This window comes from Paractinoplanes toevensis, from assembly GCF_018332695.1.
Taxonomy (GTDB): domain Bacteria; phylum Actinomycetota; class Actinomycetes; order Mycobacteriales; family Micromonosporaceae; genus Actinoplanes; species Actinoplanes toevensis.
Genome location: NZ_BOQN01000131.1, coordinates 1 through 56,126 on the forward strand (window position 1 = coordinate 1; position 56,126 = coordinate 56,126).

General features: G+C 70.5%; 55 protein-coding genes and 1 pseudogene (1 of these 56 running past the window's edge). 29 read left to right on the top strand and 27 right to left on the bottom strand.

From position 1 onward, the window contains the following. Positions 1-49: 49 nt before the first annotated feature. Positions 50-994, bottom strand: a complete 945-nt coding sequence (locus Ato02nite_RS43265; RefSeq protein ID WP_246608077.1) for a COX15/CtaA family protein — start codon at positions 992-994, stop codon at positions 50-52. A gap of 107 nt (positions 995-1,101) precedes the next feature. On the opposite strand from Ato02nite_RS43265, the gene Ato02nite_RS43270 reads away from it, so the two are divergent. The 8 genes from Ato02nite_RS43270 (at position 1,102) to Ato02nite_RS52905 (ending at position 7,757) form a co-directional block, all read left to right on the top strand. Continuing rightward, a complete protein-coding gene (locus tag Ato02nite_RS43270) occupies positions 1,102-1,821 on the top strand; it encodes a helix-turn-helix transcriptional regulator (RefSeq protein ID WP_213012539.1) in 720 nt (239 codons plus the stop codon). Beyond that, positions 1,818-3,239, top strand: coding sequence for a Fe-S cluster assembly protein SufB (gene sufB, locus Ato02nite_RS43275; protein ID WP_213012540.1), 1,422 nt, complete (start codon positions 1,818-1,820; stop codon positions 3,237-3,239). The genes Ato02nite_RS43270 and sufB overlap by 4 nt, the downstream gene beginning before the upstream one ends. Before the next feature lie 46 nt (positions 3,240-3,285). Beyond that, complete coding sequence (sufD, locus tag Ato02nite_RS43280; protein ID WP_213012541.1) at positions 3,286-4,416, top strand: Fe-S cluster assembly protein SufD; 1,131 nt, start codon at positions 3,286-3,288, stop codon at positions 4,414-4,416. Further along, positions 4,413-4,745 carry a non-heme iron oxygenase ferredoxin subunit gene (locus tag Ato02nite_RS43285; protein ID WP_213012542.1) on the top strand — a complete coding sequence of 111 codons (333 nt, stop codon included), beginning with the start codon at positions 4,413-4,415 and terminating at the stop codon, positions 4,743-4,745. Before sufD ends, Ato02nite_RS43285 begins: the two co-directional genes overlap by 4 nt. Beyond that, complete coding sequence (sufC, locus tag Ato02nite_RS43290) at positions 4,742-5,503, top strand: Fe-S cluster assembly ATPase SufC (protein ID WP_213012543.1); 762 nt, start codon at positions 4,742-4,744, stop codon at positions 5,501-5,503. Before Ato02nite_RS43285 ends, sufC begins: the two co-directional genes overlap by 4 nt. 15 nt (positions 5,504-5,518) lie before the next feature. Next, entirely contained in the window at positions 5,519-6,748 is a 1,230-nt protein-coding gene (locus tag Ato02nite_RS43295) for a cysteine desulfurase (RefSeq protein WP_213012544.1), read from the top strand. Next, positions 6,748-7,203 (top strand): Fe-S cluster assembly sulfur transfer protein SufU, encoded by a 456-nt coding sequence (gene sufU, locus Ato02nite_RS43300; RefSeq protein ID WP_213012545.1) that lies wholly within the window; start codon positions 6,748-6,750, stop codon positions 7,201-7,203. The genes Ato02nite_RS43295 and sufU overlap by 1 nt, the downstream gene beginning before the upstream one ends. 80 nt (positions 7,204-7,283) lie before the next feature. After that, the gene (locus Ato02nite_RS52905; RefSeq protein ID WP_438873114.1) at positions 7,284-7,757 is read left to right on the top strand and encodes a metal-sulfur cluster assembly factor; all 474 of its coding nucleotides are present in this window, start codon (positions 7,284-7,286) and stop codon (positions 7,755-7,757) included. On the opposite strand, the gene Ato02nite_RS43310 is transcribed toward Ato02nite_RS52905, so the two are convergent. Then, the gene (locus tag Ato02nite_RS43310; RefSeq protein ID WP_246608079.1) at positions 7,758-8,153 is read right to left on the bottom strand and encodes a hypothetical protein; all 396 of its coding nucleotides are present in this window, start codon (positions 8,151-8,153) and stop codon (positions 7,758-7,760) included. Positions 8,154-8,157: 4 nt separating this feature from the next. Next, positions 8,158-8,877 carry a hypothetical protein gene (locus Ato02nite_RS43315; RefSeq protein ID WP_213012546.1) on the bottom strand — a complete coding sequence of 240 codons (720 nt, stop codon included), beginning with the start codon at positions 8,875-8,877 and terminating at the stop codon, positions 8,158-8,160. 83 nt (positions 8,878-8,960) lie between these two features. Between Ato02nite_RS43315 and Ato02nite_RS43320 the strand changes: the two genes are divergently transcribed. Beyond that, on the top strand, positions 8,961-9,716 hold the full coding sequence (locus Ato02nite_RS43320) for a maleylpyruvate isomerase family mycothiol-dependent enzyme (protein WP_213012547.1): 756 nt from the start codon (positions 8,961-8,963) through the stop codon (positions 9,714-9,716). 74 nt (positions 9,717-9,790) lie between these two features. Here the strand turns inward: Ato02nite_RS43320 and Ato02nite_RS43325 are convergent, their stop codons facing one another. Next, positions 9,791-10,486, bottom strand: coding sequence for a histidine phosphatase family protein (locus tag Ato02nite_RS43325; protein WP_213012548.1), 696 nt, complete (start codon positions 10,484-10,486; stop codon positions 9,791-9,793). Positions 10,487-10,594: 108 nt separating this feature from the next. Here Ato02nite_RS43325 and Ato02nite_RS43330 point away from each other — a divergent pair, with 108 nt between their 5' ends. Both Ato02nite_RS43330 and Ato02nite_RS43335 read left to right on the top strand, forming a co-directional pair. Further along, a complete protein-coding gene (locus Ato02nite_RS43330; RefSeq protein ID WP_213012549.1) occupies positions 10,595-14,056 on the top strand; it encodes an NACHT domain-containing protein in 3,462 nt (1,153 codons plus the stop codon). A 144-nt stretch (positions 14,057-14,200) separates the two neighbouring features. After that, positions 14,201-14,800: a LysE family transporter gene (locus Ato02nite_RS43335; protein ID WP_213012550.1), complete on the top strand. Its 600-nt coding sequence runs from the start codon at positions 14,201-14,203 to the stop codon at positions 14,798-14,800. 595 nt (positions 14,801-15,395) lie between these two features. Here Ato02nite_RS43335 and Ato02nite_RS53395 read toward each other — a convergent pair. Continuing rightward, positions 15,396-15,484, bottom strand: a pseudogene (locus Ato02nite_RS53395) (IS982 family transposase); the annotation flags it as partial. Positions 15,485-15,601: 117 nt separating this feature from the next. Then, the gene (locus tag Ato02nite_RS43340) at positions 15,602-16,282 is read right to left on the bottom strand and encodes a DNA alkylation repair protein (protein WP_213012551.1); all 681 of its coding nucleotides are present in this window, start codon (positions 16,280-16,282) and stop codon (positions 15,602-15,604) included. Between the two features lie 32 nt (positions 16,283-16,314). Between Ato02nite_RS43340 and Ato02nite_RS43345 the strand changes: the two genes are divergently transcribed. Next, on the top strand, positions 16,315-16,947 hold the full coding sequence (locus Ato02nite_RS43345) for an acVLRF1 family peptidyl-tRNA hydrolase (protein ID WP_213012552.1): 633 nt from the start codon (positions 16,315-16,317) through the stop codon (positions 16,945-16,947). A 202-nt stretch (positions 16,948-17,149) separates the two neighbouring features. Here the strand turns inward: Ato02nite_RS43345 and ypfJ are convergent, their stop codons facing one another. Continuing rightward, positions 17,150-18,088: a KPN_02809 family neutral zinc metallopeptidase gene (ypfJ, locus tag Ato02nite_RS43350; RefSeq protein WP_213012553.1), complete on the bottom strand. Its 939-nt coding sequence runs from the start codon at positions 18,086-18,088 to the stop codon at positions 17,150-17,152. Positions 18,089-18,299: 211 nt separating this feature from the next. Here ypfJ and Ato02nite_RS43355 point away from each other — a divergent pair, with 211 nt between their 5' ends. The 4 genes from Ato02nite_RS43355 to Ato02nite_RS43370 all read left to right on the top strand — a co-directional run bounded on the left by Ato02nite_RS43355 (position 18,300) and on the right by Ato02nite_RS43370 (position 23,366). Continuing rightward, positions 18,300-19,904 (top strand): ABC-F family ATP-binding cassette domain-containing protein, encoded by a 1,605-nt coding sequence (locus tag Ato02nite_RS43355; RefSeq protein ID WP_213012554.1) that lies wholly within the window; start codon positions 18,300-18,302, stop codon positions 19,902-19,904. Between the two features lie 426 nt (positions 19,905-20,330). Beyond that, positions 20,331-20,558 carry a helix-turn-helix domain-containing protein gene (locus Ato02nite_RS43360; protein ID WP_014441759.1) on the top strand — a complete coding sequence of 76 codons (228 nt, stop codon included), beginning with the start codon at positions 20,331-20,333 and terminating at the stop codon, positions 20,556-20,558. Further along, the gene (locus tag Ato02nite_RS43365) at positions 20,555-21,355 is read left to right on the top strand and encodes an enoyl-CoA hydratase/isomerase family protein (RefSeq protein ID WP_213012555.1); all 801 of its coding nucleotides are present in this window, start codon (positions 20,555-20,557) and stop codon (positions 21,353-21,355) included. Before Ato02nite_RS43360 ends, Ato02nite_RS43365 begins: the two co-directional genes overlap by 4 nt. 76 nt (positions 21,356-21,431) lie before the next feature. Next, positions 21,432-23,366: an ABC transporter ATP-binding protein gene (locus Ato02nite_RS43370; protein ID WP_213012556.1), complete on the top strand. Its 1,935-nt coding sequence runs from the start codon at positions 21,432-21,434 to the stop codon at positions 23,364-23,366. 123 nt (positions 23,367-23,489) lie between these two features. Here Ato02nite_RS43370 and mug read toward each other — a convergent pair whose 3' ends face one another. From mug to Ato02nite_RS43385, 3 genes are read right to left on the bottom strand one after another with little or no spacing between them, the layout of a single operon-like run. Further along, positions 23,490-24,185, bottom strand: coding sequence for a G/U mismatch-specific DNA glycosylase (mug, locus tag Ato02nite_RS43375; RefSeq protein WP_438873113.1), 696 nt, complete (start codon positions 24,183-24,185; stop codon positions 23,490-23,492). Beyond that, positions 24,175-24,936 (bottom strand): SDR family oxidoreductase, encoded by a 762-nt coding sequence (locus Ato02nite_RS43380; protein ID WP_213012557.1) that lies wholly within the window; start codon positions 24,934-24,936, stop codon positions 24,175-24,177. The genes mug and Ato02nite_RS43380 overlap by 11 nt, the downstream gene beginning before the upstream one ends. Positions 24,937-24,954: 18 nt before the next feature. Continuing rightward, positions 24,955-25,701 (bottom strand): helix-turn-helix domain-containing protein, encoded by a 747-nt coding sequence (locus Ato02nite_RS43385; RefSeq protein ID WP_213012558.1) that lies wholly within the window; start codon positions 25,699-25,701, stop codon positions 24,955-24,957. A 179-nt stretch (positions 25,702-25,880) separates the two neighbouring features. Between Ato02nite_RS43385 and Ato02nite_RS43390 the strand changes: the two genes are divergently transcribed. Beyond that, entirely contained in the window at positions 25,881-26,243 is a 363-nt protein-coding gene (locus Ato02nite_RS43390; RefSeq protein WP_213012559.1) for a nuclear transport factor 2 family protein, read from the top strand. Here Ato02nite_RS43390 and Ato02nite_RS43395 read toward each other — a convergent pair. Genes Ato02nite_RS43395 through Ato02nite_RS43410 form a run of 4 tightly spaced genes read right to left on the bottom strand, consistent with a single transcriptional unit; the run spans position 26,240 to position 28,991 of the window. Then, a complete protein-coding gene (locus Ato02nite_RS43395; protein WP_213012560.1) occupies positions 26,240-26,680 on the bottom strand; it encodes an SCO6045 C-terminal-like domain-containing protein in 441 nt (146 codons plus the stop codon). The two genes, Ato02nite_RS43390 and Ato02nite_RS43395, sit on opposite strands and share 4 nt — an antisense overlap. Further along, positions 26,677-27,495, bottom strand: a complete 819-nt coding sequence (locus Ato02nite_RS43400; protein ID WP_213012561.1) for an MbnB/TglH/ChrH family RiPP precursor modification enzyme — start codon at positions 27,493-27,495, stop codon at positions 26,677-26,679. The genes Ato02nite_RS43395 and Ato02nite_RS43400 overlap by 4 nt, the downstream gene beginning before the upstream one ends. Then, the gene (locus Ato02nite_RS43405) at positions 27,488-28,378 is read right to left on the bottom strand and encodes a TIGR04222 domain-containing membrane protein (RefSeq protein ID WP_213012562.1); all 891 of its coding nucleotides are present in this window, start codon (positions 28,376-28,378) and stop codon (positions 27,488-27,490) included. The genes Ato02nite_RS43400 and Ato02nite_RS43405 overlap by 8 nt, the downstream gene beginning before the upstream one ends. Before the next feature lie 34 nt (positions 28,379-28,412). After that, entirely contained in the window at positions 28,413-28,991 is a 579-nt protein-coding gene (locus Ato02nite_RS43410) for a TetR/AcrR family transcriptional regulator (protein ID WP_213012563.1), read from the bottom strand. Positions 28,992-29,156: 165 nt separating this feature from the next. On the opposite strand from Ato02nite_RS43410, the gene Ato02nite_RS43415 reads away from it, so the two are divergent. Then, complete coding sequence (locus Ato02nite_RS43415; protein ID WP_213012564.1) at positions 29,157-29,804, top strand: HAD family hydrolase; 648 nt, start codon at positions 29,157-29,159, stop codon at positions 29,802-29,804. A gap of 140 nt (positions 29,805-29,944) precedes the next feature. Next, positions 29,945-30,847, top strand: a complete 903-nt coding sequence (locus Ato02nite_RS43420) for a serine protein kinase RIO (protein WP_213012565.1) — start codon at positions 29,945-29,947, stop codon at positions 30,845-30,847. Positions 30,848-30,870: 23 nt separating this feature from the next. On the opposite strand, the gene Ato02nite_RS43425 is transcribed toward Ato02nite_RS43420, so the two are convergent. From Ato02nite_RS43425 to Ato02nite_RS43435, 3 genes are all read right to left on the bottom strand, one after another. After that, positions 30,871-31,116, bottom strand: a complete 246-nt coding sequence (locus tag Ato02nite_RS43425; RefSeq protein WP_213012566.1) for a DUF2630 family protein — start codon at positions 31,114-31,116, stop codon at positions 30,871-30,873. A 149-nt stretch (positions 31,117-31,265) separates the two neighbouring features. Next, entirely contained in the window at positions 31,266-34,037 is a 2,772-nt protein-coding gene (gene acnA / locus Ato02nite_RS43430; protein ID WP_213012567.1) for an aconitate hydratase AcnA, read from the bottom strand. Between the two features lie 138 nt (positions 34,038-34,175). Continuing rightward, a complete protein-coding gene (locus tag Ato02nite_RS43435) occupies positions 34,176-35,954 on the bottom strand; it encodes a glycosyltransferase family 4 protein (protein WP_213012568.1) in 1,779 nt (592 codons plus the stop codon). 100 nt (positions 35,955-36,054) lie between these two features. On the opposite strand from Ato02nite_RS43435, the gene Ato02nite_RS43440 reads away from it, so the two are divergent. Continuing rightward, complete coding sequence (locus Ato02nite_RS43440; RefSeq protein WP_213012569.1) at positions 36,055-36,444, top strand: DUF6841 family protein; 390 nt, start codon at positions 36,055-36,057, stop codon at positions 36,442-36,444. A 31-nt stretch (positions 36,445-36,475) separates the two neighbouring features. Continuing rightward, positions 36,476-39,730, top strand: coding sequence for a pullulanase-type alpha-1,6-glucosidase (gene pulA / locus Ato02nite_RS43445; protein ID WP_213012570.1), 3,255 nt, complete (start codon positions 36,476-36,478; stop codon positions 39,728-39,730). Between the two features lie 516 nt (positions 39,731-40,246). Here the strand turns inward: pulA and Ato02nite_RS43450 are convergent. Then, positions 40,247-41,749, bottom strand: a complete 1,503-nt coding sequence (locus Ato02nite_RS43450; protein WP_213012571.1) for an alkaline phosphatase D family protein — start codon at positions 41,747-41,749, stop codon at positions 40,247-40,249. A 121-nt stretch (positions 41,750-41,870) separates the two neighbouring features. Here Ato02nite_RS43450 and Ato02nite_RS43455 point away from each other — a divergent pair, with 121 nt between their 5' ends. Beyond that, a complete protein-coding gene (locus tag Ato02nite_RS43455) occupies positions 41,871-42,380 on the top strand; it encodes a hypothetical protein (RefSeq protein WP_246608080.1) in 510 nt (169 codons plus the stop codon). A 356-nt stretch (positions 42,381-42,736) separates the two neighbouring features. Next, a complete protein-coding gene (locus Ato02nite_RS43460; RefSeq protein ID WP_213012572.1) occupies positions 42,737-44,200 on the top strand; it encodes an aminopeptidase P family protein in 1,464 nt (487 codons plus the stop codon). Here Ato02nite_RS43460 and Ato02nite_RS43465 read toward each other — a convergent pair whose 3' ends face one another. Beyond that, positions 44,201-44,722: a superoxide dismutase family protein gene (locus tag Ato02nite_RS43465; RefSeq protein ID WP_213012573.1), complete on the bottom strand. Its 522-nt coding sequence runs from the start codon at positions 44,720-44,722 to the stop codon at positions 44,201-44,203. 73 nt (positions 44,723-44,795) lie between these two features. Here Ato02nite_RS43465 and Ato02nite_RS43470 point away from each other — a divergent pair, with 73 nt between their 5' ends. Further along, complete coding sequence (locus tag Ato02nite_RS43470; RefSeq protein ID WP_213012574.1) at positions 44,796-45,734, top strand: carbohydrate kinase family protein; 939 nt, start codon at positions 44,796-44,798, stop codon at positions 45,732-45,734. Here Ato02nite_RS43470 and Ato02nite_RS43475 read toward each other — a convergent pair. The 4 genes from Ato02nite_RS43475 to Ato02nite_RS43490 are packed head-to-tail and all read right to left on the bottom strand — an operon-like array spanning position 45,705 to position 48,188. Next, complete coding sequence (locus Ato02nite_RS43475) at positions 45,705-46,121, bottom strand: thioesterase family protein (RefSeq protein WP_213012575.1); 417 nt, start codon at positions 46,119-46,121, stop codon at positions 45,705-45,707. The two genes, Ato02nite_RS43470 and Ato02nite_RS43475, sit on opposite strands and share 30 nt — an antisense overlap. 4 nt (positions 46,122-46,125) lie before the next feature. Continuing rightward, entirely contained in the window at positions 46,126-47,466 is a 1,341-nt protein-coding gene (locus Ato02nite_RS43480; protein ID WP_213012576.1) for a PH domain-containing protein, read from the bottom strand. Further along, positions 47,463-47,969 (bottom strand): PH domain-containing protein, encoded by a 507-nt coding sequence (locus Ato02nite_RS43485; RefSeq protein WP_213012577.1) that lies wholly within the window; start codon positions 47,967-47,969, stop codon positions 47,463-47,465. Before Ato02nite_RS43485 ends, Ato02nite_RS43480 begins: the two co-directional genes overlap by 4 nt. Positions 47,970-47,978: 9 nt before the next feature. Next, positions 47,979-48,188 carry a hypothetical protein gene (locus Ato02nite_RS43490; protein ID WP_213012578.1) on the bottom strand — a complete coding sequence of 70 codons (210 nt, stop codon included), beginning with the start codon at positions 48,186-48,188 and terminating at the stop codon, positions 47,979-47,981. A gap of 379 nt (positions 48,189-48,567) precedes the next feature. On the opposite strand from Ato02nite_RS43490, the gene Ato02nite_RS43495 reads away from it, so the two are divergent. Genes Ato02nite_RS43495 through Ato02nite_RS43505 form a run of 3 tightly spaced genes read left to right on the top strand, consistent with a single transcriptional unit; the run spans position 48,568 to position 51,601 of the window. Further along, the gene (locus Ato02nite_RS43495) at positions 48,568-49,680 is read left to right on the top strand and encodes an AAA family ATPase (RefSeq protein WP_213012579.1); all 1,113 of its coding nucleotides are present in this window, start codon (positions 48,568-48,570) and stop codon (positions 49,678-49,680) included. Further along, positions 49,662-50,654 carry a DUF58 domain-containing protein gene (locus tag Ato02nite_RS43500; RefSeq protein WP_213012580.1) on the top strand — a complete coding sequence of 331 codons (993 nt, stop codon included), beginning with the start codon at positions 49,662-49,664 and terminating at the stop codon, positions 50,652-50,654. Before Ato02nite_RS43495 ends, Ato02nite_RS43500 begins: the two co-directional genes overlap by 19 nt. Further along, positions 50,651-51,601 (top strand): VWA domain-containing protein, encoded by a 951-nt coding sequence (locus tag Ato02nite_RS43505; RefSeq protein WP_213012581.1) that lies wholly within the window; start codon positions 50,651-50,653, stop codon positions 51,599-51,601. Before Ato02nite_RS43500 ends, Ato02nite_RS43505 begins: the two co-directional genes overlap by 4 nt. 10 nt (positions 51,602-51,611) lie before the next feature. On the opposite strand, the gene Ato02nite_RS43510 is transcribed toward Ato02nite_RS43505, so the two are convergent. The 4 genes from Ato02nite_RS43510 to Ato02nite_RS43525 form a co-directional block, all read right to left on the bottom strand. Further along, positions 51,612-51,788 carry a hypothetical protein gene (locus Ato02nite_RS43510; RefSeq protein ID WP_213012582.1) on the bottom strand — a complete coding sequence of 59 codons (177 nt, stop codon included), beginning with the start codon at positions 51,786-51,788 and terminating at the stop codon, positions 51,612-51,614. Between the two features lie 186 nt (positions 51,789-51,974). Beyond that, entirely contained in the window at positions 51,975-52,910 is a 936-nt protein-coding gene (locus tag Ato02nite_RS43515) for an alpha/beta hydrolase (protein ID WP_213012583.1), read from the bottom strand. A gap of 63 nt (positions 52,911-52,973) precedes the next feature. Then, positions 52,974-53,618, bottom strand: coding sequence for a response regulator (locus Ato02nite_RS43520; protein WP_213012584.1), 645 nt, complete (start codon positions 53,616-53,618; stop codon positions 52,974-52,976). Next, positions 53,615-54,907, bottom strand: a complete 1,293-nt coding sequence (locus Ato02nite_RS43525) for a sensor histidine kinase (protein WP_213012585.1) — start codon at positions 54,905-54,907, stop codon at positions 53,615-53,617. The genes Ato02nite_RS43520 and Ato02nite_RS43525 overlap by 4 nt, the downstream gene beginning before the upstream one ends. Before the next feature lie 87 nt (positions 54,908-54,994). On the opposite strand from Ato02nite_RS43525, the gene fabG reads away from it, so the two are divergent. Next, the gene (gene fabG, locus Ato02nite_RS43530; RefSeq protein WP_213012586.1) at positions 54,995-55,699 is read left to right on the top strand and encodes a 3-oxoacyl-ACP reductase FabG; all 705 of its coding nucleotides are present in this window, start codon (positions 54,995-54,997) and stop codon (positions 55,697-55,699) included. A 29-nt stretch (positions 55,700-55,728) separates the two neighbouring features. Then, positions 55,729-56,126, top strand: partial view of an enoyl-ACP reductase FabI gene (gene fabI, locus Ato02nite_RS43535; RefSeq protein ID WP_213012587.1) — the 5' portion only. The gene runs 370 nt beyond the window's last position; only the first 398 of its 768 coding nucleotides appear in the window; the start codon lies at positions 55,729-55,731; the stop codon falls past the right edge of the window.

The window sequence follows — 56,126 nt, forward strand, 5'->3', positions numbered from 1 at the left end:
TGGCCCGGGCGCGGCGTGCATCAGCCGGGCTGAGCGTGCGGTCGAGCGCTCAAGAGGCGGGAACCGGCTGCTGGGCCGGAGCGGGGGTGTCGGCCGTCGGTGGCTCGGCGGCGGAGGCCACGGGCGGGCGCTCGCGGATCGACCAGACGACCGCCAGGGTGCTGGTCCAGACCAGGCCGGCGCCGAGCATGTGGGCGGCCACCAGAGCCACCGGCAGGTGGGTGAAGTACTGGACGAAGCCGATCAGGCCCTGGGCCATCTCGACCGCGAACAGGATCAGCGCGGCCCGGGCCGGGCCGGGGGCGCCGACGGCGCGGAAGGCGAACCAGAGGGCGATGGTCAGGCCCACCAGCAGGAAGACCACGTCGGCGTGGGCCTGGGCGATGGCGGCCGGGTCCAGGCCGTTGCGCTTGGCGCCGTTGTCGCCGGAGTGCGGGCCGCTTCCGGTGACGATCACGCCCAGGACCACCACGGCCGCGCTGGCCAGGAACGTGAGCCAGGTGAGGTGGCGGAGCGGGGTGGCCACCCGGAAGACGGGAGCGCCGTCGCCCTCGTCCGTGCTGCGCCACAGGGCGTAGGCCGCGACGATCAGCGCCATCGACAGCAGGAAGTGCAGGCCGACTACCCACGGGTTGAGGTTGGTCAGGACCGTGATGCCGCCGACCACGCCCTGGCCGGGGATGCCCAGCAGCACGCCCAGGCTCAGCCAGACCTGCCGCCGGCGGCGCGGGCGTTCCAGCAGCGCCAGGATGAAGCAGGCCAGCGCGATCGCGGCCAGGACGAAGGTGAGCAGCCGGTTGCCGAACTCGATGACGCCGTGCACGCCCATGGCCTGCGTGGTCGTGTAGGACCCGTCGGTGCACTTCGGCCAGGTGGGGCAGCCCAGACCGGAATCGGTCAGCCGGACCGCCGCACCGGTGACGATCAGCCCGACATTGGCGATCAGGGACGCGAGGGCCATCGGGCGCAGCGCGGGAAGCTTCACCTTTGGCATCGTACGCAGGGCTTCCGACGTCGTATCGGGCGCTCCCGAAGGGCGGTGGCCCGGATCACCGGGGAGTCAGTTTGCAGCTGCCTCCGGAAATACGTAACGTTGCCGTAGTGAAATACGAGGTGTTGATCCGGAGCGGGGCGGTGGCATCGGCCAGCGCGTCGGACGGTCGCACCCGTGACCGGGTCGCTCAGTTGCTGTTCGAGCGGGGTGCCGCCACCGCGGCGGAGCTCGGCAGCGAGCTGGGGTTGAGCCCGGCCGCTATCCGCAAGCACCTGGACGCCATGCTCGGTGAGCATCTCGTGGAGACGCGCGAGGTCCGCCACCGGGGTCCCCGTGGGCGTGGCCGACCGGCCAAGGCGTTCGTGCTCACCCCGGTCGCCCGCGAGGCCTTCCCGCACTTCTACGACGGCATCGCGATGGCCGCGTTGCGCTGGATCGCGCAGCGGCACGGACCGGACGCGGTGAGCGAGTTCGCGGCCTCCCAGGTCGCCGCGCTCGAGGAGCGCTGCCGGGCCGCGATGTGCGAGGCCGGCGACGATCCGATCGCCCGGGCGGAGGCACTCGCCGAGGTGCTCACCGCCGAGGGTTACGCTGCCAACGCTTCCACGATCGCGTCCGGCGGGCAGCTGTGCCAGCACCACTGTCCGGTGGCCCACGTGGCTGCCGAGTTTCCCCAGCTGTGCGACGCCGAGACCGCGGTCATTTCGCGGCTCATCGGCACCCACGTGCAGCGTCTCGCCACCATCGCGCACGGCGACGAGGTGTGCACCACGCACATCCCCGGGCCGGCCCGCGGAAATGCAACCACGGTTAGGACAGATACATGACCGACCAGATCACTACTCAGGAAGAGCACCTCGCCGCCCTGGGCAAGTACGAGTACGGCTGGGCCGACGCCGACGCAGCGGGCTCGATCGCTCAGCGTGGTCTGTCCGAGGCAGTGGTGCGCAACATCTCCGCGTTGAAGAACGAGCCTCAGTGGATGCTCGACCTGCGACTGAAGGGCCTGCGGCTGTTCGGCCGCAAGCCGATGCCGTCGTGGGGCGCCGACCTCACCGGGATCGACTTCCAGAACATCAAGTACTTCGTGCGCTCGACCGAGAAGCAGGCGGCCACCTGGGACGACCTGCCCGCCGACATCAAGAACACCTACGACAAGCTGGGCATCCCCGAGGCCGAGAAGCAGCGGCTGGTGTCCGGTGTCGCGGCTCAGTACGAGTCCGAGGTCGTCTACCACAAGATCCGTGAGGACCTCGAGGAGCAGGGCGTCATCTTCCTCGACACCGACACGGCGCTCAAGGAGCACCCGGAGATCTTCCAGGAGTACTTCGGCACCGTGATCCCGGTCGGCGACAACAAGTTCGCCGCGCTGAACACGTCGGTCTGGTCCGGTGGCTCCTTCATCTACGTGCCGAAGAACGTCAAGGTGGACATCCCGCTGCAGGCGTACTTCCGGATCAACACGGAGAACATGGGTCAGTTCGAGCGGACTCTGATCATCGTGGACGAGGGTGCCTACGTGCACTACGTCGAGGGCTGCACCGCGCCGATCTACTCGTCCGACTCGCTGCACTCGGCGGTCGTCGAGATCGTCGTGAAGAAGAACGCCCGCTGCCGTTACACGACCATCCAGAACTGGTCGAACAACGTCTACAACCTGGTCACCAAGCGCGCCACCTGCGAAGAGGGCGCGACCATGGAGTGGATCGACGGCAACATCGGTTCCAAGGTCACGATGAAGTACCCGGCGGTCTACATGACCGGCCCGCACGCCAAGGGTGAGGTGCTCAGCGTCGCGATGGCCGGCGAGGGCCAGCACCAGGACGCCGGCGCCAAGATGGTGCACGCCGCGCCGTACACGTCGTCGACGATCGTCTCGAAGTCGATCGCCCGGGGCGGCGGCCGCACCTCGTACCGCGGTCTGGTCCAGGTCCTGGAGGGCTCTTCGCACTCGAAGAGCACGGTCAAGTGCGACGCACTCCTTGTCGACACCATCTCGCGGTCCGACACCTACCCTTATGTCGACATTCGGGAAGACGACGTGTCGATGGGTCACGAGGCCACCGTCTCCAAGATCTCCGAGGACCAGCTCTTCTACCTGATGAGCCGCGGCCTCACCGAGGACGAGGCGATGGCGATGATCGTGCGGGGCTTCATCGAGCCGATCGCCAAGGAACTCCCGATGGAGTACGCCCTGGAGCTGAACCGCCTCATCGAGCTGCAGATGGAAGGGGCCGTGGGTTAACAGCCCCGGGCCCACACCGAAGACGCGCGGACTACTAAAGGAAGAAATGACTACCGAGGCCATCGCACCGCCGCCCAGCACCAAGTCGCAGGTGCTGCGCTCCTTCGACGTCACCGACTTCCCGGCCCTCAACGGCCTGGAGGAGGAGTGGCGCTTCACCCCGCTCAAGCGGCTCGGCGACCTGGTCACCGCGTCTTCACTCGGCGGCATCGCGCCGGCGGTGGAGCACGGTGACCTGCCCGCGGGTGTGACGGTGTCCCACGTGGACTCCGCGGAGGCGGTGCTCACCCCGTTCGACCGGATCAGCGCCCTCGCCTACGGCTCGGCCGACGGCGTCACGCTGATCGAGGTCGCGCCGGAGACCGAGCTCGCCGAGGCCGTCGTCCTGCGCCGGGTGGGTAAGGGCGGCGATGCCGCCGCGGCCCGCACGCTGATCAAGGTGGGTGCGTTCGCCAAGGTCACGATCGTCCTGGAGCAGACGGGTACGGCGGTCCTCGCCGACAACATCGAGGTCGTCACCGCCGACAGCGCGCAGCTGACCTTCGTGACCGTGGCCGAGTGGGACGCCGGTGCGGTGCAGGCCCAGCACGTCAAGCTCCTGGTCGGCAAGGACGCCCGGGTGCAGCACGTGCAGGTGGCCCTCGGTGGCGACCTGGTCCGCCAGTTCACCAGCGTGGAGTACACCGGCCGCGGTGGCGACGCCGAGCTGTGGGGCCTCTACTTCGCCGACGCCGGCCAGCACTTCGAGCACCGCCAGCTGGTCGACCACTCGGTGCCCGACTGCCGCAGCTACGTCGGTTACCGGGGTGCTCTGCAGGGCGCGTCGGCCAAGACCGTGTGGGTCGGCGACGTGCTGATCCGGGCCACCGCGACCGGCACCGACACGTACGAGATCAACCGCAACCTGATCCTGACCGACGGCGCGATCGCTCACTCCGTACCCAATCTGGAAATCGAAACCGGCGAGGTCGCCGGCGCCGGGCACGCGAGCGCGACCGGCCGCTTCGATGATGAGCAGTTGTTCTATCTGATGGCTCGTGGCATCCCCGAAGGGGAGGCCCGGAAGCTGGTGGTTCGCGGCTTCTTCGCCGAACTGCTCAACAAGATCCCGGTCGAGGAACTGCGCGAGCGTCTGGGCGACGCGGTCGAGGCTCGTTTGGCGGAGTACTCGTCGTGAGTTTCGAGCTCGTCGGGCCGGCGGCCGGCATCGCGAAGGGGTCGGCGATCCAGGTGGAGATCGCCGACATCGAGATCGCGATCGTGCACGCCGACGACGACAACTTCTATGCCGTACGCGATGAGTGCAGTCACGCCGCGGTGGCCCTGTCCGAGGGCGAAGTGGACGGCTGCACGCTCGAATGCTGGCTGCACGGGTCCCGTTTCGACCTGCGCACCGGCGAGCCGACCGGCCTTCCCGCCACCGAGCCGGTGGCGGTCTTCCCCGTCGAGATCCGCGACGGCGACATCTACGTTTCGACCACACCGAGTAATGGAGTTAATCCGTGAGCACCCTGGAGATCCGTGACCTGCAGGTGTCGGTGAAGCTGCCCGAGGGCGAGCTCAAGCCGATCCTGGCCGGTGTCGACCTGACGGTCAAGGCGGGCGAGACCCACGCGATCATGGGTCCGAACGGCTCGGGCAAGTCGACCCTGGCGTATTCCATCGCCGGTCACCCGAAATACCAGATCACCGGCGGTTCGGTGACCCTGGACGGCCAGGACGTCCTGGCCATGACCGTGGACGAGCGGGCGCGCGCCGGCCTGTTCCTGGCCATGCAGTACCCGGTCGAGGTGCCGGGGGTGTCGGTGGCGAACTTCCTGCGCACCGCGAAGACCGCGATCGACGGCGAGGCGCCCAAGCTGCGCACCTGGGCCGGCGAGCTGCGCGGTGCCATGGAGAAACTGCAGATGGACCCGGCGTTCGCCCAGCGCAACGTCAACGAGGGTTTCTCCGGCGGTGAGAAGAAGCGGCACGAGATCATGCAGCTCGAGCTGCTCAAGCCGAAGGTCGCGATCCTCGACGAGACCGACTCCGGCCTCGACATCGACGCGCTGCGGATCGTCAGCGAGGGCGTCAACCGCGTGCGCGAGACCGGCGAGACCGGCCTGCTCCTGATCACCCACTACACCCGCATCCTGCGCTACATCAAGCCGGACTTCGTGCACGTCTTCGTCGCCGGCAAGATCGTCGAGCAGGGCGGGCCGGAGCTTTCCGAGCAGCTGGAAGCCGAGGGCTACGAGCGTTACGTGGCCACGCGTGCCTGAGGAAGGCTGGGGACAATGACGTTCGACGTGGCCCGGATCCGAGCCGACTTCCCGATCCTCCAGCGGGAGATCAACGGTCACCCGCTGGTCTATCTGGACAGCGCCAACACCTCGCAGAAGCCTCGCCAGGTTCTCGAGGCCATGCGCCTGCACAACGAGCGGCACAACGGCAACGTGTCCCGCTCGGTGCACACGCTCGGCACCGAGGCCACGACGGCGTACGAGGAAGCCCGCGCCAAGGTCGCGGCCTTCATCAACGCCGGCACCCCGGACGAGATCGTCTTCACCAAGAACTCGACCGAGGCGCTCAACCTGGTCGCACACTCGGCCGGGCAATATCTGGCGCTCAAGCCGGGCGACGAGATCGTGATCTCCGAGATGGAGCATCACTCCAACATCGTGCCCTGGCAGCTGCTGTGCGAGCGGACCGGCGCCACGCTGCGCTGGTTCGGCATCACCGACGACGGCCGGCTGGACGAGTCCTCGCTGGCCGAGTTGATCAACGAGCGCACCCGTCTGGTGTCGCTCGTGCACATGTCCAACACCCTGGGCACGATCAACGACCTGTCCCGGATCGTCGCCCGCTCGCGTGAGGTCGGCGCGCTGGTCACGCTGGACTGCTCGCAGTCGGTGCCGCACCTGCCGGTCGACGTGCGCGGGCTCGGTGTCGACTTCATCGCGTTCACCGGGCACAAGATGCTCGGCCCGACCGGCATCGGGGTGCTCTGGGGCCGGTTCGAGCTGCTCGCGAAGATGCCGCCGTTCCTCGGTGGCGGTTCGATGATCGAGACGGTCACGATGGCCGGCACCACCTATGCGGCCCCGCCGGCCCGCTTCGAGGCCGGCACGCCGCCGATCGCCGAGGCGATCGGACTGGGCGCCGCCGTGGACTATCTCAACGAGCTGGGCATGGCCGAGGTCCATCAGCACGAGCAGGACATCACGGCGTACGCGCTGAAAGCCCTCGCCGATGTGCCCGGCGTTCGCATCTTCGGGCCGGCGACGCCCGAGGGCCGCGGTGGCACGGTGTCGTTCGCGGTCGACGGGGTACACCCCCATGACGTGGGACAGGTCCTGGACGCCCTGGGTGTCGAGGTGCGGGTCGGGCATCATTGCGCGAAGCCGACCTGCGTGCGTTTCGGTGTCCCGGCGATGACCCGGGCCTCGTTCTACCTCTACACGACCACGGACGAGATCGATGCGCTGGCGCGGGGGCTCGACCAGGTGCGGAAGGTGTTCGGCTGATGATGCTCGACGCGCTCTACCAGGAGATCATCCTCGATCACTACAAGCATCCGCATGGGCGGGGCTTGCGTGATCCGTACGATGGCGAGGCGCACCACGTGAACCCGACGTGCGGCGACGAGATCACCGTACGGGTTCCATCCGACTTTTCCGATATTTCGTACGATGGTCTGGGTTGTTCGATCAGCCAGGCGTCCGCCTCGGTGATGCACGAACTGCTCATCGGCAAGTCGGCCGGCGAGATCGCGGGAATTCACGAGGCTTTCGTCGAGCTGATGCAGGGGCGCGGGCAGGTCGAGCCGGACGAGGACGTCCTCGGCGACGCGATCGCTTTCGCCGGCGTTTCGAAGTTTCCGGCGCGGGTCAAGTGCGCGCTACTGCCGTGGATGGCATTCAAGGACGCCGCGGCCCGTGCGGGTGTGGACGTGGGCGCAAGCCCGGAGGTGAAGGCATGACTGACAAAATCGACGAGGTTCCCGCCTGGCTAGCAGCCGAGCGGGCCGAGGCCGGCACGTCCGCCGACGAGGTCCCAGCCGTGGAGGTCAACGCGGCCGCCGAGCCCGAGGCCGAGCCGGCCGAGCCGGTTGCGGCCGCTGAGCCGGTTGCGGCCGTTGAGCCGACTACCGCCGCTGAGCCGGTTGCGGCCGCTGAGACCGCGGCCGCCGCGGCCGGGGTGGCCGTCAAGAAGGCGACGATCGACGAAATCGAAGAGGCGATGAAGGACGTCGTCGACCCCGAACTCGGGATCAACGTGGTCGACCTCGGCCTGGTCTACGGTTCGTTCGTCGACGACGACAACGTGGTCACCCTGGACATGACGCTGACCTCGGCGGCCTGCCCGCTGACCGACGTGATCGAGGAACAGACCCGCGCGGCCCTGACCACCGGCCCCGGCGGCGGCCTGGTCCAGGACTTCCGCATCAACTGGGTGTGGCTCCCGCCGTGGGGCCCCGACAAGATCACCGACGACGGCCGCGAGCAGCTACGAGCCCTCGGCTTCAACGTCTGATCATCGGGCGATCGGCCACGATCGCCAGCGTTCCGCCGACGGAGGTGCCTCCGCGATCACCTCGCGCAGCATTTGCGCGACCTCGCGGAGGAACTCCAGCGAGCTGGCATCCGACGGGTCGTCGAGGACCCAGTTGGCATCCCAGGCGACCAGGTGATTGAGGACATTAGACCCCGTCGGCGGATCCGCGATGACCGCATCAAGGGCGTAGAGATCCTCCTGGTGCGATCGGATGTTGCTCTGCGCCAGCCGCCGAAGATGGGCGCGAACCTCCTCGAAGCTGTCGGCGTCGTTGAAGTACGCACCCAAGAAGCTGCGCACCGTTTCCAGCGGTGGCCGCTCGAGGCGTTCCTCGATGTTCCGACGAGCCCATTCGGGCAGGCTGGAGAGGTCCATTCGATCACCCTAGTCCGGTCGGGAAAGCGGTCACGATGAACGGCTGCGGGGGATCGGTTCCGGGCGCGAGTTCGATGAGAATGCGCACGGTGCTCGTGACCGAGTACTGCGATTGCCGCGGGCCGGCACCGTACATTCCTGGGTTGACGTAGCCTTCTCCGACAGCGTGACCGGCGTCGAAGACGTCTCGATGTTGACCGTTGATCGCCAGGTTGGTGCGGATCCGTTCCCAGTTCTTCTCGACATAGTCGTTGATGGTTCGGTTCATGGTCGACGGGTCAATCCACCTGAATGAGCCGTTTTGGCTGTTGGGCCATCCGGTGTCGTTGTAGATGCGGCCCTCGATGGTCTTCTTGCTGAGGTCTCGTTCCAGCGGTATCTGCGGACCGTGGCGGTCGATGGTGTGTGCAGAATCCGCTTCGTGTGCGGCGTCGTTGGCGGCGATGTTGAATTTCGTGGGCTCGTCGCCGAGATTGTCGTAACCGTTCTCCCATCGGCTTAGTTCGATGTCATCGCCGCTTCGCGGAGGTGCCGGCGCCGTGGTCTCGGGGTTGCCGCGGCCGGCGCTCTCTCCGATGCGGCCCCGTTGGGCAGCGGCGAAGGTCCATGCCTGCGCCCTCGCGACGCTACCGGCGTCGCCACCGGCTGCGGGATGTGGACGTGGTGGGCCGGCGCCGTCGTCCGGCGGGTCGTCGCCGCTTTCGTGGGGCCGGGAGCGTGGCATTGCCTCATCCGTTCAATGGCACCGTCGAGTGACCACTGTAGATACACACGGCAACTTGTCGTACCCCGGTGGTAGAACGGGGCATGACTGAAACCGCGCCGTTTGCGCAGCTCCTAGGGCAGATCGAGGACAGATCCACGGCACTGCGGGCCGCCGCCGGGGCCGCGCCCGACCTCGGCGCCCGGGTGCCGGGCTGTCCCGACTGGACGCTCGGCGACCTGGTTGCCCACATCGGCGGCGTGCAGCGTTTCTGGGCCGTCGCCACCTCCCTGGCCGATCCGTCCGGGCCGCCCGATGAAGAGCAGCGCGGCGAGCTCGGCCCGCAGGGTGACCTGCTGACCTGGTTCGGCGAGTCGACCCGGCTGCTGCTCGACGCGCTGGCCTCGGCCGGGCCGGACAGCCCGGCCTGGACGTGGTGGGGTTCCTCCGGTGCGCCGATGACGGCCGGTGCGATCGCCCGGCATCAGGTGCAGGAGGCGGCCGTGCACGGTTACGACGCGCAGGAGTCGGCCGGCAAACCCGAGCCGCTGCCGGCTGCGATCGCCGTCGACGGGGTCGCCGAGTTCATCCAGGTCGGCCTGGGTGCCTCCGGGCCGTGGCCCAACCGGCCGGCCCGCATCGTGTTCACCGCCACCGAGGGGCCGTCCTGGGTTCTCGAGCTGTCGCCCTCGGGTGCCCGGCTCGACCCGCCGACCAGCGGCGACCCGGTCGCCACCGTGCACGGCTCGGCCAGCGACCTGGTGCTGGCGCTCTACGGGAGGGTCCCGTTCGACGACCTGCGGGTCGACGGGGACCGCTCGGTGCTGGCCGAGCTGATCGCCTGGCAGCCGTCGGAATAACGGCGTCCACCCGGGTCGGAGCGGCCAGTTCGAGCCGATCGCCGGAGAGCGGTCAGGGTCGGAGTCGGGAGCGGTCAGAGCGAGGGGAGGTGGTCCACGTCGTTGTAGCGGACCAGTTCGAGCCGGCCGTCGCGGTTCAGGAACTGGGAGATCGACGCGTTGCGGACGCTGCCCTCGGCTCTCTCCAAGGCGATGACCTCGTCCCAGGTGAGTCCTTGGATGACCGCGCGCATCATCAGCACTACGGCGTCGTGCGCCACCACGACGACTCGCCGGCCGGCCTGGTCGCGGTTGAGGTCGGTGACGAAGGAGGCTAGGCGTGCCTCCACGTCGGCGAAGGATTCGCCGCTCGGTGGGGCGTACCGATATTCGCCGGCCTCCGAGCGGCGGCCGGCCTCGTCCGGGAAACGCTGGGCGATCGCGGCTCGGGTGAGCATCTCCAGGTCGCCCAGCAGCCGGTCGACGAGCCGGCCGTCGGTGGTCGGTTCCGGCAGGTCGAGGCCGGAGGCGTCGGCTGCGATCCGCCAGGTCTCCCGCGCCCGCCGGTAGGGCGAGGTGATCACGACCTGGGGGATCTGTTCGGCCGGAAGCTCGGCCAGCCACGCTCCGACCGCCGCGGCCTGTTGCTCACCCACCTCGGTGAGCGGCACCTCGGCGTCGCGTCCGGTCACCTCGGCCTCGAGCAGCCCGTGCTCGTCTGCCGCCGGAAATGCCACATTCGCCAGGCTCTGTCCGTGTCGGACCAGGATCAGCTCACCCACCACGCTCATGATTCGGACCATATCCAGGCCGGACCGATCCACGCAGCGGTGTGCCACACAGACTCGGCCGGGACTGGGGGCTGACGCGAGTGGCCTTCGGTCGGAACAATCAGTGGCGTGGCGAAGACGATCAGTTATGCCGATGCCGTGCGGATCCTCGGTGGCGGCCCGGAGTCTGCGGTCTTCCAGCGGCTCAACACCATCACCGGGGGTGTGCTGGCCGGGGCTGCCATCGCCGTTCCGCAGCTGCTCGCGATGCTCGACCTCCGGGCCGAGCTGGCGCGCGTCTCGGCCGATCTGGTCGGCAAGGCCGGGCGGGCGATGGCCGGGTCGGGGCGGCGGGACCGCACCGAGCGGCTCGCCGCCGCGCACACCGTCGTGGTCGTCGCCGCCTACTTCGACGCGATCTCCGACGTCGACCTCGACTGGGCCCGGCTGACCCGCGAGGAGCAGCTGCGGCTGGCCGGCAACGGCGCCGACGGCGCTCGCGACCTCACCTCCACCGCCCTGCGGGCCGGGCTCGCGACACCCGAGCCGCACGTGCCGCACGAGCAGTACCTGGCCGACCTCGACGGGTTCTACGCGGGACTTTCCGAGTCGCTGTTCCGGTTCCTCGGCGGGCTCGCGCCGTTCGACGACCTCAGCGAGGGGGAGCGCAACGTCCTGCGCGGGGAGATCGTCACCGGTGGTCGGCGGGCCCGCCAGCGGTACGAGGAGATGCTGCTCAACCTGACGGCCGACTGCCCGGACATGGCACTGTGGATCGATCGCCGCCACCAGGTGGCCGTGGAGCAGCGGCTGGACACGTTCGTACCCTCGTTGCGGGAGCTGGAACGACTCCTGCGTGAGGTCGCCGCGGCCGGAAGCACCGACGGGGTGGTCGCCGCGTTGCGGCGGGCGCATGCGGCCCCGCTGGAGCACGGCATCGTCGAGACGGTCGACCTGCCCGACGGGCTCGACGTGCCCACCCTGGAGCGCGCCTACATCCCGCCCGCGTTCCAGGTGGCCGAGCGTCCGGCCGGCCGGACGGCGGCCGACGAGGCCACCTGGCACGACGTCGAGGTGCGGCACGACATCGACCGGTTCCTGGCCGGCTATCTGGGTTCGCCGCGGGCGTTGCGGGCGCCGCTGCTCGTCCTCGGGCAGCCGGGTGCCGGCAAGTCGGTGCTCACCCGGATCCTGGCCGCCCGGCTGTCCGAGACCCGTTTCCTGCCGATCCGGGTGCCGCTGCGCGACGTGGACAGCTCGGTGCTGCTCCAGCAGCAGATCGAGCAGGCGATCCTGGCCGCCACCACCGAGGAGACCAGTTGGTCGCAGCTGGCCCGCAGCACTGAGGCGCTGCCGGTGATCATCTTTGACGGTTTCGACGAGTTGCTGCAGGCCACCGGCGTCAGCCAGACCGACTTCCTGCTGAAGATCGCCGAGTTCCAGCAGCGGGAACGCGAGCAGGACCGGGCCGCCGCGGTCATCGTGACCAGCCGGACCAGCGTGGCCGATCGGGCCGCGGTGCCGCCGGAGACGCTGCTGCTGCGGCTCCAGCCGTTCGACGAACCGCGCATCCGCAACTGGGTTCGCATCTGGAACGAGGTGAACGCGGCCGGCCTGGCCGCGCGCGGGTGCGGGCCGCTCGACCCGGACGCCGTCCTCGCCCACCCCGATCTGGCCGGGCAGCCACTGCTGCTGCTCATGCTGGCGCTTTACGACAGTGACGCCAACGCGCTGCGCGGCCGCGGCCGGCTGACCACCGGCGAACTCTACGAGCAACTGCTGCTCGGTTTCGCCCGGCGGGAGGTGACCAAGGCGTACCCCAATCTGTCGCAGGCCGCCGTCGAACCGCACGCCGAGCGGGAGCTGAGCCGGTTGGCCATCGTGGCGTTCGCGATGCTCAACCGCTCGGCCCAGTGGGTCACCGAGGAGGCCGTCGCCGACGACCTCAAGGCCACCCTCGGCGAGCCGGCCGCCGGCCGGAACGCCGACGCGCTCAGCGCGTCCGAGCTGATCTTCGGACGGTTCTTCTTCATCCATCGGGCGCAGGCCATCCGGGGCGGTCAACCCCGCCGGACGTACGAGTTTTTGCACGCCACCTTCGCGGAGTACCTGGTGGCCCGGTTCACCTGGCGGTTGCTGCAGGAGGCGGTGGCGCGGGACGCGGTGACCTTCGCGGTACGCCCGATGACCGGTAACGATCTGATGGCCGACCTGCTGTCCCAGGTGTCGCTGACCGGCCGCGCACCGATCGTGACGTTCCTGGCCGAGATGGCCGCCCGGCTCGCCCCGGCCGAGCGGGACCGCTGGACCGACGTACTCGTGAGGGTCTTCCGGCAGGCCGAGCGTGAGGGAGCGTGGCCGGCGTCGGCCTACCGCCCGGTCCCCGGGCGCAACGTCGCGGCCCGGTTCGCCGCCTATACCGTCAACCTCACCCTGCTCGCCGTCGTGACCTCGGGAGGACTGCTCTTCAGCGAGTTGGTCGAGCCGGCCGGGGTCGAGCCGCGCCGGCAGTGGCACGACCACGCGATGCTCTGGCACGCCCAGCTCGACGACGAGGGCTTCGGCACCCTCGCCGGCACGTTCGCGGTCGAGCGGGTGCACGGCCCGAGCGGCCGGGACGTGGACATCCGCCTCGACGACGGCACGTTCCAGGTCCCCTCACCCGACCCGCTCTGGCTGACCGGGGTGCCGGACACCACCGGCCCGGGTTTCGTCGGCGGGCTCGACTGGCACACGCACAGCCGGCGCCTGCACTTCGAGGGCGGTGTGAACAACGAGCTGATGCGGCACAACCTCGAACCGCTGGCCGATTCCCGGCTGGGCTTCACCACCCAGCTCTTCAGCGCGGACGACGCCGGAGCGGTCGGCTCGGCCGCGCGGGCGCTGCTGGCGGTCTGGATTCTCCCGGTCACCGGAGCCACTCCCGCGCAGGCCGCGGAGACGTACCGCCGATGCCTGGAGATCGCCGTCAGATTCGCCACGGCCTGGGGATCGGAGGTCCGGACGGCGTACGCGGATCAGCTGCTCGCCGGCCTGATGGCCTTCCCCGAGGCGCCACCGGAGTCGGCCCACGATGTTCTCCTGCAGTTCGCGAGGAGAGGGCTGGGCTCGACGGAGATGTGGCTGCGCACGGCAGCCACGGTGCTCAACCGCACCGACCGCGACGATCCGCACACCGCCCCGATCGCCGACCTCGTCCTGCGGTTCGTCCAGGCCGCTCCCGTCACCTCCGATCCGCCGGGCCTGCTGGCCGCGGTCGTGCGAGCCGTAGCCCTGCTCCAGCGCCCCCGCCGCGGCCCCGACGTGGTCGGCAAGCTCAACCGCCCGCGCGGCCAGGTTTCCCCCGACGAGATCCGCGGTGAGCTCGAATCCTTCCGGGTCCTGCTCTCCGGCATGCGCACCGGCACCGACCGCTGGCGGGCCGACCTGCACACCGCGTTCGACGAGTTCAGCTGGCTCGCCGCCGGTTCGGAACACCTGCGCTCCGCCCTGGTCGCGCTGGCCGCCATGCCGGACGCCATCTCCGACGTCGAGGCCGCCCTGACCCACGTGGACGACCGGATCAGCACCTGGCTCTCCGACAACCCGTAATTCGCTGGCGCCGGTCTCCGCGAAAATCCATGATGGCGGCGTGACCATGCTGCTGAAGCCCAAGCCAGTCTCTGTCGCCGCGGCCGATCGGGCCGCCCGACAGCAGACCCGGCTCACCGAGGGGACCGTCGACCAGCAGCTGTCGTGAGCGCGCCGTTCCTGGCCGGCGTCATCGCCGGCTACGGCGTCGCCGTGCCGGTGGGCGCCATCGGCGTCCTCATCGCCGGGCTTTCCGCCCGCACCAGCCTCCGGGTGGGCGCGGCGGCGGGCCTGGGTGCGGCCACCGCCGACGGCATCTACGCGCTCATCGCGGTCCTGGGTGGCGCGGCAGCGGCGAGCCTGATCGCCCCGATCGCGACCCCGCTGCGCTGGCTGGCCGCGGCGATCCTGCTGATCCTGGCCGTGCTGACGGCCCGCGCCGCCTTCCGCAAGCCCGGCGCGGCCCGCCCGGAGAAGCCGACGACGGCGACCCGCGCCTACACCGGCATCCTGGCGCTGACCCTGCTCAACCCGGCCACCGTCGTCTACTTCGCCGCGCTGGTCCTGGGCGGCTCGGGCGAGGGCGGCGGCGTCTGGTTCGTCGCCGGCGCCTTCCTGGCCTCGGCCAGCTGGCAACTCCTGCTGGCCGGCGGCGGCTCCCTGATCGGCCGCCTGCTCACCGGCGACCGAGGCCGCATGATCACCGCCCTGGTCTCCAGCACGGTGATCGCCATCCTGGCGATCACCCTGCTGACCGGCGCCTAGCTCCGCGTTTCGCAGGGTCCGAAACACGGAAACGGCCCGCTCGGCGACGAACTTGCGGTTTTTTCAAGTACGGGCATGGGGTCCACAACCGCCGCTACGGGCGGGCCGCCGCCCGGCGCGGCCGGTGCGCGGGACGGCGCGTGCCGCGCCTTTCGCGTGCGGTGCGGGGTTTCTACGCCGCAGGCGACGATGGCGACCTCCCGCATGGTGAGCCATCAGGCTCGGATCCCAAGCCGACGTCCCCCATCGCGGCGCCCGGTCCTGCCGTACGGACGGTGCTTCAACATCGTGAACAGCACCCCGACCATGGAAACATGACATGCCGTATATGTCGGCCACCGGCGATGCCGACCGGCTCGATGTTGTCGACTTCCGGCAAGCGTGTGGCAGCAGTTCTACAAGATCTGTGAAGGTTGGCGGCCGAGCGACGGGAGCGACGCGCTGCCCAGCCCGCAGCGCGGAAGGCGCAAAATCGCGCAGCCCCCGGCCCCGGCCCCGGCCCGAGTCCCGGCCCGAGTCCCGGCCCGAGCCCCGGCCCCGGCCCCGGCCTCGGCCCGAGCCCCAGCCGGCCGGCCCGGCCCGGAGCGTTTCACCGTGGCCGGGACCGGACGCACTTGACCGGGGTGGAGTCGGTGACCCACACGTCGTCGAACCACAGTGGGTGTCCGCAGCGACCAGCCCAACAGACACGCGTACAGCCGATTGAGCTCACCTGAACATGATCAGGACCTACTCATTGTCGCCGCACCGGACGGGTGGCGACCCGCGCGGTCGTGAGGGCTGTCCCGGCTGTCGGGGTCGCTACAGGTGCTTTGTTGCCTCTCGGATCGACAGTGGAGACAAGCGGTCGCGGTGGGTGTCGACGAAGGCGCGGACCGCGGCCGGGTCGGTTCGGGCGTAGTGGCGCAGCGCCCAGCCGATGGCCTTGCGGACGAAGAAGTCGGGGTGGGTGGCCTGCCGCTCGCAATAGCCGAACAACCGCTCGGTGTCGGTCTCGGTGCCGTAGTGCAGCTGGTGCAGGATCGCGGTGCGGACCAGCCACATGTTGTCGTCGGCCGACCAGGCGTCCATCACTCCGGCGAGCAGGGGGTGCAGCCGCACCAGGTCGCCGACGAAGCGGGTGGCCAGCGGGTCGACCGTGTCCCACCAGGATTTGGTGACCAGCAGCTCGCGGGCCACCGGCAGGAATTCCGGGCCGGCCGCGGCCACGTGTTTTCGCAGGTAGTCGCAGGCAGCGTACTGAAACTCGCGCTCCGGGCGGGCCCAGCACGCCAGGCCGAACTCCCGGAGGTCTTCCCCCGACGGGCGGGGGAGGCCGCGGAAAGCCGACCGCTCGATGGCGCGCAGTGCCGGCGCGGGCAGGCCGGCGAAGGAGAACTGGTCGCGCATGTAGGCCGCCATCGCCGCCGCGCGCACCGGGTCGCGCTCGGCCGCGAAGTCGTTGTCGAGTCGCCCGAGCAGGGCGGAGGCCAGGTCCGTCACACCGGGGATCCTGCCACCGTAGTCTGACAAGAATGGGCGAGCGGACGGCGGCGGGCGGCGGGAAGTGGGTGGATGTCGCCCCGGAGCGGCTGCCGCGCTGGCTCGAGAACTTCGCGAGCCGGCACGGGCCGTACCGGGAAGACGGGTTGACCCTGATCGCGGCGGACGGCGCGTCGGCCGCCTGGCAGACGCCGCCGGGAGCCGGCCCGGCCGCCACGATGGCCGATCTGATCCGGCTGGCTCAGGCGCCGCGTCGCCTCGGTCTGCTGCTGGCCCGCAAGGGCGCGGTGGCGGCCGGTGTCGCGGTCGGCACCGAGCTGATCGTGTCCAAGGTGGACACCCACTACGTGCAAGGGCGCACGGCGGCGGGTGGCTGGTCGCAGCAGCGCTTCGCGCGCCGCCGGGACAATCAGGCCAAAGCGGCGGCGGCCGACGGCGCCGGCATCGCGGGGCGCATTCTGCTTCCGGAGGTACGCGGGATGGCCGCGCTCGTCACCGGCGGTGACCGTTCCGCCGTCGACGCCGTCCTCGCGCCGCCCGCGCTGAAGCCCCTGCTGGATCTGCGGGCCGAGCGTTTCCTCGATGTGCCCGAGCCCCGGCACGCGGTGCTGGTGTCCGCGATCGCCGGGGCCCGGGCCGTATCGGTGCTGGTGCGCGAGCCCTGAGCCGCATCACCCCGGTTACCGGGAAGGACGGCCAGGCCGAGGCTGGGCGTCTCCGCCGACACCGCCCGGCGGGGGCGCGCGGAGGGTGAGTCCCGCTCAGCTGGAACTGAGTGCCACGGGAGCGGTCGCCGGGCGTACGGAAAAGGAAGCGTAAGAAAACAGCCCCGCCGCAAGCGACGAGGCTGTTTCGGAACGCTGAGAACTAGTCGCCCTCTACTACCGCGCCGTCGGCGAAGGTGTCGCAGGACTTTGCCGGGTCGCCCGAGTCGAAGCCGGCCTTGAACCACTTCTGACGGTCGGCGGACGTGCCGTGGGTGAACTCGGCCGGGTTCACCGTGCCGCCGCTCTGCTTCTGGAGGGTGTCGTCGCCGATCTGCTTGGCGGTGTCCAGGCCCTCCTGGATGTCGGCGTCGGTGAGGCTCTTGAAGATCGGCTGGCCGCTCTTCGATTTTGTCTCGGTGGCGTGGTGGGCCCAGACGCCGGCGTAGCAGTCGGCCTGCAGTTCCAGCTTCACCGACTGGAGGTTCTGCTCGGCCTCCGAACCGCCCTGCTGGGCCTGGCGCATCTTGGCCTCGGTGCCCAGCAGGTCCTGGATGTGGTGGCCGTACTCGTGGGCCAGCACGTAGGGCTGGGCGAACTCGCCGGGGGCGCCGAGCTGCTTGGCCAGCACCTGGTAGAAGGTGAGGTCGATATACACCCGGTCGTCGGCGGGGCAGTAGAACGGGCCGACGCCCGAGTCGGCGGCGCCGCAGCCGGTGGTGACCCGGTTGGAGAAGAGCACCGTTTTCGCCGACTGGTACTGCTTGCCGAAGTATTCGGGTTCCGCCTCGGTCCAGAACGCCTGGATCGAGTTGACGTAGAGGACGTTGCGGCAGTCGAGCTTGGTGCGCGCGGTGGTCTTGTCGGCGCACTCCTGCTGGATGTTGGTGTTGTCGCCGGTGCTGCTGCCGCTGTCGCCGCCGAGCTGGTTGACGCCGAAGTAGCCGCCGACCAGGGCCAGTACGACCGTGATGATGATGCCCACGAGGCCGCCGCCGCCGCCCGGAATGGGCAGGCCGCCGAAGCCGCCGCCGCCTCCGCCCGAACCGCGCTGGTCCTCGACCTGACTGGTGTCGATGTCGGCGTTCTCGTTGAGTTCCATTCCATCCTCACTGACCGATACGGCACTCGTGTCCGGCGATTACCCGATGATCTTGATAACTAATCGGGTGGGGGCTCGCGGCGGACGCCCGGTAGTATGGCGGAGTGCTGCTCTGCGAAGGCTGACCTGCCCCGCGCCGACCACTCAAGATGGCCGGCGCTTTCGTGTGTCCGGAGTCAGCCCTTCTATTTCCCCCGAGAGCGAGCCACTGATGATCACCGCCACCGGACTCGAACTGCGTGCCGGCGCCCGGATCCTGCTGTCCCCGGTGACCCTGCGGGTGCAGCCCGGCGACCGGATCGGCCTGGTCGGCCGTAACGGTGCAGGCAAGACGACCACGCTCAAGGTGCTGGCCGGCGAGGGCGTCCCGCACGCGGGCACCGTCGAGCGCACCAGCGAGGTCGGCTACCTCCCGCAGGACCCGCGCACCGGCGACCTCAACGTGACCGGCCGCGACCGGGTGCTGTCCGCCCGGGGCCTCGACTCGATCCTCGCCGAGATGCAGAAACTCGAGGTCGAGCTGGAGGAGAGCGCCGACGAGAAGCTGATCCGGCGGTACGGCCAGCTCGAGGACCGGTTCTCCGCCCTGGGTGGCTACGGTGCCGAGGCCGAGGCGGCGCGCATCTGCGCCAACCTGGGCCTGCCCGACCGGGCCCTGGCCCAGACCATCGGCACCCTCTCCGGTGGCCAGCGCCGCCGCATCGAGCTGGCCCGCATCCTGTTCGCCAACTCCGGGCAGAACGGCAAGGGCATCCTGCTGCTCGACGAACCGACCAACCACCTCGACCAGGACTCCATCGCCTGGCTGCGCGGCTACATGGCGCAACACAAGGGCGGCCTCATCGTGATCAGCCACGACGTCGAGCTGCTCGACGCCGCGGTCAACAAGGTGTGGTATTTGGATGCCAACCGCTCGGTCGTCGACATGTACAACATGGGCTGGAAGACATACCTGGAGGCCCGCGAGACCGACGAGCGGCGCCGCCGCCGGGAGCGGGCCAACGCCGAGAAGAAGGCCGGTGCCCTGATGGCGCAGGCCGACAAGATGCGGGCCAAGGCCACCAAGACGGTCGCCGCGCAGAACATGGCCCGCCGAGCCGAGAAGCTGCTCGGTGGGCTGGAGGAGGTCCGCACCTCGGACAAGGTGGCGAAGGTCCGCTTCCCCACGCCGGCCCCGTGCGGCAAGACGCCGCTCACCGCGAGCGGGCTGTCGAAGTCGTACGGCTCCCTGGAGATCTTCACCGACGTCAGCGTGGCGGTGGACCGGGGCTCCCGGGTCGCCATCCTCGGTCTGAACGGCGCCGGCAAGACCACCCTGCTGCGGATGCTCGGCGGCCTGCTCGAGCCGGACACCGGTGAGGTGCGGGCCGGGCATGGTCTGCGGCTGGGCTATTACGCCCAGGAGCACGAGACGCTGGACGTCGACCGGACGATCCTCGAACACATGCGCAGCGCCGGTTCCGAGCAGACCGACACCGAGCTGCGGAAGATCCTGGGCGCTTTCCTGTTCTCCGGCGACGACGTCGAGAAGCCGGCCGGCGTGTTGTCCGGCGGCGAGAAGACCCGGCTGGCCCTGGCCACCCTGGTCTGTTCGGGCGCCAACGTGCTGCTGCTGGACGAGCCCACCAACAACCTCGACCCGATCAGCCGGGAGCAGGTGCTGGACGCGATCGCCAACTATCCGGGCGCGATCGTGCTGGTCACGCACGATGCGGGCGCCGTGCAGGCGCTCAAGCCGGACCGCGCGATCCTGCTGCCGGACGGCGACGAGGACGCCTGGAGTGACGATCTGCTGGAGCTCGTCGAGCTGGCCTGACGCTGGGCGGACCAATCGTCAGTTGTCAACTGGTGCCCACACAGACAGTGCGACGTTCGGGCGTTTGCGGTCAGGCCGGGCATCACGTCGGGCAGGGCAAAGTTGGCACAACCGAGCCGACGGCGGTACGTGTTCGCCGCATCGACGGTGCGTCATGTCCGGCGGCCGGTCGCCCTCGATCCAGAGTTTTCGCAGGTGATCGATGGTCTTGGTGCCGGGGGTCCGGCTACCTACCGAGCGGTCGGAATTGCACTCTGCCTAACGTCAGTTAACTGTCTGACATTGATGCCGATGGTCAGGGTCAAGTTCCTGACAGTGCTAAATGGGCACGTTGGCTAAGCCAGGATGCCTAGCGCATGATCGTTGGAGGCGGTCTAATAGGTGGGACCGTATCGAACCGCACTGTCTGGGACGTGAGGATTCAACATGGCAGCCACGGGCACAGCCACCAGCACTGAGAAGGGTCGCCGAATCGTCGGCAGCGAGCGCCAGTCACTAGCGAAGGATCTGGTCAAGCGTTACACCTCCGGCGAGAGCATTCGTGCGCTCGCGGCTTCGACCGGCCGTTCCTACGGATTCGTACATCGCGTGCTGACCGAGTCGGGCGTGCAGCTCCGCCAGCGTGGCGGCGCCCGCCGTCGCAAGAAGGCGTGACGTCCGACAACGTCGAGTCCGGCACCGCAGTTCCCGCCGACGAGGTGGGTGTTCGCTACGACCTGGACGGGCCGGTCGCAACGGTGACGTTGTGCCGGCCCGAGGTTCTCAATGCGCAGACGCCAGCGATGTGGGCCGAACTGGCGAACATTTCACGGAAATTACCGGGCGACGTGCGAGTCGTCATTGTCCGGGGAGAGGGACGCGCGTTTTCCGCGGGCCTGGATCTGTCCGCCGCGCGCGGCGACGGCGATTCTTCTCTGTCCCGACTCGCGCACTTGTCACCGCAGGAGTGCGCGGATCGCATTGCCGGCTTCCAGACCGCGTTCACGTGGTTGCGTAACCCGTCGATCGTGACGATCGCGGCAGTACACGGACATGCCATCGGCGCCGGTTTCCAGCTCGCACTGAACTGCGACATGCGAATCCTGGCGGAGGACGCAAAGTTCTCGATGGCCGAGGTGACCTTGGGTCTCGTACCCGATCTCGGCGGAACGAAACGCCTCGCCGAGTTGGTCGGACCGTCCCGCGCCCTCGAAATCTGCCTGACCGGTCGGCGCATCCCCGCCGACGAGGCCGACCGCATCGGGCTGGCCACCGCGGTGGTCCCCGGCGCCGAGCTGTCCGACGCGGTCGCCGACCTGGCCGCGGCGGTCGTCGCGGCCGACGCGGGTGCGGTCGCCGAGATCAAAGCCCTGATCGCGGGCGCTCCCCTGCGGTCGTACCAGGATCAGGACCGAGCCGAGCGGGAGGCACAGACCCGCCGTCTGCGCGATCTGCTCGGTGCGGGCGAGTAAGGACCGAACCGGAATACGTTCCTCACCTCCCGGGTTGTCGTACCCACGGTGCAGACTCACCCCCGGGAGGTGACGAATGAGCATGTCCAGCTGGAACATGCTGCGTTCGATCCAGAATTCGGACCGAGTCGCGCAGCACCAGCTCACCCGTGGCACCACACGACGCATTCTGCGCTTCGCCCGGCCCTACCGCCGGGACATCACAGTCTTCCTGATCACCGTGGTCTTCGACGCCGGCATCGGCGTCGCCACACCGCTGCTCGCCGGTCACGTGGTCAACGCGATCACCGCCGGTGGCGACGGTGCCGCCGCGCTGATCGTCAAGATCGCCCTGACGATCGCCGGGCTGGCCGTCGTCGACGCGTTCCTGTCGCTGGCCCAGCGGTGGTATTCGGCGCGGATCGGCGAGGGCATCATCCTCGACCTGCGCACCCGGGTCTACGACCACGTCCAGCGCATGCCGCTGCAGTTCTTCACCCGCACCCAGACCGGTGCCCTGGTCAGCCGGCTCAACAACGACGTGATGGGCGCGCAGCGGGCCTTCACCTCGACGCTCTCCGGTGTGGTCAGCAACGTCATCCAGCTGGTGCTCACCGCGGCCGTCATGTTCAGCCTGTCCTGGCAGATCACCGCGCTGTCGCTGGCCCTGCTGCCGGTGTTCATCATCCCGGCCCGCCGGGTCGGCCGGAAACTCGCCGAGATCACCCGCGAGTCCTACAACCTCGACGCCAAGATGAACGCGACGATGACCGAGCGGTTCAACGTCTCCGGCGCGCTGCTGGTCAAGCTGTTCGGCCGGCCCGACGCCGAGGCCGCCCGGTTCGGCGAGCGCGCCGAACGGGTCCGCGAGATCGGCGTGCAGCAGGCGATGTATTCGCGCACCTTCTTCGTCGCGATGCTGCTGGTCGCGTCGCTGGCCCAGGCCCTCACCTACGGCCTGGGCGGCTGGCTCGCGGTCACCGGTGGCGTCACCGCCGGCACCGTCGTCACCCTGGCCCTGCTGCTCACCCGCCTCTACGGCCCGCTCACCGCGCTCAGCAACGTGCGGGTCGACGTGATGAGCGCGCTGGTGTCGTTCGACCGGGTCTTCGAGGTGCTCGACCTCGCGCCCGGCATCGAGGAGAAACCCGGCGCGGTCGACGTGCCGGCCGGGTCGGGCCGGGTCGAGTTCCGTGAGGTGCACTTCCGCTACCCCAGCGCCGCCGAGGTGTCCCTGGCGACCCTGGAAGACGTGGTGACCCTTGACCGCACCGAGACCGCGCCGGTGCTCAAGGGTGTCGACTTCACCGTCGAGCCCGGGCAGATGGTGGCCCTGGTCGGCCCGTCCGGCGCCGGCAAGTCGACCACCTCGATGCTGGTGTCCCGGGTCTACGACGTCACCGAGGGCGCGGTGCTGGTCGGCGGGGTCGACGTGCGCGACGCCACCCTCGGCTCGCTGCGCGACACGATCGGCGTGGTCACCCAGGACTCGCACCTGTTCCACGAGACCATCGGCGAGAACCTGCGCTATGCGAAACCGGACGCGACCGACGACGAGATGTGGGCGGCGCTGCGCGGTGCCCAGGTCGCCGAGCTGGTGGCGGCCCTGCCCGAGGGCCTCGACACGGTGGTGGGGGAGCGCGGCTACCGCTTCTCCGGCGGCGAGAAACAGCGCATCGCGATCGCCCGGCTGCTGCTCAAGCATCCGTCGATCGTCATTCTCGACGAGGCGACCGCGCACCTCGACAGCGAGTCCGAGGCGGCCGTGCAGCGGGCGCTGGCCGTCGCGTTGGAGGGCCGCACCGCGCTGGTCATCGCGCACCGGCTCTCCACGGTCCGCGACGCCGATCTGATCCTGGTGCTCGACGACGGCCGCATCGTCGAGCGCGGCCGCCACGACGACCTGGTCGCGGCGGGCGGGCTCTATGCCGAGCTCTACCGCACCCAGTTCGCCACCACGTCCGCACCGCACGTGCCCACCGAGGAGGTCGAGGTCGTCACGGTCCCGCCGACTCACCCGGTCGAGCCGTGAGCGGGCCGCTCACCCGGCCGGGTCGCTGGTTGGCGTGAGCGGGCTGCTCACCCGGCCGGGTCGCTGGCTGGCGTGAGCGGGCCGTTCACCGGGCCGGGTCGCTGGCCGGCGTGAGCGGGCCGTTCACCCGGCCGGGCCGGTGGCCGCCGTGCGCAGGGCGGCGAACTCGCGGGCCAGGTCGTCAATCTGGAAGTGGGCGTTCAGGCCGCTCGGGTTGGGCAGCACCCACACCGGCACGCCGCCGATCGTCTCCTCCTGCGGGCCGATCGAGGCGGCTCGGCGGGCGAAAGCGGTGCGGTAGGCGGTCACGCCGAGAACGGCCAAGTAGTGGGGTTTCCACCGGGCTACCAGCGCGGTCAGGGTGCGGCCGCCCGCGATCAGTTCGGCGGGGGACAGCTCGTCGGCTCGCGCGGTCGCCCGGGCCACCACGTTGGTGATGCCCAGGCCGAGCGCGGGCAATTCGGCCTGTTCGGACGGGTGTAGCAGGCGCGGGGTGAAGCCGGAGCGGTGCAGAGACGGCCAGAAGCGGTTGCCGGGCCGGGCGAAGTGGTGGCCGGTGGCGGCCGAGTACAGGCTCGGGTTGATGCCGGAGAACAACACCCGCAGATCGGGGCCGACCAGGTCGGGGATCGTCTGCCCGGCGGCGGCCGCCACCTCGTCCGGCGTCGGCCGGCGAAAGCCCGGGGCCGGGCCGCCGGAAGCCGGGGTTGGGCCGTCGAGGGCCGGGGCCGGGCCGTCGGAAGCTGAGGCCGGGCCGCCGAAAGCTGGCGCCGGGCCGTCGGACGCTGGGGTTGGGTGGGGGAAAGCGTCAGAGGGCACGCAGGGCGCCGCCGTCCACCGGGATCGCGATGCCGGACAGGTAGCCGGCGGCGGGGGAGAGCACGAACGCCGCCACCCGGCCGAACTCGGCCGGGTCGCCGAGCCGGGCCAGCGGGATCGACGCGATCGCCGTTGCCTCGGCCGCCGCGGCGTCGCCGGTGGCGGCGAACAGCTCCCGGTTGCGGTCGGTGAGGATGCGGCCGGGCAGCAGGCTGACCACCCGGATGCCGCGCGGCCCGAACTCGTCGGCCATCTCCTTGGCCGCCATGGCCAGGCCCGGCCGCAGGCCGTTCGACAGGCCGAGACCGGCCACCGGCGACTTCGCCGAGGTGGACAGCACGAGCCCGATCGCACCGCCGGCCGGCATCGCCGCCGCGAACGTGCGCACCGCCCGCACCGAGCCGAGGAACACCGTCTCGAACGCGGCCCGCCACTGGTCGTCGGTCACCGCGGCGGCCGTGCCGTGCGACGGGCCACCGACCGACACGAGCGCGCCGTCGAGCCGGCCCCAGCGGGCCCGGGCCAGCTCGACCAGTGCCTGCGGGGTGCCGGGTTCGGTGAGGTCGGCGACGACACCCTCGGCGATATCCACTCCGCCGAGCCTCTCCGCCGCCTGGCCGATGCCCTCCACCGAGCGGGAGGAGATCACCACCTTGGCGCCGTCGGCGACGAGAGCCTCGGCGGTGGCGAAGCCGAGCCCGCGGGAGGCTCCGGTGAGGATGAAGACCTTGCCGTCGAGTCCGAGATCCATGGGGTCGATCCTTTCACCTCAGCGGCCGTGCAGCCGGGCCGCGGTGGACTCGTCGGCCGGCAGGAACGACTCGATCGCCAGTTCGGACAGGGTCACGTCCAACGGCGTACCCAGAACTGAGGTCACGCTGAAGAAGGACAGATCGTCGATGCGCAGGGGAACGACCAGGCCGGTGGGCCGGCCGGCGCTCGCGCCGCCCGGATAGCCGGCCAGCTCGGCGTGCAGTTCGCGCAGCGCCGGGTCGGCCAGGTGGGTGGCCTGCTGGTCGAGGCGGTGCAGCACGTGCGTGCGCCATTCCGGCAGGTTGCGGATGCGCGGCGCCATGCCCTCCGGATGCAGCGACAGGCGCAGCACGTTGACCGGCGGTTCGAGAAGCCGGCCGGCGCAGCCCTCGATCAGCGGGGTGACCGCGGCGTTCGCGTCGATCATCGTCCAGTGCCGGTCGACCAGCAGCGCCGGATAGGGCTGATGCCCGGTGAGCACGTCGCGCAGCGACCCGAGGACCGCCGCGAGCGGCGGCCCGTCCAGCTTCGACTCGGGATGGGCGGGCGCGTAACCACCGGCCAGGAGCAACTCGTTCTGCTGCCGCAGCGGTACGCCGAGGCGCTCGGACAACCGCAGGATCATCTCCCGGGTCGGTCGCGACCGCCCGGTCTCCACGAACGACAGATGCCGTGCCGACACCCCGGCCTCGGTGGACAGTTCGAGCTGGCTGAGTCGCCGGGTCGTCCGCCACTCCCGCAGAAGCTCTCCCACATCGGCCATTCCAGAAGCGTAGCCATCGAGGGTTATTCAGGACCTACCTCGAGTTGCAGAGGGGCCGCAGGTCAGCGGCTCGGTCTCCACCGTCCTGAATAACCCTCGATTACCTCCGAGGTAATCGACGCCATTACCTCGAGTCGACGATGGTGGTCCACGTCAGCAACCGACGGAAGGACCAGACCATGAGCGACTTCGACACCGTGGTGGACCGTTACCTGGCCACCTGGAACGAGACCGACCCGGCCGCGCGCCGGGCGGCGATCGACGACCTGTTCGCCGCCGACGTCCGCTACGTCGACCCGATGGCGGCGGTGGCCGGGCGGGACGCGCTCGACGGGCTGATCGGCGCGGTTCAGCAGCAGTTCCCGGGTCTGGTCTTCAGCCCGGGCGGGCCGGTCGACGCACACCACGAGCAGGCCCGGTTCACCTGGAATCTGGGTGCGCCCGGGGCGGAACCGCTGGTCGTCGGCTTCGACGTGGCCGAGCTCGACACCGACGGGCGGATCGGGCGGGTGCTCGGCTTCCTCGACAAGGTGCCGGGCTAAGAGGCGCGCCTGATCACCCGTACGCGGCCGGCGAATTGCACCACGACGGCGCCGGCGGCCGATCGCACGGCCGGAGTGCGGCGGGGTTGCGGCGCTCCGGCGCCGTCGTAGCGCATCGCCGCCTCGCGCTCGGCCAGTTCCTCGGCCGCGGCGCCGTTCAGAGAACCGCGTTTGTGCAGTTCACGGGCCATGTCCCAGCCGTCGCGCAGGGATCCCTGGGTCGGCCGGGCGGCCGCCCACTCGCCGAACTCGCGCTTCCAACGCTCGCCGAACGACGCGGCGAGCATCGGCCACTGCCGGGAGACCTCGCCGGCTCGCTTGCGCAGCAGCGCCACTCGCGCGGCTTCGACCCGGAAACCATCGAATCCGTCCGGTACGGGTTTTCCCGCGGTCAGCGCCTCGACGAGTGCGGCCTGTCGAGCCGCGAGGTCGCTCATGTGATCGCGGGGTAGCCGGACGCCGCGGCGATGGCGTCGAGCTCGGTGCGCAGCTCCGCGGCGGGCGGATAGTCGCCGTCGCGTTCCAGCATCAGGGCCGGCGGACGGTGCCGCCGGCACAGCTCGGCGACCAGGTCGAGCACCGGCTGCGGCGTCGCGTGGGTGTGCGTGTCGTGGTAGAGCCCGTCGTGCTCGTCACCGCCGGCCACGTGCACGTAGGCGACCCGGTCGAGCGGCAGCTTGTCGAGCAGCTCGAGCGGGTCGTCGCCGCGGTTGCGGGCGTTCGCGTAGACGTTGGCGATGTCGAGCAGCAGCCCGGCGCCGGTGCGGTCGAGGATCTCGGTGAGGAAATCGGCCTCGGAGAGTTCGTCGTCGGGCCAGTCGAACAGGGCGGCGATCGGCTCCAGCGCGATCGGCACCGGCAGCTCGGCCTGGGTGCGCTTGACGTTGGCGACCACCGCGTCGACCGCATCCCGGGAGCGGGGGAGCGGCAGCAGGTGACCGGCCTCGATGCCGGCCGCCCGGACGAACGCGATGTGCTCGCTGACCAGGGGAGCGTTCAGCCGGCCCGCGACCGCCGCGAGGTGCCGCACCCGCTCCGGATCGACCGGCTCGGCGCCGCCGAGCGACAGCCGCACGCCGTGCGGGACGACCGTGACGCCGCGGTCGATCAGCCGGGACAGACCGGCCGGCAGGTCGCCCTGTGCGTGCACCGACTCGGCCACCACCTCGGCGAAGCGCAGGCCGGGCAGCTCGGCGACGAATCCGTCGATCTCCGGCCGCCAGCCGATGCCGACGCCGTAGGTGTCAGCCACCGCAACCGCCGCCGCCACCGCAGGAACTGCCGCCGCCACAGGAGCTGCTGGAACTGCTGCACGAGTAGCTGGTGGAGTCGCCGCCACTGCTGCCGCCGGCCGCGGCGGCCCGGTGGATCTCGGCCTCGGCCGCGAACGCCGGGTCCATCGAGTACAGCGAGGCGGTGCCGAAGAGGGCCACGCCCATGGCCGCCCCGGTGGCACCGTAGGTGGCGTAGGCCGGCGACTGCCCCGGCGACAGGTGACCGTGCCGGGTGCGTAGTTCGCGCATGCCCTGCTGGGCGGCGACCGTGGCGGTCCGCGAGGTCTTCGAGATGACCACGAGCACCACCAGCGTGAAGAACATCGCCAGCGCGAGGAAGCCGATCGGCTTGTTGTTCTGCGAGCCGGCGATGGCCCGCAGGACGCCGATGACCAGCAGCGTGCCGACCGCGAGCGACCAGAGGCGCAGGGCCCGCAGGTCGGACCGGCTGACCGCCAGGCCGCGCCGTTCGAGACCCTCGCGGAGCTGGTCGAGCGCCGAGCGCACCCACTGGTCGCTGCCGACGTCGCGGGAGCGGACCTGACGGCCGGCGGCATTGTGGATGGCGGCGTCGAGCGGGGTGACACCGGCCGCGAGCGGGCCGGTCTGCACCAGGGTGTGCTGCGGGCCGGTGCCGATCAGGCCGGCCGCGCGCAGGCCGCCGAGCGCGGCGTAGACGGCCAGCCGGTCGCCGCCGTTGAGGTAGGCGACCTGCTGCGGGCCGAGATTGCCGATCTGCGGGTCGGGCGTACCCCGGAACCGGATCTTGCGGTGGATGAAGTAACCCACCGCGACGACGACCAGGGCTACGACGTAGAGGCGGATGAAGACCGGGCCGGGAACCCCCCAGGTGTCCTGCATGGCCTCATTGTGCAGGTCGATGCAACGGTCGGGCCTAAGCCCGGCGGACAGCCTCTTCCACCACGTCGAGGACGCGGCTCAGCTCTCCGGGTGGGCGGCCGGTGGCCAGGTGGAGGACAAGGCCGTCGTAGGCGAGCTCGAGGAACTGGGTGAGCACCTCGACCGGCACGTCGTCGCGGAGCACGCCGGCGTCGCGCTGGCGCTGCAGACGGCCGCGGGTGGCGTCGGCGATGGCGGCGGCCCGCTCGGCCCAGCGCTTGGCGAACTGCGGGTCGGTGCGCAGCCGGCGGGACACCTCGAGCTGGGTGCCGAGCCAGCCGGCCGTGTCGCCGTCGCTGTTGCCGGCCCGCGCGAGCAGGTCACGCATCACCTGGACCAGGCCGTTGCGGGCCACGGTCTCGACCATGGCGGCGGCGTCGTCCTCGGCCACGGCCAGGAACAGCGACTCCTTGTCGCGAAAATGGTGGAAAATCGCGCCGCGGGACAGGCCGGTGGCGTCCTCCAGACGGCGGACCGTGGCGCCCTCGTAACCGAACCGCGCGAAGCAGTCGCGGGCCGCCGCGAGGATCTCGTGGCGTCTCGCCTCCAGCTGGTCCTGGCTTACTCTGGGCACGCTCTGGATCGTGTCACGCAGGCGCTTTCCAATGCAATCCGTACGTACGTCTTGCCAGCCGGGCGGACGACCCCGACCGGATGATGCGAAATCAACCATCCGGACCGGAAGTTGTTAACAGTCCTGGACTGTTCGCTTTAGTCCTCGCTCACGTAAAGTGCGCGGGTGCCTCTCGTCCTGATGGCTCTCGACGACACCCTGCTCGACCGCAGCGGTGCGTTCAGGCTGTGGGCGAAGGGATTCCTGGACGAGATCGGGGCGCCACAGGACGATCTCGATTGGTTACTCTCCGTTGATGCCGATGGTCTGACGGCCCGGTGGGACCTGGCCGACCTGATCCGGGACCGCTACCGGCTCAACATTCCCTCGATCGATCTCCTGGAAGAACTGCACGAGGGGCCGCTCGCGTTCGAGCGTCTCGACCCGATGGTGGGCTGCGCGCTGCAGATCGCCGCCGACGCCGGCCTCGTCCCGGTGGTGGTCACCAACGGGCAGACCGACCGGCAGGACAGCCGGATCCGGCGCACCGGCCTGGATCGGTACGTCGCCGATTGGGTGATCTCCGAGCAGGCCGGGGTGAGCAAGCCCAACCCGCGGATCTTCGCGCTCGCCGCGCAGAAGGTGCGGATGCGGCTCGGCGGTGCCTGGGTGGTGGGCGATAGCCCGGAGGCCGACATCGGCGGCGCGGCCGCGATGGGTCTGCCCAGCGTGTGGCTGCATCGCGGGCGGGAGTGGGTGGACAACCGGTTCGCGCCGACCCGCGCGGTGGGCAACGTGATCCAGGGCCTCTCCGCGATCATGGCGGCACAGTAATTAATTGAGTTGCGCGGCTTGCTACGTTTTTCACGTACGTCTGAAGCACTGGAGAAGAAGGGGGTGCAGACCGTGGCTGTCTTTGTGATGCCTGCTGCCCAGCGTCAGACCCTTTCTTTCTTCTCCGAGGAGACCCTCCAGTGCGAGAGCACGAAACCATGCGCCGTGGCCGGCGCAAGTTCGACGACGACGATTCTGACTTCCTGAAGCGGGGCCGGCTCGAGCCGCGGCTCGCCGAAGACCCTGATCTGCCCGAGACCGGCGACAAATGGTCGACCTGGGACGGTGCCCTGCACGGTCCCGAGCCCCGCCCCGAGTGGGTCCGCACCGAGCACGCCGCGGTCGACGACGAGCTGGGCATGCTCAAGACCGGCAAAGAAGCCGACGTCTTCCTGGTCCGGCGGCACGTGCCGGGCACCGACAAGGTCAGCATGCTGGCCGCCAAGCGCTACCGCGACGGCGACCACCGGATGTTCCACCGCGACGCCGGCTATCTCGAAGGCCGCCGGGTCCGGCGGTCCCGGGAGATGCGGGCCATGACCAACCGCAGTTCGTTCGGCAAGGAGATGATCGCCGGGCAGTGGGCGGTCGCCGAGTTCGGCGCGCTCAGCCACCTGTGGGCGATCGGGCAGGCCAGCGGGCTGGTCCGGGTGCCCTACCCGGTGCAGCTCATCGGTACCGAGCTGATGCTCGAGTTCATCGGTGACTGGGCGACCGGCGAGGCGGCACCCCGGCTCGCCCAGGTGCGGGCCGAGCCCGACCAGCTGGCCGACCTGTGGCAGCAGATGACCGACGCGCTGTCGGTGCTGGCCCGCGCGCAGGTGGCGCACGGCGACCTGTCGCCGTACAACACGCTGGTGCACGGGGACCGGCTGGTGCTCATCGACCTGCCGCAGATCGTCGACGTGGTCGCCAATCCGCAGGGTGCCGACTTCATCGCCCGCGACGTACGCAACGTGGCCGGCTGGTTCACCCAGCGCGGGCTCCGGGTGGACGCCGACGAGCTGCTCGAACGCCTTCTCTACGAGGCGGGCCTTCGCTAGCGGCCCGCCTCGCAGACCTCAGGTCACTGGATGTAGCCCTCGACCTCGCCGATGCTGTGGGCCTGCTCGGCGTTCGGGTCGTTGCCCACCTCACGGGCGGCCCGGCGCCGGCGCAGCAGGTCCCAGCACTGGTCCAGCGCTTCCTCGAGCTCCTTGAGCCGGGCGTGCTCCTCGTCCGAGCTGATCTCGCCGCGGCCGAGCTGCCCACGCAGCTTGTGTTCCTCATCGACCAAGCCGTGGATCCGGCTCAGCACCGTGTTGTCATCCATTCCCGAAGCCTATTCACCCGCCCTCGTCCGACTCTCATCCGGGCGCGTTCTGATGACCCACGTCCCCTGATCAGCGCCGGGCTGCGCTCGGCGGAATGCCGAACGCCCCGCCCTCCGGTGGGGAGGACGGGGCGTTCCGGGCTGGTCGATCAGCTGTTGATCATCTTGCGGAGGACGTACTGGAGGATGCCGCCGTTGCGGTAGTAGTCCGCCTCGCCGGGGGTGTCGATGCGGACGTCGGCGTCGAACTCGACACCGGTGTCCGTGCGGACCTTGACCGTGCCGGGGATCTCGCCGTCGTTCAGCGCCGTGACGCCGGTGATGGTGAAGGTCTCCGTGCCGGTCAGGCCCAGCGACTCGGCGTTGGTCTTCGGCGGGAACTGCAGCGGCAGCACGCCCATGCCGATCAGGTTGGAGCGGTGGATGCGCTCGTAGCTCTCGGCGATGACCGCGCGCACGCCCAGCAGCATCGTGCCCTTGGCCGCCCAGTCGCGCGACGAGCCCGAGCCGTACTCCTTGCCGGCCAGGATGACCAGCGGGATGCCCGCCTCCTGGTAGGCCACCGACGCGTCATAGATCGTGCTCTGGTCGCCGGTCAGGTGGTTGATCGTGAAGCCGCCCTCGACGCCCGGCACCAGCTGGTTGCGCAGCCGGATGTTGGCGAACGTGCCGCGGATCATGACCTCGTGGTTGCCGCGGCGGGAGCCGTAGCTGTTGAACTCGTGCCGCGGGACGCCGTGCTCGGCCAGGTATTTACCGGCCGGGGAGTCGGCCTTGATCGAGCTGGCCGGTGAGATGTGGTCGGTGGTCACCGAGTCACCCAGCTTGGCCAGCACCCGGGCACCGCTGATGTCCTGGACCGGGGACGGCGACGCCTGCATGCCCTCGAAGTACGGGGGCTTCCGGACGTACGTCGAGTCGTCGGCCCAGTCGAAGGTCTTGCCCTCGGGGGTGGGCAGCGACTGCCACTGCTCGTCGCCGGCGAAGACGTCCTGGTAGGCGGTGGCGAAGCCGGTCGCGCCGATCGCCGTGGCGATGGTGTCGTCGATCTCCTTGGCGCTGGGCCAGATGTCGGAGAGGAAGACGGGCTGGCCGTCCGAGCCGGTGCCGAGCGGCTCGGTGGTGATGTCCAGGTCCATCGTGCCGGCCAGCGCGTACGCGACCACCAGCGGCGGCGAGGCCAGGTAGTTCATCTTGATGTCGGGGTTGATCCGGCCCTCGAAGTTGCGGTTGCCGGAGAGCACGCTGACCGCGGTGAGGTCGGCCTCGTTGACCGCGGCCGAGATCTCCTCGGGCAGCGGGCCGGAGTTGCCGATGCAGGTGGTGCAGCCGTAACCGACCAGGTTGAACCCGAGCTTGTCGAGGTATGGCGTGAGGCCGGCCCGCTCGTAGTAGTCCATGACCACCTTGGAACCCGGCGCCAGGGTCGTCTTGACCCACGGCTTGCGGGTCAGGCCCCGCTCGACGGCGTTTCGGGCGAGCAGCGCCGCACCGATCATGACCTGCGGGTTCGACGTGTTCGTGCAGGACGTGATGGCGGCGATGCCGACGAAGCCGTGGTCCAGTTCGAACTCGGTGCCGTCCTCAGCCACCACCCGGGTGGGCTTGGAGGGGCGGCCCTCGGAGTTGTCGGCGGCGCTGAACATGTGCGGCTTGTCGGTGGCGTCGTCGACGTCGTTGGCCGGCGGGTCGCTGGCCGGGAACGACTCCTCGCTCGCCTCGTCGGCGTGGCCGTTGGGCTGCACGTAGTTGCCGAGCGCGTCGCGGAACATGCTCTTGGCCCGGTCGAGCGGGACGCGGTCCTGCGGGCGCTTCGGGCCGGCCAGCGACGGGACGATCGTCGACAGGTCGAGTTCGAGCTTCTCCGAGAAGTCGGGCTCGGCGTTCGGGTCGAGCCAGAGGCCCTGCCGCTTCGCGTACGCCTCGACCAGGGCGACCTGCTGCTCGCTGCGGCCGGTCAGCTTGAGGTACTTGATGGTCTCGTCGTCGATCGGGAAGATCGCGGCGGTCGAGCCGTACTCCGGCGACATGTTGCCGATGGTGGCCCGGTTCGCCAGCGGCACGGCGGTGACGCCGGGGCCGTAGAATTCGACGAACTTGCTGACCACGCCGTGCTCGCGGAGCATCTCGGTGATCGTGAGCACCAGGTCGGTGGCGGTGGTGCCGGCCGGCATCTCGCCGGACAGCTTGAAGCCGACGACCCGCGGGATCAGCATGCTGACCGGCTGGCCCAGCATGGCGGCCTCGGCCTCGATGCCGCCGACGCCCCAGCCCAGCACGCCCAGGCCGTTGACCATGGTGGTGTGCGAGTCGGTGCCGACGACCGTGTCGGGGTAGGCCTGGCCATTCCGTTCCATGATCGTGCGGGCCAGATACTCGATGTTGACCTGGTGCACGATGCCGGTGCCCGGCGGGACCACCTTGAACTCGTTGAACGCGGTCTGGCCCCAGCGCAGGAACTGGTAGCGCTCGCGGTTGCGCTGGTACTCCAGCTCGACGTTGCGGGCGAAGGCGTCCTCGCGGCCGAACAGGTCGGCGATGACCGAGTGGTCGATGACCAGCTCGGCCGGGGCCAGCGGGTTGACCTTGGTGGGGTCACCGCCCAGTTCCTTCACGGCCTCACGCATGGTGGCCAGGTCGACCACGCAGGGAACGCCGGTGAAGTCCTGCATCAGCACCCGCGCCGGGGTGAACTGGATCTCGACGCTGGGGTCGGCGGTCTGGTCCCAGCCGCCGAGGGCGCGGATGTGGTCGGCGGTGATGTTCGCGCCGTCCTCGGTCCGCAACAGGTTCTCCAGCAGGATCTTCAAGGAGTAGGGCAGGCGGGCGTGCCCCTCGACCTTGTCGATCGTGAAAATTTCGTAGCTCGCGTCTCCGACGCGTAGCTCGCTCTTCGCACCAAAGGTGTCGAGGCTGGCCACGTCATCTCCTTCACCCAGCGACTGTGCGGTCAAGTCTTTCGCACCGGTACCGGCGCCCCGGGAGTTAGGCAAACCTAACTCTCGGTTCACGTTTCCCGTAAACCGTACGTCCGTCTTGTAAGCCCGCGCAAGGCGGGGTCAGGCGGTCACCCGGATCGTGAAATCGTTACTTTCCGTGTAGCCCGGTTGGAGTTTTGCGCCACGCACGGTGGTGGCCGGCAGGACGAAAGCGGTCCGCTTGTCGACGATGTCGTCCCGGAATCTTCCCAGGGTCACGGGCTCCGCGGTGGCGGCATGGCGCAGCCGCAGGGTCCAGATGCCGATGGGCAGCGAGGCGATCGAGGCCCGGAAATCGAGACCGTCGGTCGTCACCGTGAGCTTTCGGATGTCCTTCCCGTCCTGTGCCTCGAGACGGGGGTCGTCAAACATCGCGCCGTGGAGACGGCCGGTCAGATGAATGCCGTCCGTGTCGGTGCTGATGTCGCCGACCTCGGCGTACACCGGCTGGTCCCAGATGCGGACGGCCATCCAGCCGTCCTGGGTGCGGTAGGGGAGCTGGATCCGCTGGCCGACCGGGCCGTCGAGGAGGTGCCGGGTGTCCCGCAGGCCGGCGATCACCGGCACGCCGTCCTTCTCGAGCCGGCCCGACTTGCTCACCGTGACGCCGTCGGGCAACGGAGCGAGGCCGTCCCAGTCGAGCGTGGGCTGGGTATCGGTGGGCGCGGGGCCGAGCGCTTCCACTGGCGGACGGCGGCGCCAGGGCTTCCGCTTCTTGGCGGAGATCTCGGTGAACAGGCGTTCGTACTGCTCGGCGATCGGGGCCGGATCGTAGCGGGCGGAGTTGACCAGCGCCGCCGCCGACATCGACCGGCGCAACTCGTCGTCGTTGATCAGCCGGAGCAGGGCGTCGCCCATCGCGTCCGGGTCGCCGACCGGTGTGAGCAGGCCGTCCTCGCCGTGCCGCAGGATCTCGCCGGGCCCGTGCGGCGCGTCCGTGCTCACCACCGGCACCCCGCACCGCATGGCCTCGACCAGCGTCATGCCGAACGGTTCCCGGTCGGCCGAGACCGCGGCGATCGAACCTTTCGCCCACTCCGGCTCGATCGGCGAATATTGCCCCATCATCCGCACGTGGTTGTGCAGGCCGAGCTCGAGCACGAGGGCCCGCAACGCCGGCGTCTCCTTGCCGTCGCCGTAGATCCGCAGTTGCCAGTCCGGCCGCTCGGCCGCGACCTTGGCGAACGCGCGGATCAGCACGTCGTACCGCTTGCTCGCGATCAGGCGGCCGGCCGCCACGACGAGCTTCGCTCGCCCGTGCGAGGGCGGCACGGTGGGTGCGGGCACGCCGTTCGGGATGAACAGCAGACGGGTACGGCGTAAGCGCAGGTGAGCGCGGTAGTCGTCGGCGTCGTGCTGGGACACCGTGACGAAGGCGTCCAGTTTTCGCAGATAGCGCGGCATGAGCTCGCGGAGCGCCTTGCGGTGTTGGCCACGGACCAGGTGTTCCTGCCCGATCCGCACGATGTGCCGGGGTGCGAAGGCGGCCGTGTACGCGATCAGGCCGGGCCTGGTCGCGATGATCACGTCGGCGTCCGAGCCGCGCAGGTAGGCGCGGTAGCGCTGCTCGACGTGCCGGTCGTAGTCGCGAGCACGGAAGTCCGACATCGGGTAGACCCGGGGTTCCACGCCGCGGCCGGGTGCGTCCGCCTCGTAGTCGGGGTGGCCCGTGCGGCTCTCCACCAGCGACATCAGGCGGATCGCCGGGTCGACCGGGAGTTTCGGCACGTCGCGGTGGCGTACGGTGCTCAGGACCTCGACCTCGTGCCCGCGCGCCGCAAGCGCGGCGCCCAGATTGAACGTCGTCTTGATGGTTCCGCCGATGCCGAAGGCATCATTGATGAGGAAAAGCACCTTCATGCCGATTCGCGGGCCTTTCCGTGGCCGGTCAGGTTCGACACGTTAGCCGCTCCGCGCACTTCGTGTTTACCCCCGTGTCGGATCGGGCACACGGCGACCCGTGAAGACCCCGATCGATCTTGCCGAGTTGACGGACTTCTTCGATCACTACGGTGCCGCGCTGACCACCGGCGATGTCGCGGCGGTGGCCGGCTGCTACGCGCTGCCCGGGATGGTAGTCGCCGACTCGTACAGTTTCACGTTCACCTCTCCGGCCGCGGTCGCCCTGTCCTTCCTGGGCGCCGCACCCACCTACCGTGAGCAGCAGGTCGTGGCCGCCCATGCACAGCTGCTCGATGTGCAGCAGCTGTCGTCGGCGCTGATGCTGGTCGCCGTCGAATGGGAATATCTGGACAGCTCCGGCAACGGGCTCTCGGGCGGACAATTCCACTATCTGATGCGAATGGACGCAACCGGACCTCGTATTACCACTGTGATCTCGACGCACTGAAATCGTCGTACCCCGGTGCGAGGATGGCCCGGTGACGACGATCGAGATCGCACCCACCGCGCCCACTGCCACCCGCGGCCGCTCGCAGTGGCTGGTCGTGCACTACACCCGCCCCGACGGGGAGTACGGCGCGTGGTGGCTGCACGCGTGGGGCGATCTCGCGCCCGGGCAGGACACGAGTTACCCCGGCGGTGCGCCGTTCGCCGGTGAGGACGCCTACGGCCGGTTCGCCTGGGTGCGGCTGGCCGAGGGTGCCCGCGACGTCGGCTTCGTGCTGGTCGACCACGCCGGCGTCAAGGACGTCGACGAGGACCGCCACATCGACCCCTCGATCACGCCGGAGATCTGGCTGCGACCCGGCGACCCGGGCGTCTACCTCGAGCCGCCGACGCCGATGCCGGCGGCCGAGCACGACGACGTGGTGATCCACTACCGCCGGCCGGGTGGCGACTACGCCGGGTGGGGTCTGCACGCCTGGGAGGGCACCCCGAAGAGACCGGTCTGGGATCAGCCGATCCACCCGGCCACCTACGACGCGTTCGGGGCCGTGTTCCGCGTCCCGGTCCGGCCCGACGCGGCCGGCCTGCGCTTCGTGCTGCACCGCGGCGACACCAAGGACGTCGCCGACGACCAGCGGCTCGATCTCACCATCGCGCGCGAGGTGTGGCTGCTCGCCGGCACCGTCGCACCGGTCCGGCCCGACCTCGGCACGCTCGGCCCCGAGCTCGACCCGGCCCGCCAGTTGGCCGTCTTCCTCGACCGCACCACGATCGCGCTGCCCGAGAGCTTCGCCGAGCGGGCCGGCACGTTCACCCTGGTCGCCTCGGTCAACGGCACGGTCCGGCGGGCCGGTGACGAGCTGATCGGCGAGTTCACCACGCTGCCGCTCACCCCACGGCCCGGCGGGCTGTTCCAGGCGCAGAGCCGGCGCTTCCCGCACCTGCGGGCCTATCGCGCGTTCTCGGTGCGCGAGCTCGGCGACGCCGCCCTGGGCTATCTGCTGCGTGGCCAGGTGCTGGTCGCCGGGCGGGACGCGGAGGGCCGGGTCAGCGCGGTCACCGGCGTACAGCTGCCGGGTGTTCTTGATGATCTTTACGCCGATGCCGCCGACGCCGAACTCGGCACGGTGATGGCCGACGACCGGCCGCAGCTGTCGGTGTGGGCGCCCACCGCGCGCACGGTCGAGCTGGAGTTGTTCCGGGCCCCCGGCGAGGAGCCCAAGGTGTTGCCGATGGACCGGGACGCGGTCACCGGCGTCTGGACGATCGCCGGCAAGCGCAAGTGGCTCGGCCGCTACTACCGCTACCGGGTCGAGGTGTGGCACCCGGCCGCCCAGCGCATCGTCACCACCAGCGTCACCGACCCCTACTCGCTCGGCCTGGCCGCCGACTCCACCCACAGCCTGCTCGTCGACCTGGCCGACCCCGAGCTGGCCCCGCCCGGCTGGGACACCCTGGCCAAGCCGCCGCTGGTCGCGCCCGCCCGGATGCAGATCGCCGAGGTCTCCATCCGCGAGTTCTCGATCTTCGACCACTCGCTGCCGGCCCTCGAGCGCGGCACCTACGCCGCGTTCACCCGCTCCGACGCGGCCTGCATGCGGCACCTGCGCTCGCTCGCCGACGCCGGCCTCACCCACCTGCATCTGCTGCCCGCGTTCGACTTCGCCACCGTGCCCGACCGCCGTGCCGACCAGCAGCTGCCCGCCTGCGACCTGGCGTCGTTCCCGCCCGACTCGGAGGAGCAGCAGCGGGCCGTGATGGCCGTCGCCGAGCGGGACGGCTTCAACTGGGGTTACGACCCGTGGCACTACACCGCACCCGAGGGCAGCTTCAGCACCGACCCGTCCGGCCCGGCCCGCATCATCGAGTTCCGCAAGATGGTGGCCGCGCTCAACGACGCCGGGCTGCGCGTGATCATGGACGTGGTCTACAACCACACCATGGAGGACGGGCTGCACCGGCTCAGCGTCCTCGACCGGGTCGTGCCCGGCTACTACTACCGGCAGCTGTCCGACGGCAGCACGGCCGAATCCACCTGCTGCCCCAACACCGCGACCGAGCACATGATGATGGGTCGGCTCGTGGTCGACTCGATCGTCACCTGGGCCCGGGAGTACAAGATCGACGGCTTCCGCTTCGACCTGATGGGCCACCATCCGCGGGCCAACATCCTCGAGGTGCGGGTCGCCCTCGACCACCTGCCCGAGGGCAAGGACATCTATCTGTACGGCGAGGGCTGGAACTTCGGCGAGGTCGCCTACGACGCCCGGTTCGCCCAGGCCACCCAGGTCAACATGGCCGGCACCGGGATCGGGACGTTCAACGACCGGCTGCGCGACGCGGTCCGCGGCGGCGGCTCCTTCGGCGACCCCACCGAGCAGGGCTTCGCCAGCGGCCTCGGCTCGAACACCCCGCTCTGGCTGCACGACAAGATCAAGGTCGGCCTGGCCGGCGCCCTGTCCACCTACCGTTTCGTCACCCACTCCGGGGCCGAGCAGAGCGGCGCCCAGATCGACTACAACGGCTCACCCAGCGGCTACGCCCTCACGCCGGCCGAGACGATCAACTACGTCGACGCGCACGACAACGAGATCCTCTACGACGCCCTGGCCTTCAAGCTGCCCCGCGACACCGCCCCGATCGACCGCGCCCGCCTGCAGATCCTCGCCCTGTCGATCGTGGTCCTCGGCCAGGGCATCGGCTTCATGGCACTGGGCAGCGAGCGGTTGCGGTCCAAATCGCTCGACCGCAACTCGTTCGACTCGGGCGACTGGTTCAACCAGATCCGCTGGAACCCGAAACAGGGCAACGGTTTCGGCCTGGGCCTCCCGCCGGCCCGCGACAACGAGGACAAGTGGCACTTCGCCCGCCCGCTGCTGGCCGACGAGTCGCTGGTCCCGCCGCCCGAGCTGATCGCGATGACCGCCGAGCGCTACCGCGAGCTGCTCCGCATCCGCCGCTCCTCACCGGTCTTCGGCCTGCCCACCGCCGAGGAGGTGCAACGCCGCCTGACGTTCCCACTGAGCGGCCCCGACGAGACCCCCGGCGTGATCGTGATGTGCCTCGACGGCACCGGCCTGGACCCGCGCTGGCGGCAGCTGGTAACGGTCTTCAACGCCACCGAGCACCCCACCACCCAGCACGTCCCGGCCCTGTCCCGCTTCGACCTGAAACCCCACCCCGACCAGGCAGCCTCCGCCGACCCGGCGCTACGAACCGCCGCAGCCGCCGCCGGCGTCCTGACCGTCCCCGCCCGCTCGGTAGCGGTCTTCGTCGCCGACCTCTAGAGATTTCGCCTGCGCTCCCTTTTCGGTACGCCGTAGAACGAGTTCCGTGGCACTCGGTCTCGCAGCGCGGGACTAACCCTCCGTCCACCCCAGCCGGGCGGGCCCGCCCGGCTCATGCGCGGCCGTTCGGCGCCGCGCGGCGGTGGGCGGGGCAGCACCGCCGTGGTGTTGGCGGCCACGCGATAGCGGTGGCGGGTGGCGGCAGCGGTAGCAGGTGGCGGCAGCGGTAGCAGGTGGCGCGTGATGGTCGGGGGCAGCGCCGCCGCGGTGATGACGGCTGCGCGGTGGCAATGGCAGGCCGTGCGGTCGCGTTGGCGATGGAGGCCACGCGTCGGCGGTCGCCCTGGTTGCCGCTGTGCCGAGCGGTGCGAGGGGATAAGCGGCGGCTACGGCGAGAGGCCGGTGGAATGGGCGCCAGCACGAGAGCCCGTCCCTGCGCCTCTCGCACTGAGTCGTGGATCTTGTGGATCTCCAGCTCGGTGGCTACAGAAAATCAACAAGTTCGCGACGAAACGCCTAGAGCGGGTGGACTCCGGGCCGGCCGTCGAGGATGGCGAAAGAACCGACGGTGCGGACGGCGGCGCCTGGGTGGCTGACCGCGTCGATGCCGCGGAAGTCGGCCCTGAGCTGGGTCGGCGTGATGGTGGTGCGAACGTAGCCGCGGCGGTCCGAGTAGAAGCGCAGGTGGGGGTTCGCCGCCTTGATGGGGATCGTGGTGGCTGGGGAGCCGTCGCCGCGTGAGGTGATCGACGTGCAGACCAGTTCGGTGCCGATCGTCGGGGCGGCGGGGTTGGCGTAGTCCGACTTCAGGTCGTTGGCCCACGCGGTGTGGATGTCGCCGGTCAGGACCACCGGGTTTCGCACCGACCGGTCCTGCCAGCCCTGTTGGAGGCGATCGCGGGATGTTCGGTAGCCGTCCCAGGCGTCCATGTTGGCGGTGCCCCGGGCGGTCAACTGGCGGGCGAAGAACACCTGCTGGCCGATCAGGTCCCAGGTGCCGTGATGCTGTGCCAGGCCGTCGAGGAGCCAACGCTCCTGGGCGGCGCCCAGCAGGCTGCGGTCGGGGCGGTTCGCTTCGGCGCACGTCTTCCAGCCGCCGCCGCAGGCCTGGGCGGCTCGGAACTGGCGGGTGTCCAGCAGGTGGAAGGTGGCCAGCCGGCCCCAGTGGAGCCGGCGATAGAGCCGCATGCCGTTGCCGGTCGGGGCGGCGCTCGGGCGTAGCGGCAGGTGCTCGTAGTAGGCACGGTAGGCGGCGGTCCACCTGGCCCGCCAACCGGTGGCGGACAGGGCCGGGATGTTGTCCAGGCGGGTCCGGCCGGCGAAGTCGTCCTCGACGTCGTGGTCGTCCGGCACGACCAGCCAGGGTGCGCTCGCGTGCGCGGCCTGCAGGTCGGGGTCGGTCTTGTACTGCCCGTACCGGCGCCGGTAGCCGGCCAGGGTGACGATCTCGGGGCCCAGGTGCTTGCGGGTGTGGTCGGGCTTGCCGGCGCCCTCGTAGATGTAGTCGCCCAGGTGCAGGATCAGGTCGGGTCGTTCCTCGGCCATCCGCCGGTACGCCGTGAAGTAGCCGGCCTCGAAGTTCGCGCACGAGGCGAAGAGCATCACCAGGTCGCGGCCGGCGGTGTGCGGTGGGGGTGTGGTGCGGGTCCGGCCCGCGAGGGAGAGGTGTCCCTGGGCGCGGAAGCGGTAGTGGTACTCGGTGTCGGGGGCCAGGCCGCCGGCTACCACGTGGACGGTGTGCGCGTCGCGGTGCCGGGCGGTTGCCGTGCCGGAGGCCACGAGCTTGCCGAACGACGCGGTGGTGGACACCTGCCACTCGACGGCCACATCGGCGGCCGGCATGCCGCCGTGCCCGTCGGCGGCCAGCGGGGAGGGGGCCAGGCGGGTCCAGAGGACCACGCTGTCCGGCGCCGGGTCGCCGGAGGCGATGCCGAGAGAGAAGGGGTACGGCGTGGCGCCGCGCCCGGTGATCGCGCCGAGGCCGCCGAGGACGAAGGTCCGTCGGCTGCATGTGTTCACGCCCGCACCATACCTGGCTAAAGGGATTATTCGGGCGACCAGCCTGGGAGGTTGCGGCGCGGCTGCGCTACATTGCGCCGCACGCGGAACTTTTTCGCGTTGGCGTGCGGTGGAGGCAGTGGTGCGGCTCGGTTTGGCCCTGGGCGGCGGGATCGCCCTGGTGGCGGTGCTCGGTGGGTGCACCTCGCATACGGCGAGCCCGACCTGGAGCAGCGCTTCCGCCTCGGCCCCGGCGGCGGTGGTGGCCGAGTCGGCGCCGCCGTTCACCGAGCCGGTGGCCTACGGCTTCACGATGACCCGCGGCTGCGACGACGCGTCCCCGCTCGGCCGGTACCGGGTGAGCGTCCGGTCCGGGGCGGTGGAGTCGGCGGCCCGGATCGGCGCCACGGTGCAGGCCTCCCCGAGCGCCGACGTGGATCTCGGCCCGGCGGCCGGGCAGGACGGCGAGGAGATCGACGTGCCCACGCTGGCCGAGTTGCGCGCGATGGCGCAGACCGCGGCCGACGACGGCGCCCAGGTGACCACCAGCTACGCGGCGGACGGCCGCCCGGTCAAGGTCATCATCAACGTCGAGGACGACCCGTCGGCCGCCGAGTGCTTCTCCGTCTCGGACTACGCGCCGGCGCCCTGAGCCCGTCCCGCACGCGGAGGGGCGCGCCGCTTCCTCCGGAAGGCCCGCCACCTCAGTGGAGGGCGTCCCCTCTCGGAAGGCGTCGCCTCTCGGGGGTGCCGCTTCAAGGGCGGCGTCGCCTTTCGCGAAGCCCGTCGCCCTGGCGAAGTTCGTCGCCTTGAGCGGAGCGTGCCGCCCTGCGCGAAAGGCGCGCTGCGGCCCGGATGGTCGCCTTCGTCGCGCTGGTGTCTTCGGGTCGGGGTGGTGCGGTTGGGGGGCTGTGGTGCGTACGGCTGGATGGGTTTGATCTTGGGGGGTCTGCGTCCTGTCGGGGGCAGGCGGTAACGTCGTGGGCGGACCGAGGAGCGGGAGGCACGATGGCCGAGAAGAGCGCGGCAGCGCCCAAGACCGAATCGCATGACCCGGATTTTCCGGAGGCGTTTCTGCAGTTCATGCGCAGTGGGTGGCGGGATGAGGAGCTGAGCGTCTCGCCTCGGGCCGAGGCGCCCAACTATGAGAAGCGGCGGGCCGCGCTGTCGTCGGCGTTCCCGGGGGAGACGCTGATCATCCCCAGCGGCAATGAGAAGGTTCGCGCCAATGACACGGATTACCCCTTTCGTCCCGGTAGTGACTTCTTCTACCTGACCGGCGATCGTGATCCGGACAGCGTTCTGGTGTTGCTGCCGACCGGGTCGGGGCATGACGCGGTGCTCTTCACGCATCAGCGCAACTCCAAGGAGACCGACGCGTTCTTCCGCAGCCGCAACGGCGAGCTGTGGATCGGGCGCACCCACACGCTCGCCGAGAAATCGACCGAGCTGGGACTGGGCACCGCGCCGCTCGGGCAGCTCGGGTCGATGCTGGCCGGCACGGCGCCGGGGCGCACCCGGGTGCTGCGCGGGTTCGACGCCAATGTCGACCGGGCCGTGCTGGCCTATGAGCCCGACAAGGACAAACCGCGCGACCGCGAGCTCGCCTGGACGCTGTCCGAGCTGAAGCTGGTCAAGGACGAGTGGGAGATCGCCCAGCTGCAGGCCGCCATCGACGCGACCGTGCGCGGTTTCGAAGATGTCGCCCGGGTCCTGCCGGCCGACCGCAGCGTCTCCGAGCGGCTGCTCGAGGGGGTGTTCGGGCTGCGTGCCCGGCACGACGGCAACGACGTGGGCTACGGCTCGATCGTCGGCGCCGGCGCGCACGCGACGATCCTGCACTGGGTGCGCAACACCGGTGTCACCACGCCGGGCGAGCTGCTGCTCATGGACATGGGCGTCGAGGGCAACAACTTCTACACCGCCGACGTCACCCGCACGGTGCCGGTGAGTGGCACCTTCACGCCGCTGCAGCGTCAGGTCTACGACATCGTGCACGCGTCCCAGCAGGCTGGGATGGACGCGATCCGGCCCGGCGTGCAGTTCAAGGACGTGCACCGGACCTGCATGCGGGTGCTCGCCGAGGGCCTGCACGACCTCGATCTGCTCCCGGTGAGCGTGGACGAGGCGATGGACGAGAAGAGCACGATCTACCGCCGGTGGACCCTGCACGGTTTCGGCCACATGCTCGGCATCGACGTGCACGACTGCTCGAACGCCCGCAACCAGAACTACCGGGACGGCGCCCTGGCCGAGGGCTTCGTGCTCACCGTCGAGCCGGGGCTGTACTTCCAGCCCGAGGACGAGTTGGTGCCGGCCGAGCTGCGCGGCGTGGGCGTCCGGATCGAGGACGACGTCGTGGTGACCGCGGACGGCTGCCGCAACCTGTCGGCCGGGCTGCCCCGGTCGTCGGGCGAGGTCGAGCAGTGGATGGCGTCGCAGCGGGAGGCCGGGCCGCGCCTGCCGGAGTGACTACAGCGTGAGGCAGGCGAGCCGGGCTCCGGCCTTGCCTGCCTCGCCCGGCGCGGTGTGGGTGTGCTCGGCGTGCAGGACCAGGGAGCGCGGCGGTGCGGCCGGGCGGAAATTCCAGCCGTGGGTCGCCGCCGACGTCGCGGTGCCGGTCGCGTCGGCCGTGAAGTCGAGCCAGATCTCGTTGCGCGGGTTGGCGTACACCGGGTTGGTCGACGGGGTGACCGGGTCGGGGTGGTTCTGGTAGTGCGGGCCGGCCTCCTCGGGCACCGCCGTGCACGGGTTGGTGTGCAGGTGGGCGCCGTACGGGTGGCCGGCGAGCAGGCCGGTGACGGCGAGGCGGACCTCCGTGCCGTACCCGGTCTCGGTGATGGTGACCTTGGCGGTCGCGCCCGCCGGAACCACCGCGGTGTCGTAGGTGATCGCGGTCGCGCCCGGGCGGAAGGGCTGGAAGGTCCCGGCCGACGGCGGCACCGGGGACATGATCGTGACGGGAAGAATGAGGGCCAGCGCGTGGGTCAGCATGGTGAAATTCTGCCAAAAGTGGACCTAACGGGCGGGGGTTAGGCTGAGATTCGGCACGGCGAAAGGGATCGGCATGGGGTACGCGGTGGTGCTGGGCGAGGCGCTGGTCGATCTGCTGGAGGCCGACCACGAGGGTGAGCTGATCTACCGGCAGGCCATCGGCGGCGCGCCGCTCAACGTGTCGGTGGGGGCCACCCGGCTCGGCGGCGACGTGCGCTATGTCGGGTCGCTCAGCAACGACGTTCTCGGCGATCGGCTGGCCGCCTTCCTGCGCACGGCCGGGGTGCACATCGGCGGTGTGAAGCGGGTTCAGGCGCCCACGACCCTCGCCGTGACGACGTTCGAGGGTGCCGAGCCGACCTTCACGTTCTACGGCGAGCCGCCGTCCTACACCCTGCTCGAACCGGCCGACCTGGACACTGCCGAGATCGCCGCGGCCGACGTCGTCTACGCCGGCTCGATCTGCCTGCTGCGCGAGCCGTTCGTCTCCGCCGCCCGCGCCGCGTGGGCCGTCCCCGGCCCGCTGCGCGTGTTCGACCCGAACATCCGGCCCACCCTGCTGCCCGACGCGGCCGCCGTCGAGACCACGAAGAACCTCGTCGAGGAGTTCTTCGCGACCGCCGACCTGGTGAAGCTGAGCTCCGCCGACGCGGCCGTGCTCTACGACGGCGCCGAGCCGGCCGCCGCAGCCGAGCACATCCGCAAGCTGGGCGCCAAGGCCGTCGTGGTCACCTGGGGCTCCAAAGGCGCCTTGGTGGCCGCCGAGGACGGCACCGCGATGCTCACAGCGCCGAAGGTGGACGCCGTGGACGCGACCGGGGCCGGCGACTCGGTGATGGGCGCCCTGATCCGCCGGCTGCTGGCCGACGGTTTCCCGGCCGGGCTGGAGGGCTGGCAGCGCAATGTTCGGTTCGCGCTCGCGGTGGCCGGCCTGGTCTGCGAGCGGCAGGGCGGCGCGACCGCGATGCCCACCAACGACGAGCTAATCGCCCGATGGGGAGCCCTGGTCTAGGGCTTTCTCGATGAAGCGCTGCCGGTCGAGGATCACCCGCTCCACCCGCACCTCGGCGACCAGCGTCTCGCCGTCGCGCACCACCACCTCGAAGAGGAGCTTGCGCCCGTCCACTTTGGCGAGCGTGGCCAGGGCGGTGACCGTGCGGCCGACCAGGGTGGGCGCGCTGTGCACGACCTCGGCCCGGGTGCCGACCGTGGTGATGCCGCCGGGCATCTGCCGGGCGGTGGCGGCGACCGTGGCGGCCTCGGCGAGCGCGAGGACCCGGGGCGTGCCCAGCACCGGCACGTCGCCCGAGCCGAGCGACTGGGCCGTGTCGGCGTCGGTGACGGTCAACTCCACCCGGGCGTTGGTACCGGGCGCGAACTCCGGAAGCTCCATGGCCATGAGCTTAGGCGCGGGCGAGCCGGGCCCGGACCGCGAGTTGCTCGGCGAGCGCCCACGCCTCGGCCAGGTCCCGGTCGCGGGCCTGCCCGGCCCGGCCGCCCGCGGTGTCCGCGTACACCGTGGCCAGTCCCAGCCGGCGCTGCAGCGGGCCCTGCACGACCCGCACGCTCTGCAGGCGGGCGTAGGGCACCAGGCTCAGCTCGCGGGTGAGCAACCCCCACCGGGACACGAAGACCTCGGGGGTGAGGCCGGCGCCCAGGTAGCGCAGTGCGAACGGGTGCAGCCAGCGGGCCCGGGCCGGCGGCGGTGAGGTGGCCAGCGTCGCCAGGTCCACGCCGGGCAGCACGTCCCACACCAGGGCCCGGGCGGTGGCGAAATCGCCGACCGGCAGCAGCCGATCGGACCGCTTGTTGTCGCCGCCGGGCTCACCCGCGTACCCGGCGATGTCCAGCCGCAGGTGCAGCCACTTGTGCCCGCGCCACAGCAGCGGCCAGGTGGCCCCGATCGACTGGACCCGGTTGAGCGGCACGACCTGGCTGCGCGTCTCCAGCAGCCCGTAGCGCACCACGAGCCGGCCGCCGGGGTCGCGGGCGAGCCGGAAATCCCAGTCCTGCAGCACCCGCCGGACCGGTTGCAGCAACACACCGGCCATCGCGGTCACCGTGCTGGCGATGCCGATGAACGTCCACTGCGCCTCGAGCACGAACTGCATGACCACGAACGCGATGCCGAGGGGCAGGAAGATCGCCTGCGGGGTGAGCAGCTGGCTGATCACCAGGTCACGGTTCTCCACCCGGAGCAGCGGATGTTCGAGGGTGGGCGCGCCGGTTGCCGCGGCCTGCGCTCCGGCGCCGGCCTGCGCTTCCCCCGCTTGGGTACGCCCGGCGAGCGCGAGAAGCCGTTCCCGCAGAGCGGCCGCGTCCCGGACCGTCAGGTAGGCCAGGGGCGCCTCGGTCTTGCCGCCGCCGACCACCTCGAGGCGCAGCTCGGCGAGGCCGGTGAGCTGGGCGAGCAGCGGGCGGCGGAGTTCGACGGCCTGGAGGCGTTCGAGCGGGATGGCCCGGTTGCGCCGCCAGATGAGACCGTCGGAGATGCGCAGCTCCCGGCCCACCACGTGGTAGCCGGTGGTCAGCCAGCCGACCAGCGAGAAGATCACGACGCCGAGGGCGAGCACCAGGACGACTATCGCGAACCGCTCCAGACCGACCTGGGAGAGGGTTTGCCACGACAGGGCGGCCACCACCACCGCGATGCTCTTCGCGCCGTGCAGGATCGGGCTGAGCGGGTGGAGTCGCCGCCGTGGCTCTGCTTCGGCGGTCACCGGCTCCTGAGGAGTGGTGGTCACAGTCCCTCGGCCCGGTCCTCGCCGAGGGCGGTGAGCCGGTCGCGCAGCCGGGACGCCTCGGCCGGCGGCAGACCGGGCACCTTGGCGTCGCTGGCCGCGGACGCGGTGTGCAGCTGGACGGTGGCCAGGCCGAACGCGCGTTCGAGCGGGCCGGCCGTGACGTCCACGAACTGCATGCGGGCGTACGGGACGATGGACAGCCGCCGGATCAGCAGGCCGTGCCGGACGAGCAAGTCCTGGTCGCGCTCGGCATAGCCCCAGGCGCGGACGGCCCGGACGGTGACGATGGACCGCCAGATCGCGTAGCCGACGACCGCCGCCATGCCGGCGCCCCACGTCCAGTGCGGGGCGAAGAACCAGCCGACGCCGAGGCCGGTGAGCAGCACGACGACCCAGATGGCGCGGGCGATCAACTCCACTGTGATCAGCTTGGGGGACACCGGACGCCACTGGACGGTGTCGGGCCATGGGGTGAGTGCGTCGGGCGCAAGCGGCTCGGTCACACCTGAAGCCTAGGAGATCGCACCGAAGGCCGTCACTTCGCGCAGGAATCCGCGGAGGTCGAGGAAGGTGCTGAGGGAATCACGGTGGTCATCACAGGCGAGCCAGACCTTGCGGTAATCCGGCGTGTGCAACTTCGGATTGTTCCAGCGCAAAGCCCACACCGCCCCAGCTCGGCACCCCTTGGCGGAGCACTGAGGGGCGAGATCGTCGTCGGCCACGCTGAAAGCGTAGGCCCTTCGCAACGTGAGGCGTCCGGGGCTCGGCCTCGGAGCAGAAATGCGAAAGGCCTCCGGTCCGCGGTTTTGCGGACAAGAGACCTCTAGGCTTTTGCGCCGCCGGGCGACCACGGGGGAAGTCGCCCGGCGACGGATCGAATGTTACACGGTTCCGGGAGAAGCGCATCCTCCCGGCTCCGGTGCCCGTTCCGGCTAATCGCGAGAAAGATCGACACGACTGGGCCATGGCGGGTGACCGGCCACAGCGCGTAATACGCCTACACCGAGCGCACTTTCAGCCAGGTCGTGTAAGTCTTGTTCGTCGGCTTGGCGCCGGCAGGGTTAGATAGCAGCTTCAAGCCGCGACTGCTGTGGAGGACCGGTGGCCCAGCCACTCATGCCCGAGACCGAGACGAGCTCCAATGGCGTGCCCGTGCCCCCGGCACAGGACGCGACCCAACTGGAACGCGCCATGTTCGAGGTCAAGCGGGTGATCGTCGGCCAGGACAGAATGGTCGAGCGCATGTTCGTGGCGCTGCTGGCGCGCGGGCACTGCCTGCTCGAGGGCGTTCCTGGCGTGGCGAAGACCCTGGCCGTCGAGACCCTTGCCAAGGTCGTCGGCGGCACGTTCTCCCGGGTGCAGTTCACCCCCGACCTGGTTCCGGCCGACATCGTCGGCACCCGGATCTACCGGCAGAGCAGTGAGAAATTCGACGTCGAGCTCGGCCCGGTGTTCGTCAACTTCCTGCTCGCCGACGAGATCAACCGCGCCCCGGCCAAGGTGCAGTCGGCGCTGCTCGAGGTGATGGCCGAGCACCAGGTGTCGATCGGCGGGCAGACCCACCGGGTGCCCGACCCGTTCCTGGTGATGGCCACCCAGAACCCGATCGAGCAGGAGGGTGTCTACCCGCTGCCCGAGGCCCAGCGCGACCGCTTCCTGATGAAGATCCTGGTCGGCTACCCGACCGACGCCGAGGAACGCGAGATCGTCTACCGCATGGGGGTCAGCCCGCCCGAGCCCAAGGCGATCTTCACGCCGGAGGACCTCCTCGGCCTGCAGCGCCGCGCCGACCAGGTGTTCGTGCACAACGCGCTGGTCGACTACACGGTCCGGCTGGTCCTGGCCACCCGCGCCCCGGCCCAGCACGGCATGCCCGACGTGGCCTCGCTCATCCAGTACGGCGCGAGCCCTCGCGCGTCGCTCGGCATCGTCCGGGCCACCCGGGCCCTGGCCCTGCTGCGCGGCCGCGACTACGCCCTGCCGCAGGACCTGCAGGACATCGCGCCCGACATCCTGCGCCACCGGCTCGTGCTCAGCTACGACGCCCTGGCCGACGACATCCCGGCCGACCACATCGTGGCCCGGATCATGCAGAGCGTCCCGATGCCGTCGGTGGCGTCCCGGCAGGGCACCTCGCCCAACGGTGGCCCGCCCGCGGCGGCCCCGGTGAGCGCCGGTCCCCAGGCAGGTGGCGGATGGCCGGCTCAGCATTAGGGCCGGGCATCGACGCACCCGCGCTGGAGGGGGCGGCCCGGGCCGAGGCGGTGCTGGGCCGCTTGCAGCTGCTCGTCACCCGCAAGCTGGACGGCCTGCTCCAGGGCGATTACGCCGGTCTGCTCCCCGGCCCGGGCAGCGAGGCCGGCGAGAGCCGGGAATACCTTCCGGGCGACGACGTGCGCCGGATGGACTGGCCGGTGACGGCCCGCACCACCCAGCCGCACGTGCGCCGTACGGTCGCCGACCGCGAGTTGGAGACGTGGCTGGCGGTCGACCTGTCGGCCAGCCTCGACTTCGGCACCGCGCAGTGGCTCAAGCGTGACCTGGTGGTCGCGGCGGCCACCGCGATGGCCCACCTGACCGTCCGGGGCGGCAACCGCATCGGCGCGGTCGTCGGCACCGGCTCCGGTTCGCTCGGCAAGGGCCGGAAGAAGAACACCGAGCCGGCCGCCGCGCCGATGGTGCGGCTCCCGGCCCGGCCCGGCCGCAAGGAGGCGCAGGGCCTGCTGCGGTCGATCGCCCGCACCCAGATCCGGCCCGGCCGCACCGACCTGGGCGAGCTGGTCGACATGCTGAACCGGCCACCACGCCGGCGCGGGGTCGCCGTGGTCATCTCCGACTTCATGGCGCCGGTCGACGGCTGGGCGCGCCCGGTGCGCATGCTCGCCGTGCGGCACGACGTGCTGGCCATCGAGGTGGTCGACCCGCGCGAGCTGGAGCTGCCCGACGTGGGCGTGCTCGCCCTCGCCGACCCGGAGACCGGCGAGATGCACGAGGTGCAGACCTCCGACGCCAAACTGCGACGCCGTTACGCCGAGGCGGCGGCCGAGCAGCGCGGTGCCATCGCCCGTGCCCTGCGCGCGGCCGGCGCCGCCCACCTGCGCTTGCGCACCGACACCGACTGGCTGCTGGACATGGTCCGTTTCGTGGCCGCCCAGCGACACGCACGCACCCGGGGGACCACCCGATGATCCGTTTCCTGGAACCGTGGTGGCTGCTGGTGCTGCTGCCCGTTCTCGCCCTGGCCGGCGCGTACGTGTGGCGGCAGTTCCGGCGCCGCACCTACGCCATGCGCTTCACCAACGTCGACCTGCTGCGCACCCTCGCCCCGAAGGGCCTGGGCTGGCGGCGGCACGTGTCGGCGACGGCGTTCCTGCTGAGCCTGTTCATCCTCGGTTCCGCCCTGGCGCGGCCGTCGATCGACAAGCAGGAACCGCTCGAGCGGGCCACCGTCATGCTGGCGATCGACGTGTCGCTGTCGATGGAGGCCGACGACGTGGCGCCGAACCGGATCGAGGCGGCGCAGGAGGCGGCCAAGGCGTTCGTGAACGAGCTGCCGGCGACCTACAACCTGGGTCTCGTGTCGTTCGCGAAGGCGGCGAACGTGCTGGTCTCGCCGACCAAGGACCGGTCCGCGGTGATCTCGGGCATCGACGGGCTGGCGCTGGCCGAGGCGACCGCGACCGGTGAGGCCGTGTTCACCTCGCTCGACGCGATCCGCACCGTGCCGGCCGACGGTGCGGACGGAGCCCCGCCGGCCCGGATCGTGCTGCTGTCCGACGGTTACCGCACGTCGGGCCGCTCGATCGAGGACGCGGCCACGGCGGCGTCGCAGGCCAACGTGCCGGTGTCGACGATCGCCTTCGGCACCGACACCGGTGTCGTCGACATCCGCGGCAACCTGCAGCGGGTGCCGGTCGACCGGCAGTCGCTGCAGCAGCTGGCCGACCAGACCAAGGGCTACTTCTACGAGGCCGCCTCGGTGAGCGAGCTCAAGAAGGTGTACGAGGACATGGGCAGCTCGATCGGCCACAAGGTCGAGGCACGCGAGGTGACCCAGTGGTACGCGGGTGCGGCGTTGCTCTTCGGGCTGGTGGCGGCCGCGATGAGTCTGGTGTGGACCTCGCGGCTGCCGTAAGGCCGAGGGCCTAGGGGTTGTTGTGCACGAGCATGAACAGCACGACGACCCAGGCGGCGGCGAGGGTGAAGCTGAGGGGTGCGATGAAGTTCTTCATGGCAGACGTCTCCCGCTCGGTGACTGGCGATGGAAGCGCGCAGGTCACGTCGCGGCCGGCACCCACGCATCCCAGCGTCGCGGCGCACACGACAGGGACGGTCGCACCGCTCTTGACAGCGGTGTGAACCGGGAATGCGGGGCGGGATCGATGTCAGCAGACGGGCTGACGACCGGCCCGGCCACGACTAGGAGGATCGCTATCTCGCACAGCGATCACCTCCTGTGAAGTCGTCGGGCATCGGGGCCGTCGGAGACAATACCCCTTAAGCGCAACTTAAGAAACGTGACCCGGCTCCTCGTGGCGAGGACCACCCGACAGGACTACGTCGGTGACCGCGCGCAGGGTGGCACTGCCCTCGACGAGGTAGTAGTCGTGGCCGTCGACACCGTCCGTGGGCAGGGACGATGCACCGAAGCCGGCCGACGAGGGGCGCTTGCCGAGTCCGAGCCCGAAGAGTCGGATCTGCGGAATCCGGCGGATCCAGTCATGTGGGGCGAGCGCCGACCAGACGTGCGCCCCGCCGAGATCGGCGGCCCGGCCGGCGCCCATGCCGGGGGAGCCGAGCGCGATCAGATCGCTCACCTCGGGCAGGTCCGGCGCGGCCAGCCCGACTACGAGCGCGCCGTAGCTGTGCCCGATGAGCGTGACGGTCGCCGTGGGGCGCTGCCGCCGGAGATTTCGGACGAAAGCCGTGAGGGCGGAAGCGCCGGTGCGGGCCCGGCCGTACGTGGCGGCGGCCACGCCGATGCCCTCGGGCGGGTCGTAGCCGAGCCAGCTGATCACCGCGACGTCCCGATCACGCTTGCTGAGCTGCTGGTAGAGGGTGCGGCCCTGGACGCCGGGTGCGCGCCGGGCCACGCCGCCGAGGCCGCGGTCGAAGTCGGCCAGGGTGGTGTCGACGCCGGGCACCAGGATCGCGATCCGCGACGCGGTGGCCAGGTCGCCGAACACCTCGGCGGTCTTTCCGTCGCCCGCCGGGTCGAAGAACAGAAAGTGTCGGCCCGCCGCGGCCCAGGTCGCGTAGGGGCAGCCGGTGGCCAGCATCTGAGTGGCCGCCTCGCGGTAGGCCTCGGCGAAGGTGGCCCGGGTGGTCGCCGGCGCCTGCGAACGCGGGGCGGGCCGGACAGCCGGGGCGGCGGCGGTGGCCGGGGTGACCGCCAGCGGGAGCAGGAGAAGGGCCAGGGCGAGGGCGCTCGGGAGGATTCGCATAGGCCGCAGATTCCGGCCGGGAAACCCCCGCGGTCGTCACCCCGCGGTCCACATTCGAGCGTGCTACCCAGGTACTACGAGGCCGGTCTCGTAGGCGAAGACCACCGCCTGGGCGCGGTCGCGCAGGTGGAGTTTGGCCAGGATCCGTCCGATGTGAGACTTCACCGTCTGCTCGGCCACCACCAGGTCGTCGGCGATCTCGGAATTGGACCGGCCGCGCGCGATCAGCCGCAGCACGTCGGTCTCCCGCGGAGTGAGTGCGTTCAGGGCGGTCGGCCGGGGCCGGTTCTGCTGCGGTCGGGTCGCGAACTCGGCGATCAGCCGCCGGGTCACCGACGGCGCGAGCAGGGCCTCGCCCGCCGCCACCACCCGCACCGCGTTGATCAGATCGGCGGCCGGGGCGTCCTTGAGCAGGAACCCGCTGGCCCCGGCGCGCAGCGCCTCATAGACGTAGTCGTCCAGGTCGAACGTGGTCAGGATGAGCACCTTGGGCCCGTCGCCGATCCGCCGGGTCGCCTCGAGCCCGTCCATCACCGGCATCCGGATGTCCATCAGCACGACGTCGGGCGCGAGGTCGCGGGCCTGGCTGACGGCCGCCGCGCCGTCGGCCGCGTCGCCGACGACGACGATGTCCGGCTGGGCGCCGAGCAGGGCACCGAACCCCTGCCGGACCATCGCCTGGTCGTCCGCGATCAGCACCTTGATCATGCGTGCTCCTGGGCGAGGGGGGAGAGGGGAAGGGCGGCGTGCACCACGAACTCGGAGCCGACCGGCTCGGCGGTCAGCGTCCCGTCGAGCAGCGTCGCACGCTCGCGCATCCCCAGGATGCCGTGGCCACCGCCGGCGGGCGGCAGAGCGGCGAGCGGCAGGTCGGCGGACGACCGGCGGTCGCCCGGGCGGCGGAGGGAGTTGCGGACGGTCAACTCCAGCCGGTCGGGAAGGCCGCGGATCTCGACCGTCGCCGGCTCGCCGGGCGCGTGCCGCGCGGCGTTGGCCAGCGCTTCCTGCACGATCCGGTAAGCAGCCAGCCCGACCGCTCCGCCGATCCCAACCGACATTTCCGAAATGTCAGCCGGGGAGGAGGGCGTAGGTGCGGAGGTCCGCAGGGCCACCTCCACGCCGGCGGCGCGGGCCGTGGTCACCAACTTCGCGATGTCGGCCAGGGTGGGCTGGGGTTCCTTCGATGGCTCGGCCTGCTCGGCGCGCAGCACGCCCAGCAGGCGGCGCATGTCGGTCAGCGCCTCGCGGGCGGCCACCGCGATGCCCACCAGTTCCTGTTTGGCGTCGTCCGGCAGGTCGGGCAGGCGGTAGGGGGCGGTCTCGGCGCGGACCGCGATCATCGACATGTGGTGGGCGACCACGTCGTGCATCTCCCGGGCGATCCGGGTGCGCTCCTCCAGCACCGCCCGCTTCGCCCGCTCCAGCTCGGTGAGCTCCTCCTTCTCGGCGAGCAGCTGCGTGGTGCGGCGCCGCCGGTAGAGGATGTCGCCCAGCGCGGCGATCGCCACCAGCAGGACGGCGGCACCCCAGGCGTTGGCGTCCTTCGCGAACAGGAACACCGGGACCAGGCTCAGGGCGGTCGCCCAGGCGGTCAGCGCGGAACTCTGGGTGACCGCGAGGCGGCCCAGGACGAGCAGGAAGCCGAGGATCTGCACGACGTTCCACGGCCAGGATTCCTTCGGATCGGCGTTGATCACGCCGAGGAACATCATCGGGTACGCGAGCCGCCAGGCCCAGATCGGCAGGCGCACGGTGACCACCACCGGGAGCACCGAGCCGACCGCCATGATGCCGATCACCACGCCGGGCAGTTCCCGGTTGTCCTCCAGGTACTCCGCGGCGGCGAAACCCAGGCCGATCAGCGCCAGAAGTCCGAGCGGAAGCGCGTACGCCCAAAAACGACGCCGGGGCGTCGGTCGCGGCACCTCCTGAAGCCAGACCAGCCGGCGCAGCGGCCCCGTGGCATTGCGTCGGCCCACCGGGCCGATAGTCTCCATCCCGGCAGGTTACGGCGCTGTTGCGGCGCCGTCGTGACCCTGTGGTGCCAACCGGCACCCCCTACCTGGGTATGAGGAGCGTTCGTCGTGGCTCGCACGGTATTGGTGACTGGCGGCAACCGGGGCATCGGCCTCGCCATCGCACAGGCATTCGCGAAGCAGGGCGACCGGGTCGCCGTGACGCACCGGGGCAGCGGCGCTCCCGAGGGGCTGTTCGGCGTGCAGTGCGACATCACCGACTCGGCCGCGGTCGACGCCGCGTTCGCCGAGGTGGAGAAGGAGCTCGGCCCGGTCGAGGTGCTCGTGGCCAACGCCGGCATCACCGACGACACGCTGCTGCTGCGGATGAGCGACGACCAGTTCGAGCGGGTGGTCAACACCAACCTGGCCGGTGCGTTCCGGGTCGCCAAGCGGGCCAGCTCCAAGATGCTCCGCGCCAAGTGGGGCCGGATGATCTTCATCTCGTCGGTGGTCGGCCTGTACGGCGGCCCCGGTCAGGTGAACTACGCGGCGAGCAAGGCCGGACTGGTCGGCATGGCCCGCAGCATTACCCGTGAGCTGGGCAGCCGCAACATCACCGCGAACGTGGTGGCGCCCGGGTTCATCGAGACCGACATGACGGCCGCTTTGCCCGAGGCGCGCCAGGCCGAGATCATCAAGGCCGTTCCGGCGGGCCGCCTGGCCAGTACGGACGAGGTCGCGGCCGCGGTCACCTTCCTGGCGTCGGACAACGCCGCCTACATCAACGGCGCCGTGATCCCGGTCGACGGCGGCCTCGGTATGGGTCACTGACCTTTCTTCAAAAACAGGAGCGAATTTCCGTGTCTGGATTGCTGGCCGGCAAGCGGCTGCTCGTCACCGGTGTGATCACCGACGCCTCGATCGCCTTCTCGGTGGCCAAGATCGCCCAGGAGCAGGGCGCGACCGTCGTGCTGACCGGCTTCGGCCGGATGTCCCTGGTCGAGCGGATCGCGAAGCGCCTGCCCTCGCCGCCGCCGGTCATCGAGCTCGACGTGACCGACCCGGAGCACCTCGCCGCGCTGCCCGACAAGGTGCGCGAGCACGTCGACGGCCTGGACGGGGTGGTCCACTCGATCGCGTTCGGCCCGCAGAGCGTGCTGGGCGGCGAGTTCCTCAACGCCCAGTGGGACGATGTCGCCAAGGCGCTGCAGGTCTCGACGTACTCGTACCAGTCGCTGGCGGTCGCCTGCCTGCCGCT

Excerpts from the sequence above, each read along its gene's own strand:
- Ato02nite_RS43265 (WP_246608077.1), bottom strand. The coding sequence starts at position 994 with ATGCCAAAGGTGAAGCTTCCCGCGCTGCGCCCGATGGCCCTCGCGTCC.
- sufB (WP_213012540.1), top strand. The coding sequence starts at position 1,818 with ATGACCGACCAGATCACTACTCAGGAAGAGCACCTCGCCGCCCTGGGC.
- sufD (WP_213012541.1), top strand. The coding sequence starts at position 3,286 with ATGACTACCGAGGCCATCGCACCGCCGCCCAGCACCAAGTCGCAGGTG.
- Ato02nite_RS43295 (WP_213012544.1), top strand. The coding sequence starts at position 5,519 with ATGACGTTCGACGTGGCCCGGATCCGAGCCGACTTCCCGATCCTCCAG.
- sufU (WP_213012545.1), top strand. The coding sequence starts at position 6,748 with ATGATGCTCGACGCGCTCTACCAGGAGATCATCCTCGATCACTACAAG.
- Ato02nite_RS43310 (WP_246608079.1), bottom strand. The coding sequence starts at position 8,153 with ATGGACCTCTCCAGCCTGCCCGAATGGGCTCGTCGGAACATCGAGGAA.
- Ato02nite_RS43315 (WP_213012546.1), bottom strand. The coding sequence starts at position 8,877 with ATGCCACGCTCCCGGCCCCACGAAAGCGGCGACGACCCGCCGGACGAC.
- Ato02nite_RS43320 (WP_213012547.1), top strand. The coding sequence starts at position 8,961 with ATGACTGAAACCGCGCCGTTTGCGCAGCTCCTAGGGCAGATCGAGGAC.
- Ato02nite_RS43325 (WP_213012548.1), bottom strand. The coding sequence starts at position 10,486 with ATGAGCGTGGTGGGTGAGCTGATCCTGGTCCGACACGGACAGAGCCTG.
- Ato02nite_RS43345 (WP_213012552.1), top strand. The coding sequence starts at position 16,315 with ATGGGCGAGCGGACGGCGGCGGGCGGCGGGAAGTGGGTGGATGTCGCC.
- ypfJ (WP_213012553.1), bottom strand. The coding sequence starts at position 18,088 with ATGGAACTCAACGAGAACGCCGACATCGACACCAGTCAGGTCGAGGAC.
- Ato02nite_RS43355 (WP_213012554.1), top strand. The coding sequence starts at position 18,300 with ATGATCACCGCCACCGGACTCGAACTGCGTGCCGGCGCCCGGATCCTG.
- Ato02nite_RS43360 (WP_014441759.1), top strand. The coding sequence starts at position 20,331 with ATGGCAGCCACGGGCACAGCCACCAGCACTGAGAAGGGTCGCCGAATC.
- Ato02nite_RS43370 (WP_213012556.1), top strand. The coding sequence starts at position 21,432 with ATGAGCATGTCCAGCTGGAACATGCTGCGTTCGATCCAGAATTCGGAC.
- Ato02nite_RS43380 (WP_213012557.1), bottom strand. The coding sequence starts at position 24,936 with ATGGATCTCGGACTCGACGGCAAGGTCTTCATCCTCACCGGAGCCTCC.
- Ato02nite_RS43385 (WP_213012558.1), bottom strand. The coding sequence starts at position 25,701 with ATGGCCGATGTGGGAGAGCTTCTGCGGGAGTGGCGGACGACCCGGCGA.
- Ato02nite_RS43390 (WP_213012559.1), top strand. The coding sequence starts at position 25,881 with ATGAGCGACTTCGACACCGTGGTGGACCGTTACCTGGCCACCTGGAAC.
- Ato02nite_RS43395 (WP_213012560.1), bottom strand. The coding sequence starts at position 26,680 with ATGAGCGACCTCGCGGCTCGACAGGCCGCACTCGTCGAGGCGCTGACC.
- Ato02nite_RS43405 (WP_213012562.1), bottom strand. The coding sequence starts at position 28,378 with ATGCAGGACACCTGGGGGGTTCCCGGCCCGGTCTTCATCCGCCTCTAC.
- Ato02nite_RS43425 (WP_213012566.1), bottom strand. The coding sequence starts at position 31,116 with ATGGATGACAACACGGTGCTGAGCCGGATCCACGGCTTGGTCGATGAG.
- Ato02nite_RS43435 (WP_213012568.1), bottom strand. The coding sequence starts at position 35,954 with ATGAAGGTGCTTTTCCTCATCAATGATGCCTTCGGCATCGGCGGAACC.
- Ato02nite_RS43460 (WP_213012572.1), top strand. The coding sequence starts at position 42,737 with ATGGCCGAGAAGAGCGCGGCAGCGCCCAAGACCGAATCGCATGACCCG.
- Ato02nite_RS43465 (WP_213012573.1), bottom strand. The coding sequence starts at position 44,722 with ATGCTGACCCACGCGCTGGCCCTCATTCTTCCCGTCACGATCATGTCC.
- Ato02nite_RS43470 (WP_213012574.1), top strand. The coding sequence starts at position 44,796 with ATGGGGTACGCGGTGGTGCTGGGCGAGGCGCTGGTCGATCTGCTGGAG.
- Ato02nite_RS43475 (WP_213012575.1), bottom strand. The coding sequence starts at position 46,121 with ATGGCCATGGAGCTTCCGGAGTTCGCGCCCGGTACCAACGCCCGGGTG.
- Ato02nite_RS43500 (WP_213012580.1), top strand. The coding sequence starts at position 49,662 with ATGGCCGGCTCAGCATTAGGGCCGGGCATCGACGCACCCGCGCTGGAG.
- Ato02nite_RS43505 (WP_213012581.1), top strand. The coding sequence starts at position 50,651 with ATGATCCGTTTCCTGGAACCGTGGTGGCTGCTGGTGCTGCTGCCCGTT.
- Ato02nite_RS43515 (WP_213012583.1), bottom strand. The coding sequence starts at position 52,910 with ATGCGAATCCTCCCGAGCGCCCTCGCCCTGGCCCTTCTCCTGCTCCCG.
- Ato02nite_RS43520 (WP_213012584.1), bottom strand. The coding sequence starts at position 53,618 with ATGATCAAGGTGCTGATCGCGGACGACCAGGCGATGGTCCGGCAGGGG.
- Ato02nite_RS43525 (WP_213012585.1), bottom strand. The coding sequence starts at position 54,907 with ATGGAGACTATCGGCCCGGTGGGCCGACGCAATGCCACGGGGCCGCTG.